At 69.6% G+C, this 57222-nt stretch carries 51 protein-coding genes, 2 tRNA genes and 1 rRNA gene (1 of these 54 only partly in view); 19 read left to right on the top strand and 35 right to left on the bottom strand.

Translation table 11 applies throughout. The annotated features are described in order from the left end of the window. Together ACYVKI_RS13580 and ACYVKI_RS13575 are read left to right on the top strand one after the other, a co-directional pair. Positions 1-606: the 3' portion of an S-(hydroxymethyl)mycothiol dehydrogenase gene (locus ACYVKI_RS13580; RefSeq protein ID WP_460690894.1), read on the top strand. Its footprint begins 489 nt before the window's first position; the window shows 606 of its 1095 coding nt (coding positions 490-1095); its start codon lies beyond the left edge, outside the window; the stop codon is at positions 604-606. Between the two features lie 14 nt (positions 607-620). Then, complete coding sequence (locus tag ACYVKI_RS13575; RefSeq protein WP_460690893.1) at positions 621-1283, top strand: MBL fold metallo-hydrolase; 663 nt, start codon at positions 621-623, stop codon at positions 1281-1283. Positions 1284-1366: 83 nt separating this feature from the next. Here the strand turns inward: ACYVKI_RS13575 and ACYVKI_RS13570 are convergent, their stop codons facing one another. The 7 genes from ACYVKI_RS13570 to ACYVKI_RS13540 all read right to left on the bottom strand — a co-directional run bounded on the left by ACYVKI_RS13570 (position 1367) and on the right by ACYVKI_RS13540 (position 8809). Continuing rightward, entirely contained in the window at positions 1367-2785 is a 1419-nt protein-coding gene (locus ACYVKI_RS13570) for an APC family permease (protein ID WP_460690892.1), read from the bottom strand. Beyond that, on the bottom strand, positions 2782-4413 hold the full coding sequence (locus tag ACYVKI_RS13565) for an amidohydrolase (RefSeq protein ID WP_460690891.1): 1632 nt from the start codon (positions 4411-4413) through the stop codon (positions 2782-2784). The genes ACYVKI_RS13570 and ACYVKI_RS13565 overlap by 4 nt, the downstream gene beginning before the upstream one ends. 122 nt (positions 4414-4535) lie before the next feature. Further along, positions 4536-5792 (bottom strand): MFS transporter, encoded by a 1257-nt coding sequence (locus ACYVKI_RS13560; RefSeq protein ID WP_460690890.1) that lies wholly within the window; start codon positions 5790-5792, stop codon positions 4536-4538. A gap of 269 nt (positions 5793-6061) precedes the next feature. Further along, positions 6062-6134, bottom strand: a tRNA-Arg gene (locus ACYVKI_RS13555). A gap of 51 nt (positions 6135-6185) precedes the next feature. Further along, entirely contained in the window at positions 6186-6518 is a 333-nt protein-coding gene (locus ACYVKI_RS13550) for an antibiotic biosynthesis monooxygenase family protein (protein ID WP_460690889.1), read from the bottom strand. A 60-nt stretch (positions 6519-6578) separates the two neighbouring features. Further along, the gene (locus tag ACYVKI_RS13545) at positions 6579-7598 is read right to left on the bottom strand and encodes an Rv2578c family radical SAM protein (protein WP_460690888.1); all 1020 of its coding nucleotides are present in this window, start codon (positions 7596-7598) and stop codon (positions 6579-6581) included. A gap of 89 nt (positions 7599-7687) precedes the next feature. After that, on the bottom strand, positions 7688-8809 hold the full coding sequence (locus ACYVKI_RS13540; protein ID WP_460690887.1) for a YeiH family protein: 1122 nt from the start codon (positions 8807-8809) through the stop codon (positions 7688-7690). Positions 8810-8930: 121 nt separating this feature from the next. On the opposite strand from ACYVKI_RS13540, the gene ACYVKI_RS13535 reads away from it, so the two are divergent. From ACYVKI_RS13535 to ACYVKI_RS13515, 5 genes are all read left to right on the top strand, one after another. Then, positions 8931-9725 (top strand): NUDIX hydrolase, encoded by a 795-nt coding sequence (locus ACYVKI_RS13535; protein WP_460690886.1) that lies wholly within the window; start codon positions 8931-8933, stop codon positions 9723-9725. Next, positions 9722-10996, top strand: coding sequence for a quinolinate synthase NadA (nadA, locus tag ACYVKI_RS13530; RefSeq protein WP_460690885.1), 1275 nt, complete (start codon positions 9722-9724; stop codon positions 10994-10996). Before ACYVKI_RS13535 ends, nadA begins: the two co-directional genes overlap by 4 nt. A 104-nt stretch (positions 10997-11100) precedes the next feature. After that, complete coding sequence (nadC, locus tag ACYVKI_RS13525) at positions 11101-11943, top strand: carboxylating nicotinate-nucleotide diphosphorylase (RefSeq protein WP_460690902.1); 843 nt, start codon at positions 11101-11103, stop codon at positions 11941-11943. 10 nt (positions 11944-11953) lie between these two features. Continuing rightward, positions 11954-13111, top strand: a complete 1158-nt coding sequence (locus ACYVKI_RS13520) for a cysteine desulfurase family protein (RefSeq protein WP_460690884.1) — start codon at positions 11954-11956, stop codon at positions 13109-13111. Positions 13112-13424: 313 nt separating this feature from the next. Next, complete coding sequence (locus tag ACYVKI_RS13515) at positions 13425-13904, top strand: Hsp20/alpha crystallin family protein (RefSeq protein WP_460690883.1); 480 nt, start codon at positions 13425-13427, stop codon at positions 13902-13904. 35 nt (positions 13905-13939) lie between these two features. Here the strand turns inward: ACYVKI_RS13515 and ACYVKI_RS13510 are convergent, their stop codons facing one another. Continuing rightward, the gene (locus tag ACYVKI_RS13510; protein WP_460690882.1) at positions 13940-14485 is read right to left on the bottom strand and encodes a hypothetical protein; all 546 of its coding nucleotides are present in this window, start codon (positions 14483-14485) and stop codon (positions 13940-13942) included. A 71-nt stretch (positions 14486-14556) separates the two neighbouring features. Here ACYVKI_RS13510 and mgrA point away from each other — a divergent pair, with 71 nt between their 5' ends. Next, on the top strand, positions 14557-15606 hold the full coding sequence (gene mgrA / locus ACYVKI_RS13505; RefSeq protein WP_460690881.1) for an L-glyceraldehyde 3-phosphate reductase: 1050 nt from the start codon (positions 14557-14559) through the stop codon (positions 15604-15606). Positions 15607-15702: 96 nt separating this feature from the next. On the opposite strand, the gene ACYVKI_RS13500 is transcribed toward mgrA, so the two are convergent. From ACYVKI_RS13500 to ACYVKI_RS13465, 8 genes are all read right to left on the bottom strand, one after another. Next, on the bottom strand, positions 15703-16572 hold the full coding sequence (locus ACYVKI_RS13500; protein WP_460690880.1) for an inositol monophosphatase family protein: 870 nt from the start codon (positions 16570-16572) through the stop codon (positions 15703-15705). Further along, positions 16569-18371: a phosphonate ABC transporter, permease protein PhnE gene (phnE, locus tag ACYVKI_RS13495; RefSeq protein ID WP_460690879.1), complete on the bottom strand. Its 1803-nt coding sequence runs from the start codon at positions 18369-18371 to the stop codon at positions 16569-16571. Before phnE ends, ACYVKI_RS13500 begins: the two co-directional genes overlap by 4 nt. Next, the gene (gene phnC / locus ACYVKI_RS13490) at positions 18368-19174 is read right to left on the bottom strand and encodes a phosphonate ABC transporter ATP-binding protein (RefSeq protein ID WP_460690878.1); all 807 of its coding nucleotides are present in this window, start codon (positions 19172-19174) and stop codon (positions 18368-18370) included. The genes phnE and phnC overlap by 4 nt, the downstream gene beginning before the upstream one ends. A 10-nt stretch (positions 19175-19184) precedes the next feature. Further along, the gene (gene phnD, locus ACYVKI_RS13485) at positions 19185-20120 is read right to left on the bottom strand and encodes a phosphate/phosphite/phosphonate ABC transporter substrate-binding protein (protein ID WP_460690877.1); all 936 of its coding nucleotides are present in this window, start codon (positions 20118-20120) and stop codon (positions 19185-19187) included. A 262-nt stretch (positions 20121-20382) separates the two neighbouring features. After that, positions 20383-20838, bottom strand: coding sequence for a MarR family winged helix-turn-helix transcriptional regulator (locus ACYVKI_RS13480; protein ID WP_460690876.1), 456 nt, complete (start codon positions 20836-20838; stop codon positions 20383-20385). A 49-nt stretch (positions 20839-20887) separates the two neighbouring features. After that, on the bottom strand, positions 20888-21553 hold the full coding sequence (locus ACYVKI_RS13475; protein ID WP_460690875.1) for an HAD-IA family hydrolase: 666 nt from the start codon (positions 21551-21553) through the stop codon (positions 20888-20890). A 130-nt stretch (positions 21554-21683) separates the two neighbouring features. Then, entirely contained in the window at positions 21684-22142 is a 459-nt protein-coding gene (locus tag ACYVKI_RS13470) for a hypothetical protein (RefSeq protein ID WP_460690874.1), read from the bottom strand. Between the two features lie 52 nt (positions 22143-22194). After that, positions 22195-23625, bottom strand: a complete 1431-nt coding sequence (locus tag ACYVKI_RS13465) for an FAD-binding oxidoreductase (protein WP_460690873.1) — start codon at positions 23623-23625, stop codon at positions 22195-22197. Between the two features lie 285 nt (positions 23626-23910). Here ACYVKI_RS13465 and ACYVKI_RS13460 point away from each other — a divergent pair, with 285 nt between their 5' ends. Next, positions 23911-25044: a helix-turn-helix transcriptional regulator gene (locus ACYVKI_RS13460; RefSeq protein ID WP_460690872.1), complete on the top strand. Its 1134-nt coding sequence runs from the start codon at positions 23911-23913 to the stop codon at positions 25042-25044. 159 nt (positions 25045-25203) lie between these two features. On the opposite strand, the gene ACYVKI_RS13455 is transcribed toward ACYVKI_RS13460, so the two are convergent. The 9 genes from ACYVKI_RS13455 to ACYVKI_RS13415 all read right to left on the bottom strand — a co-directional run bounded on the left by ACYVKI_RS13455 (position 25204) and on the right by ACYVKI_RS13415 (position 34593). Next, positions 25204-25277, bottom strand: a tRNA-Pro gene (locus tag ACYVKI_RS13455). Between the two features lie 75 nt (positions 25278-25352). After that, positions 25353-26897 carry a ribosome biogenesis GTPase Der gene (der, locus tag ACYVKI_RS13450; protein WP_460690871.1) on the bottom strand — a complete coding sequence of 515 codons (1545 nt, stop codon included), beginning with the start codon at positions 26895-26897 and terminating at the stop codon, positions 25353-25355. Positions 26898-27069: 172 nt separating this feature from the next. Further along, positions 27070-27831, bottom strand: a complete 762-nt coding sequence (gene cmk / locus ACYVKI_RS13445) for a (d)CMP kinase (protein WP_460690870.1) — start codon at positions 27829-27831, stop codon at positions 27070-27072. After that, on the bottom strand, positions 27828-28988 hold the full coding sequence (locus ACYVKI_RS13440; RefSeq protein ID WP_460690869.1) for a prephenate dehydrogenase: 1161 nt from the start codon (positions 28986-28988) through the stop codon (positions 27828-27830). The genes cmk and ACYVKI_RS13440 overlap by 4 nt, the downstream gene beginning before the upstream one ends. Continuing rightward, on the bottom strand, positions 28985-29947 hold the full coding sequence (locus ACYVKI_RS13435) for a pseudouridine synthase (protein WP_460690868.1): 963 nt from the start codon (positions 29945-29947) through the stop codon (positions 28985-28987). Before ACYVKI_RS13435 ends, ACYVKI_RS13440 begins: the two co-directional genes overlap by 4 nt. A gap of 44 nt (positions 29948-29991) precedes the next feature. Beyond that, positions 29992-30618: an SMC-Scp complex subunit ScpB gene (gene scpB / locus ACYVKI_RS13430; RefSeq protein WP_460690867.1), complete on the bottom strand. Its 627-nt coding sequence runs from the start codon at positions 30616-30618 to the stop codon at positions 29992-29994. Next, the gene (locus ACYVKI_RS13425) at positions 30611-31555 is read right to left on the bottom strand and encodes a segregation and condensation protein A (protein WP_460690866.1); all 945 of its coding nucleotides are present in this window, start codon (positions 31553-31555) and stop codon (positions 30611-30613) included. The genes scpB and ACYVKI_RS13425 overlap by 8 nt, the downstream gene beginning before the upstream one ends. Before the next feature lie 17 nt (positions 31556-31572). Beyond that, a complete protein-coding gene (locus tag ACYVKI_RS13420) occupies positions 31573-32460 on the bottom strand; it encodes a ParA family protein (protein WP_460690865.1) in 888 nt (295 codons plus the stop codon). Positions 32461-32670: 210 nt separating this feature from the next. Then, a complete protein-coding gene (locus ACYVKI_RS13415; RefSeq protein WP_460690864.1) occupies positions 32671-34593 on the bottom strand; it encodes an AMP-binding protein in 1923 nt (640 codons plus the stop codon). A gap of 173 nt (positions 34594-34766) precedes the next feature. On the opposite strand from ACYVKI_RS13415, the gene ACYVKI_RS13410 reads away from it, so the two are divergent. From ACYVKI_RS13410 to ACYVKI_RS13395, 4 genes are read left to right on the top strand one after another with little or no spacing between them, the layout of a single operon-like run. Beyond that, positions 34767-35465, top strand: coding sequence for a GntR family transcriptional regulator (locus ACYVKI_RS13410; RefSeq protein ID WP_460690863.1), 699 nt, complete (start codon positions 34767-34769; stop codon positions 35463-35465). 45 nt (positions 35466-35510) lie between these two features. After that, entirely contained in the window at positions 35511-37028 is a 1518-nt protein-coding gene (locus ACYVKI_RS13405) for an MmgE/PrpD family protein (protein ID WP_460690862.1), read from the top strand. Between the two features lies 1 nt (position 37029). Beyond that, on the top strand, positions 37030-37956 hold the full coding sequence (gene prpB / locus ACYVKI_RS13400) for a methylisocitrate lyase (protein ID WP_460690861.1): 927 nt from the start codon (positions 37030-37032) through the stop codon (positions 37954-37956). A 16-nt stretch (positions 37957-37972) separates the two neighbouring features. Further along, positions 37973-39121: a bifunctional 2-methylcitrate synthase/citrate synthase gene (locus ACYVKI_RS13395; protein ID WP_460690860.1), complete on the top strand. Its 1149-nt coding sequence runs from the start codon at positions 37973-37975 to the stop codon at positions 39119-39121. Positions 39122-39197: 76 nt separating this feature from the next. Here ACYVKI_RS13395 and hutH read toward each other — a convergent pair whose 3' ends face one another. Continuing rightward, complete coding sequence (gene hutH / locus ACYVKI_RS13390; RefSeq protein WP_460690859.1) at positions 39198-40805, bottom strand: histidine ammonia-lyase; 1608 nt, start codon at positions 40803-40805, stop codon at positions 39198-39200. A gap of 121 nt (positions 40806-40926) precedes the next feature. On the opposite strand from hutH, the gene ACYVKI_RS13385 reads away from it, so the two are divergent. From ACYVKI_RS13385 to hutI, 6 genes are read left to right on the top strand one after another with little or no spacing between them, the layout of a single operon-like run. After that, a complete protein-coding gene (locus ACYVKI_RS13385; protein WP_460690858.1) occupies positions 40927-41649 on the top strand; it encodes an IclR family transcriptional regulator in 723 nt (240 codons plus the stop codon). Positions 41650-41652: 3 nt separating this feature from the next. Continuing rightward, a complete protein-coding gene (locus tag ACYVKI_RS13380; protein ID WP_460690857.1) occupies positions 41653-43362 on the top strand; it encodes a urocanate hydratase in 1710 nt (569 codons plus the stop codon). Positions 43363-43389: 27 nt separating this feature from the next. Next, entirely contained in the window at positions 43390-44727 is a 1338-nt protein-coding gene (locus ACYVKI_RS13375; RefSeq protein WP_460690856.1) for a YjiH family protein, read from the top strand. Next, positions 44724-46010 carry an allantoate amidohydrolase gene (locus ACYVKI_RS13370; RefSeq protein ID WP_460690855.1) on the top strand — a complete coding sequence of 429 codons (1287 nt, stop codon included), beginning with the start codon at positions 44724-44726 and terminating at the stop codon, positions 46008-46010. Before ACYVKI_RS13375 ends, ACYVKI_RS13370 begins: the two co-directional genes overlap by 4 nt. Then, positions 46007-47377 carry a formimidoylglutamate deiminase gene (locus ACYVKI_RS13365; RefSeq protein ID WP_460690854.1) on the top strand — a complete coding sequence of 457 codons (1371 nt, stop codon included), beginning with the start codon at positions 46007-46009 and terminating at the stop codon, positions 47375-47377. Before ACYVKI_RS13370 ends, ACYVKI_RS13365 begins: the two co-directional genes overlap by 4 nt. Position 47378: 1 nt before the next feature. Further along, complete coding sequence (gene hutI / locus ACYVKI_RS13360; protein ID WP_460690853.1) at positions 47379-48575, top strand: imidazolonepropionase; 1197 nt, start codon at positions 47379-47381, stop codon at positions 48573-48575. A 30-nt stretch (positions 48576-48605) separates the two neighbouring features. Here the strand turns inward: hutI and xerD are convergent, their stop codons facing one another. From xerD to rrf, 9 genes are all read right to left on the bottom strand, one after another. Further along, complete coding sequence (xerD, locus tag ACYVKI_RS13355) at positions 48606-49553, bottom strand: site-specific tyrosine recombinase XerD (RefSeq protein ID WP_460690901.1); 948 nt, start codon at positions 49551-49553, stop codon at positions 48606-48608. A 94-nt stretch (positions 49554-49647) separates the two neighbouring features. Beyond that, positions 49648-51342, bottom strand: a complete 1695-nt coding sequence (locus ACYVKI_RS13350; RefSeq protein ID WP_460690900.1) for a CTP synthase — start codon at positions 51340-51342, stop codon at positions 49648-49650. 109 nt (positions 51343-51451) lie between these two features. Next, positions 51452-53230 (bottom strand): DNA repair protein RecN, encoded by a 1779-nt coding sequence (gene recN, locus ACYVKI_RS13345; protein WP_460690852.1) that lies wholly within the window; start codon positions 53228-53230, stop codon positions 51452-51454. After that, positions 53227-54252, bottom strand: a complete 1026-nt coding sequence (locus tag ACYVKI_RS13340) for an NAD kinase (protein ID WP_460690851.1) — start codon at positions 54250-54252, stop codon at positions 53227-53229. Before ACYVKI_RS13340 ends, recN begins: the two co-directional genes overlap by 4 nt. A 17-nt stretch (positions 54253-54269) precedes the next feature. Continuing rightward, complete coding sequence (locus tag ACYVKI_RS13335) at positions 54270-55079, bottom strand: TlyA family RNA methyltransferase (protein WP_460690850.1); 810 nt, start codon at positions 55077-55079, stop codon at positions 54270-54272. A gap of 24 nt (positions 55080-55103) precedes the next feature. Then, complete coding sequence (locus ACYVKI_RS13330) at positions 55104-55283, bottom strand: hypothetical protein (RefSeq protein WP_460690849.1); 180 nt, start codon at positions 55281-55283, stop codon at positions 55104-55106. Beyond that, positions 55280-56095 (bottom strand): HAD-IIA family hydrolase, encoded by an 816-nt coding sequence (locus ACYVKI_RS13325; protein WP_460690848.1) that lies wholly within the window; start codon positions 56093-56095, stop codon positions 55280-55282. Before ACYVKI_RS13325 ends, ACYVKI_RS13330 begins: the two co-directional genes overlap by 4 nt. Beyond that, positions 56092-56976 carry a tetratricopeptide repeat protein gene (locus ACYVKI_RS13320; RefSeq protein WP_460690847.1) on the bottom strand — a complete coding sequence of 295 codons (885 nt, stop codon included), beginning with the start codon at positions 56974-56976 and terminating at the stop codon, positions 56092-56094. Before ACYVKI_RS13320 ends, ACYVKI_RS13325 begins: the two co-directional genes overlap by 4 nt. A gap of 130 nt (positions 56977-57106) precedes the next feature. Continuing rightward, positions 57107-57222 (bottom strand): 5S ribosomal RNA (gene rrf / locus ACYVKI_RS13315).

Below are 57222 nucleotides of genomic sequence, written 5' to 3'. Positions count from 1 at the left end.
TGCGGTGTGATGGCCGGCATCGGGTCGGCGGTCAACACCGGCGAGGTGGCCCGCGGGGAGTCGGTGGCCGTGATCGGCTGCGGAGGCGTGGGAACCGCAGCCATCGCCGGAGCGCGCCTGGCCGGAGCCACCACCATCATCGCCGTGGACCTCGATCCGCGGAAGCTGGAGCAGGCGCGACGGCTCGGCGCCACCCACACCGTCGAGGCAGGCGGCACCGACCCGGTGGAAGCGATCCGCGAGCTCACCGGAGGCCATGGCGCCGACGTCGTCATCGACGCCGTCGCCCGCCCGGAGACCTATACCCAGGCCTTCTACGCCCGCGACCTGGCCGGCCGCGTGGTCCTGGTCGGCGTCCCCGACCCCTCCTGGACCGTGGAGCTGCCGATGATCGAACTCTTCGGCCGGGGAGGCACCCTCAAATCCTCCTGGTATGGAGACTGTCTGCCCAGCCGGGACTTCCCCTACCTGGTGGATCTGTACCGCCAGGGGCGCCTGGACCTCGACGCCTTCGTCACCGAACGGGTGCGCCTTGACCAGGTCCAGGAGGCCTTCGAGACCATGAACCAGGGCGACGTGCTGCGCAGCGTCGTCGAAATCGGCTGAGAGGAGCCCACCCGATGGCCACCACGGCACGCATCGAACATCTGATCACTGCAGGCACCTTCTCCCTGGACGGCGGGACGTGGGAGGTGGAGAACAACGTCTACCTCGTCGGAGACGACGAGGAGGTGCTGATCATCGACCCGTCCCACGACGCCGACGCGGTGGCGGAGCAGGTCGGAGACCGCCAGGTCTTGGGCATCCTGCTCACCCACGGGCATGACGACCACATCCGTGAGGTCTTCGACGTCCAGCGCAAGGTCGGCGGCCGCATTCATCTCAACCCGGCCGACCACGTCCTCTGGGAGCAGGTCCATGCACACGCCCTGCCTGACGTGGAGATCTCTGACGGCGACGTCTTCACCGTCTCCGACACCCGCCTGACCGCTGTCCACACGCCCGGACACTCCCCCGGCTCCACCTGCTTCTATGCGGAGGACCTCCCCCACACCGACGGGTCCCGTGGGTCGGTGCTCTTCGCCGGCGACACGCTTTTCCAGGGCGGTCCCGGAGCCACCGGTCGGTCCCACAGCAGCTTCGAGACGATCATCGAGTCGATCAGTGACCGGATCTTCGCGGAGCTGCCGGAGGAGACGCAGGTGCTGCCCGGACACGGAGAGTCCACACGCATCGACAAGGAGAGGCCCCACCTCCAGGAGTGGGTCGACCGCGGATACTGAGAGGGCCCCTCACACAGAGACGTCCCCTGCGGGCCAGCGCGTGAACGGCTGGCCCGCAGGGGACGTCTCTGTGTGGGGCGTCGCTAGCTGCGGACCACCGAGTCCTCCACCTCCTGCAGGTCCATCGTGGGCGCCGGTCGGCGGAGTCCACGAGTGAGGACGAGGAGCCAGACCGCTCCGACGCCGACCCACCCCAGGCCGACCATGAACGCATCCGGCGAGAGCGAGGTCCACAGCCACAGGCACAGCGCCACACCGATGGCCGGCAGGATCGCGAACCGGAGGAGATCGGCGCCGTGGCGCCGCCCACGGTCCACCGCGTGGTACTTGATCACGCTCAGGTTGACGAAGGTGAAGGCGATCAGCGCACCGAAGCTGATCATCGCGGCGGCGAGCTCCAGCGGGAACACCAGGGCCAGCAGGGAGACCGCACCGACCACCAGCGCCGCCAGATACGGGGTCCGGAACCGTGGGTGGAGTGCGGCGAAGATCCGTCCCGGCATCGCCCCGTCGCGGCCCATGGTGTACAGGATCCGGGTCACGGAGACATGTGACGCCGTCGCCGAGGCCGCCCCGCCGGAGATGAAGGCCGCGGTGAAGAAGGCCACCAGGAACGCCCCTCCGGCGCGTCCCATCACGTCCGTGGCGGCAGTGTCCACGGAGCTGTAGGCCGTCCAGTCGGGGAAGACCAGGTGTCCCAGCCAGGACAGGAAGATGAAGATCAGACCTGCGCTGAAGGTGCAGATCAGGATGGCTCGCGGAATCGTGCGGGTGGGGTTGCGGGTCTCCTCTGAGAGCGTCGAGACCGCGTCGAAGCCGAGGAACGACAGGCACAGCACTGCGGCACCGGCGATCAGGGCGGCGAACTGGAACTCCTCGTTGGCGAAGGGTGCCAGCGGGTCGATGGGGGCGTCCTGAGCCGTCAGGGTCACGATGCTCATGATCACGAACACCACGATGAAGATGACCTGGATGCCCACCAGCAGGCTGTTGAATCCGGCGGCGACCTTGATGCCGAGCACGTTCATCGCGGTCACGATCACGATTGTGACCAGGATGATCAGCCACGCGGGCAGCCCTGGGATCGCCGCGTTGAGGTAGAGCCCGATGATCATGAAGTTGATCATCGGCAGGAACAGATAGTCCAGCAGCAGCGACCATCCCACCAGGAACCCGAGATTCGGCCCGAAAGCCCGCTGGGTGTAGGTGTAAGCTGAGCCGGCGACCGGCAGCGCCCGAACCATACGGGTGTAGCTCAGGGCGGTGACCAGCATGGCGGTCAGCGTGACGACATACGCCAGCGCCAGGTGCCCAGAGGTGATGGTGCTGACGATCCCGTAGGTGGTGAAGACGGTCAGCGGGACCATGTAGGCCAGGCCGAACAGCACCGCGTAGGGCAGACCCAGGGTCCGTTTCAATGCGGTGGACCCGGTGGCCCCGGTGGCCCCGGTGGTCTCAGCGGTCTCGGTGCTCTCGGTGCTCTCGGTGCTCTCGGTGTTCACAGGACTGCCTCTCTCTCACGGTGGACGACGGCTCCTGCCACGGTGGTCAGCAGCACGGGGGTGTCGACGAGCACGTCGGCGTCGGTCTCAACGGGGTCTGCGGCCCAGAGCGCCAGGTCCGCCTGCGCGCCGGGGGTGATCGTGCCGACGTCGGCACGACCCAGGGCCTCCGCGGCCCATCGGGTGTAGCCCAGCAGCGCCTCACGTCCGCTCAGCCGCTGGTCCGGTTCGAACACCGGAGTCTCCGGCCGGCCGGGGTGGCGCCGCAGACGGGCCCAGGCCAGCCCGATGCGTGCATCGCTGGTGGCCACCGGCCAGTCGGAACCCAGCGCGATCATCCCTCCGGCGTCGAGCACGTCCTTGATGCGCCAGGCCCGCGCGGCACGCTCCGGCCCCAGCCGGGCCGCCCACGGGTCGGTCCCCTCCACCTCACGCCACTGCATGTGCAGCGGCTGCATGGAGGCCACGACGCCGGCCTCGACCAGCTGCTCCACATCATGGTCGGTCATCGTCTCGAGGTGCTCGATTCGGTGCGGCGCCGCGTCAGTGCCCACCGGCCCCAGATCGCGGTACACCTGAGTCACGTGGTCCACACCGGCATCGCCGCAGGAGTGGGTGGCCAGCTGGAACCCGGCCCGGTGATAGGCGGTGGCCACCTCGCGATACCGGTCGAGCGAAGGCCAGAACGGGTGGGCGGACTCCCCTGTGGTGTCGGGCTGATGCAACCAGGCTGTACCGCCGTCGATCACCCCGTCGATGAACATCTTGATCATCGTGACCCGGTAGCGGGCGCCCGTGGTGCCGAACAGGGCGATCCTTTCGACCACTGCCGCATCGTCATCTCCGGGGTGGTGCCACAGCGCCACCTGCAGGCGGACCGGCAGGCCACCGGGGAGGGTCTCGAGCGTGTCGAGCGTCGTCAGTGTGGATCGGGTGCCGTCCATGATGGTCGCCCCGGTGACCCCGGAGGCCGCCATCTCGGTCAGCTTGGCCTGCACGGTGCGGGCCAGCTCCTCAGGCTGCCCCTGGGGGACGGCGTCGAAGACCAGCGTGTAGGCGGGGATCTCCCGGAGCTCGCCGGTGGGGGTGCCGTCTTCGTCGACGACGACCTCGCTGGCGTCGGCGAACTCCTCGGTGCCGTCGACACCGGCACGCGCCAGGGCGGCGCTGTTGGCCAGCCCGGTATGCATGTCGAAGAACCGCACTGCCAGAGGGCGTCCGCCCGTGGCAGCGTCGAAGTGGTCCCCCCGGATCCCGGCCTCCTCGAAGGCCTTGTAGTCGAGATTCCAGCCCAGGATCCACGCGTCCTCGGGGAGCCCGGCGGCCTCGTCGGCGATGGCCGCGCGGATCGCTGCCAGGTCGGTCATGCCGCCGAAGTCGATGCCCACCGTCGCTTCGCAGCCCAGCACCGGGTGGCAGTGCGAATCGATGAGCCCCGGCGTCAGCGTCGCGCCCTGAGCGTCGATGACCTGGGTGTCCGGTGAGGCGAGGGCCAGGATCTCGGCGTCGCTCCCCAGCGCGGTGACGGTGCCTCCCGCGATGGCGACGGCCGTCTCGGGGACCACGTGCCCTGCCGAGGCGGTGGTCATCGTGCGGATGCTGGCGGTGTGGATGATCAGGTCGGTCATGATGGTGGTGGCTCCTCCTGAGGGAGTGGGATCGAGGTGCGGGCTCGAGGCCGAGGCTGGGTTCGACCCCGGCTGTTCGGCCGATGCGTCGGACCAGGAACGGGAGGGGAAGATGGGCGAGGTCATCGAGTTGTCCCGTCTGCACCTGCCGGCGCGACGTCGTCCGATGAGGAGTAAGGGTTCCTGCTGATCACCGGGTCGGCCACCAGGGGATCCTCGCCGACCAGGCGGTCTCCGCCCCGCTCCGGGACGCCGCTGCGCCGGGAGATCAGCAGCAGCACCAGACCGGCGGCGACGCTGACCCCCGAGACCATCATGGCGAAGGTCAGCGGTGAGGTGTGAGTGACCAGGGCTCCGCCCACGGCGGGCCCAAGAGCGATGCCGAGGATGTAGACGGTGGAGACCAGCACGCCGACACGTCCGGAGACGTCCATCCGCGCCGCGAGGCCCAGGACGAGCACCAGGGCCGCTCCGTAGGCCAAGCCCCAGGCGGCATTGGCCCCGAGGAACACCGGTGCGGTGGTGGAGGTGACGATCAGGAACTTCGCGGTGCTGCTGAGGACCAGGATCGCGAAGATCGACAGAGAGCGGCCGATCCGCACCAGCACCAGCGGGGCGACGACGGCGCCGGTGAGTCCACCGATGATCTGCAGCGAGATCACCAACGAGGACTCCCCCGGGGAGAGACCCACGTTCTGGACGGCCAGAATCTCCAACATCGCGTAGACCATGTCCTCGGACAGCGACCAGAGCCCGAAGACTGCGGCCAGCAGGATCGCCGCCGGAGTGAAGGAGCGCGCCGTCGTACGGGGCTCCTCCTGGACGGGAAGGTTCGGCAGACCCCCGGCGGCGAACAGGCCGGCGGCTCCGAGCAGGGCCAGGACGATGAGGAGGTTCCGCAGGTCGTTGCCCAGCAGCGGCACCACGGCCAGCAGTGCGGCGGCTCCAGCGCGATTGACGATGGTGACCATCGTGGTCGTCTTGTCCGGGTTCATGGTGACTGCGGTGGAGGCGATGCCGGCGGCCATGACCACACCGCAGCTGATTCCGCCGATGATGACTCCGGCCTGGACCACCGCGGGCGTCAGCACCGCCGCCGCCCCTCCGAAGCCCAGCACCATGCCTGCCAGGCCCATGCGAGCGACCTGGGACCGATCACCGTGGGCGACGAATCTGTTGGCGGCGAACAGCCCGGCGGCTGTGCCCAGTGACATGAGGGTCACCAGGTTCCCCGCATGGGAGACGGTGAAGCCGAGGTCATTGACCAGTGCGCCGATCAGCACCGGCACGAGGTTTGCGGCCAGATAGGCCAGGACGAGTGTGCCGATGAACGACACGACCACTCGGGGGGTCAGCCGGGGGGCGGCGGGGGCTGGCATGCGGGTGACTCCTCAACGACAGGCGCTCATTAAATGAACGCTATTCGTTATCTTTGTAGTCCAGGTCACATCGGCATGTCAAGCCATCGTGCCACGCTCCAGGTCACCGCCAGACGTCGAACCGACGCCGCATGCCCGGCACATCCACCCCTGGTCGTCGCGGCGGTGATCCACAGCCCCTGCAAGCCCCCACGGAGACCCCGGATCAGGGCCTGGAGACAGAAAAATGCCGGGACATCGACGAGTCGATGCCCCGGCATTTCAACGGGTACCCCCTGCAGGATTCGAACCTGCGACCTTCTGCTCCGGAGGCAGACGCTCTATCCCCTGAGCTAAGGAGGCGGGGGTCAGGTCAGCTACGCTGACGTTCTGACTCAGCCAGATTACCAGCCGTCAGCCGGTGACCGAAATCTGGTAGCTCCAGAGCTCTGAGGACATGCCCACCGGCGGACGTTCCTGCCCGCCCTCCCCACCAGATCCGGCCTCGCGGTCCTGGCCGTGGGAGCGCTGGAAGTGCTCGGAGCTCCGCCAGTTCTCAAAGTCCTCCTCGGAGGCCCACCGGGTGACCACGAGCCAGACGGCGCGCCCATCGGTGGGCTGCAGCAGCTCGAAGCCTTCGAACCCAGGCGTGCCCTCCATGGATCCGTGCCGTGCGGCGAAACGATGCCCCAGCTCATCACCGGAGCCTTCGGGGACGGTGATCGCATTGATCTTGATGACACTCATGGCTCCATTGTGACACCTGCAGCCAAGGACTCGGGGCGCCGTGACCGCTTGCCCCCGCTCTCAGAACAGCGCGGGCTGCTGAGGTCCCGGATCAGCAGCAGGGACATCGGGCGCTGTGCGCTCCCGCCACATCGGATCCCGCCGTCGGGAGAAGCCATGACGGCGTCGCGCCTGATCAGCCCTGGCGCCCAGCCATCGACGATACTCCCTCGAGGCGTAGGATCCACCGCGATAGATCCGGTGATACCGGGCAACGAGCCCGGGATGCTCACGACTCAGCCACTGCATGTACCACTCCCGCGATCCGGGACGCAGATGCAGAGCCCCGGTGGTGACATCAGCCGCCCCCGCGTCGGACAGGGCGGAGCAGAGCGAGTCGAGATGCTCCATCGAGTCGGAGAGCCACGGCAGGATCGGCATCGCCAGCACGGTGCACTCCAGGCCGGCGTCGACGATGGCGCGGATCAGGCTCAGCCGTGCGCGGGGTCCGGGCGTCCCTGGCTCGACGCGCTGCTGGAGCTCGGGATCGACCATCGCCAAGGAGACGGCCACAGAGACCGGCACCTGCTGGGCCGCCTCACCCAGCAGCGGCAGGTCCCGCTTCAGCAGAGGACCCTTGGTCAGGATGGAGAACGGCGTGCCGGACTCGGCGAGCGCGGTGATGATGCCCGGCATGAGTCGGTACCGACCCTCGGCCCGCATATAGGGGTCTGAGTTCGTCCCCAGCGCCACATGCTCACGCCCCCAGCTGGGCCTGGCCAGCTCGACCCGCAGGACCTCCGCGATGTTCGTCTTGACGACGATCTGAGTGTCGAAGTCCTGCCCAGAGTCGAAGTCCAGATACTCGTGGGTCTTTCGCGCGAAACAGTAGACGCACCGATGGAGGCAGCCCCGCGTGGGGTTGACAGTCCAGGTGAACGGCATGCTCGAACCTGCCGGGACGCGATTCAGCGCCGAACGGCACGCGATCTCGTGAAAGGCCACCCCGTCGAACTCCGGAGTCCGCACCGTGCGCAGCAGCCCTTTCATGGGCAGCAGCGCGGCGCCGTCGTCGTCGACCTTCTGATCCTGCCATCTCACGCAGTCTATTCGAACACAGATTCGATGCGGAGTCGAGACGGAGTCGAGAGAGCGCGCGATCTCCGCACGGCGGCGGCCCGCCCGAGACCTCAGAGAAGGACGACGACCCCGATCAGGGAGACCCCCAGGGCGACCACCGTGCCGAACGCCCCCACCGCCAGAGCCGGCCCACCGCGACGCACGAGCTGAGGCAGGTCGACGCCTGCCCCGATGCCCACCATGGCCATCGACATCACCATCGTCGTGATGCTGCGCACCGGATCCATCAGCCCGGCCGGAAGATCCACCAGCGAGACCAGCGCGGAGGCACCCAGAAACCCGAGGACGAAACCCGGCAGCAGGGGCGGACGATGCCGTGCCGCCGCCGGCCGCCCACCCTCTCCGCGCCGTCGCTGCCACCGCTCGCCGAGGCCGATGAGCACCACCACGGGCGCCAGCAGCACCACCCGCCCGAGCTTGACCACCACTGCCACCGCGAGCGCTGTGGCACCCACCATGCCGCCGGCGGCGACGACCTGCCCCACCTCATGGACGCCGACCCCGATCCAGATCCCGGCAGTGCGTTCATCCAGGCCGAGCAGCTCCACCAGCAGCGGCAGAACGAGCATCGCCAGGGTGCCGTAGAAGGTCACCACGGCGATCGCCATGGCCGCCGCGGAATCCACCGAGCGAGCGTCCCGATCCCGCCCGTCACCCCGGTCGAGGGTCGCCGCGGCCGCCGCGACGGCCGACGCCCCGCAGATGGAGGTGCCGGTGGCGAGCATGACCGATTCTCCATGGGGGGCGCCCAGCGCCCGCGCTCCCAGCATCGTGCCGAGGAAGGTCAGCCCCACCGTTCCGATGACCAGCACCACCACTTCCCAGCCGAGCGCCAGCATGTCACTAAGGACCAGCTGGAGCCCCAGCAGCACGATGCTCAGGCGCAGCAGGGTCTTGGCGGCGAAGCCGAGTCCGCTCTCCAGGGGGCGGGGAATCCACCCCAGGGCGCGCAGTGCGATGCCGATCAGGATCGCGAGCAGGAGCCCGGAGACCCCGGGGATCAGACCACCCAGGAGGTGGGCGGAGATCGCCGCCATCACGGCGACGGAGAGCCCGGGCAGCAGGTTCCGGAGGCGACCGGCTGCGGGCCCGCCGGCACGGGTGCGGCTGGGGCCGGTGGGAGGTCTGGCCGGCAGACCGAGGCGGCGTCGGCGTCGAGCGGGGGTGATCACCGCGACAGTCTATGCCGCTGGCCGGCCGCAGACCCGCCTGCCCGCGCCAACCCCTTCAGGTTGACATGACCTTATGAAGAAGAGCATAGTGTCACTGTCACCAGAAGGAGGGGGTGCAGCGATGAGCAGTCCTGCCGAGCACGCGACAGCGCCACCGGCCCGGCGCACATGGGCCACCCCTGACTCCCTCGCCTCGCCGACGGGCGCCCACCAACACCTGGAGCTGGCCGTCTCCACTGTGGTCTTCGCCCTGCGCCCCCACCCCGAGACCGGGCGCCCCATCCTATGGCTGCCCCTGGTGCGCCGGATCCGGGAGCCGTTCCGAGGCCGGTGGGCGCTGCCCGGCGGACCGCTGGAGGACCACCACGACCTCGCCTCCTCCGCCCGCGAGACACTCAAGGCCACCACGGGGCTGAAGCCCCGGCACCTCGAACAGCTCTACGCCTTCGGCGACGTCGACCGCTCACCGCAGAGCGACCACCGCGTGGTCTCGATCGTCTACTGGGCCCTGGTACGCCCCGACGAGGACGCCGAGGCCGACCACGGGGACAACGTGCAGTGGTTCCCCGCTGACGAGACCTTGGCCCAGCACGAGCACGCCTCCGCCCCACTGGCCTTCGACCACGGCGTGATCCTGCGTTACGCCCTGCAGCGCCTCCGCGCGAAGATCACCTACTCCCCCATCGCCCACGCCTTCCTGGCCGAGGAGTTCCCGCTCACGCAGCTCCGCGAGGTCTACGAGGCGATCCTCGGCCGCGATCTCGACCCCTCCAACTTCCGCCGCCAGGTGCTGGCCCAGGGCTCGGTGGAGAGCACCGGGCGCCGGATGACCGGCACCCACCACCGCCCGCCGCTGCTGTACCGCTCGGCACCCAACCGCTCCCGCTACACGCTCACCATCGAGGAGAACCCATGAGCCTGTCCGTCCACGACCGCATCGAGCTCAAGCCCAAGGAGTCGTGCAACGACTCGCTGCCACGGGGTCCCTGGGAGTTCGACGTCGCCCCCGGATACGGGCCCGGCGCCTCCGAGGCCGACCCGATCCCGGACCGCACGGCGCGCCCCGGCCAGTTGCCCCAGCTGTACCGGGAGCTCGAGGACGAGCAGCTCCACGCCCGCATCCGCGCGGCCAAGGAGGCCCTGGGCGAGAAGCTGGTCATCCTCGGACACTTCTACCAGCGCGACGAAGTCGTGCAGTACGCGGACTTCGTCGGGGACTCCTTCCAGCTGGCCAACGCGGCGCTGACCAAACCCGAGGCGGAGACCATCGTCTTCTGCGGCGTACACTTCATGGCCGAGACGGCTGACGTCCTCTCCTCTGCTGAGCAGCGCGTCATCCTGCCCAACCTGGCCGCAGGATGCTCGATGGCCGATATGGCCGACGAAGAGTCCGTCGAGGAGGCTTGGGAGGACATCGCCGAGGTCTACGGCTTCGACCCCGAGGACCCTCAGCCCGACGCCGAGGGCAAGCTTCCGGTGATCCCGGTGACCTACATGAACTCGTCGGCGGCGTTGAAGGCCTTCTGCGGCCGACATGGCGGGATCGTATGCACCTCCTCCAACGCCGCCACGGTGCTGGAGTGGGCCTTCGCACGAGCCCACCGGGTACTGTTCTTCCCGGACCAGCACCTGGGACGCAACACGGCCAAGGCGATGGGCGTGCCGCTGGAGCACATGCCGATGTGGAACCCGCGGCAGGAGCTGGGCGGCAACACGGAGGAGACCCTGCGGTCGGCGAAGGTGCTCCTGTGGCACGGCTTCTGCTCGGTGCATCGCCGGTTCACCGTGGATCAGATCGAGCAGGCCCGGACCGAGCACCCGGGGGTCAAGGTCATCGTCCACCCGGAGTGTCCGATGCCGGTGGTCGACGCCGCCGACGCCGCCGGCTCCACCGACGCGATCAAGAAGTTCATCGCCGCCTCCTCCCCCGGCGACACCATCGCCGTGGGCACGGAGATCAACATGGTCAATCGGCTGGCCGCCGAGCACCCGGACCGCACGATCTTCTGCCTGGACCCGGTGATCTGCCCCTGCTCGACGATGTACCGCATCCACCCCGGCTATCTGGCCTGGGTGCTGGATGAGCTCGTCGCCGGCCGGGTGGAGAACCAGATCGTGGTCGAGGACGACGTCGCCGTCGAGGCGAAGGTCGCCCTGGACCGGATGCTCGCCGCGAAGCCGAGGTGAGCTCCACCATGACCCCGGCTCCTCCCGCGGCTTCTCCGTCCCCCTCCCCGTGCGGCTCTCCCGCCTCCTCACCACCCCCTCCCCCTGACGTCGCCACGGACCCGCTGCTCTCCCGGGCCCAGATCCAGCAGGTCGTCGATCTGGCCCTCGCGGAGGACGCCCCCGGCGGAGATCTGACCTCATGGGCCTTCGTCCCCGCTCACGCCGTGGCCGAGGCCGCCCTGGTGGCCCGCCAGCCCGGCATCTTCAGCGGTGGCGACGTCTTCGCCACGGCGATGACCGCCGTGTCCTCCGAGGTGAACGTGACCCGGCAGCATCACGACGGCGATCCCTTCAGTCCCGGCGATCAGCTGGCCTCGGTGCGAGGCCCGGCCCGCGCGGTGCTCACCGCCGAGCGCGTGGCGTTGAACCTGGTGCAGCGGATGACCGCGGTGGCGACGCTGACAGCCCGCTACGTGGCGGCCGTCGGGGGAACCGGCGTCCGGATCACCGACACGCGGAAGACCACTCCGGGGCTGCGGGCCCTGGAGCGCCATGCGGTGCGCTGCGGGGGCGGGCACAACCACCGGTTCAGCCTCTCCGACGCCGTGATGGCCAAGGACAATCACATCGGGTTGGTCGAGGACCTCGCCTCGGCCGTCACCGCCGCCCGCACCCGCTTGCCGCACACCACCCATATCGAGGTGGAGGTGGATCGGATCGATCAGATCGAACCGGCCCTCGCAGGAGGCGCAGACACCCTGATGCTGGACAACTTCTCGTGTGACGACCTGCGCCGCGGTGTGGAGATCATCGGCGGCCGAGCCGTCGTGGAGGCCTCCGGCGGAGTCACCCTGGAGACCGTGCCCGAGATCGCCGCCACCGGCGTCGATGTCATCAGCGTAGGCGCCCTGACCCATGGGGTTCCGGCAGTGGACCTGGGCCTGGACCTGACCACGAGTCGATGAAGGGGGCACCATGACCCAGACGGCCGAAACGAGCGCGTCATCCTCACACGCCTCTGAGGTGTACCTCGACTCCGCGGCCTCGGCGCCGGTCCGCCGAGAGGTGCTCGAGGCCATGTGGCCCCACCTGGCGGGAGGGCATGCCAACCCCTCCAGCCGCCACGAGCCCGGGATGACAGCGGGCCGCGCCCTGGAGGATGCCCGCGCCAGGGTCGCCCGCAGCCTCGGCGCCCGCGCCGGGGAGGTCCTCTTCACCTCGGGAGGCACCGAGGCCGACAACGCCGCGATCAAGGGCATCGCCCTGGCCGCACCCCGGGGCCGCCATGTGCTCGTCTCCGCGATGGAGCACCCTGCGGTGGCCGAGTCCGCAGACTGGCTGCGGCGGCTCGGATACGCGGTGGAGACCCTCCCGGTCGACCAGCACGGCCTGGTGTCCCCGGACGATCTGCGCGGCCGCCTGCGCGAGGACACGACGCTGGTCAGCGTGCAGGCGGCCAGCAACGAGGTCGGCACAGTCCAGGACATCGCCTCCTTGGCCCGGATCGCCGCGGAGACCGGCACGCCCTTCCACACCGACGCCGTACAGGCCGCAGGCTCAGAGCCGCTGGATGTGGGCAGCCTCGGCGTGCAGGCGATGACTCTCGCCGGGCACAAGATCGGCACTCCGAAGGGCGTCGGGGTCCTCTGGCTGCGCCGACGCACGCCCTTCGAGCCACTGATCCACGGGGGAGGCCAGCAGCGTGGGCGCCGCTCCGGGACCGAGGACGTGGCGGGCGCTGTGGCCATGGCCACAGCGGTGGAGCTGGCGCAGCACGAGGACGTCGCCGCCCTGCGTGCGCGCCGGGATCAGTTCATCGCCGCGGTCGTGTGTGGCGTCCCCCAGGCTCGGCTGACCGGACATCACACCCGTCGGCTGGCCGGCCATGCCTCCTTCGTGCTGCCCGGTCGCAGCGGGGAGTCTGTGCTGCTCGACCTCGAGCGGGAGGGCGTGTTCTGCTCCTCGGGCTCGGCCTGCGCCGCCGGCTCCAGCGAGCCCAGCCCCGCCCTGACCGCGATGGGCTTCCCCGCAGAGGTCGCCCAGACGGCGGTGCGCTTCACCTTCGGCACCGACGTCAGCGATGCTGACCTGGCTCGCGCCGCCGAGGCGCTGATCCGCAGCGCAGGCCCGTGACAGAGCCATGCCGGAGGGAAGCACTCGCCCTCGTCGGGGATCAGCTGCCGAGCCACCTCGAGGTCCGGACGGTCACCGCCATCTGCCGGACCCGTCGCCGTGGCATCGACCGGGGCCCGCGGACCCCGGATGAGCTCGCGGCGATCGACACATGCCTCTGTCCTGACACCGTCGGGTCCTGCTCCCGATGCCTCGCAGATCGCCCGAAAAACATGCGCCGACTACGCTAAAGTGCGGAATATGACCAGGAGGTTTTCCGTTGTTCCTGGTGCCAACACTCCACAAGTCGACAGTGCGAAAGGGGATGATCTCGTTGGCCACCAACCGTCTGACCCGACTGGACCCGATGTCCCTGATGGACGACCTGCTCCACTCGCTGCGCTCCCCGCTGTTCGACGAGTCACCGGTCAGCGCCTCCCGCGTGGACGGCACCCGAGGAGTCGGCTTCGTCCCCGCGGTGGATGCCCATCGTGACGGTGAAGACCTCGTCCTGCGGGTGGACCTGCCCGGCGTGGACCCGGAGAACGACGTCTCTGTGGAACTCAGCGGCCGGTCGTTGACCATCTCGGGCGAACGCCGGGATGAGCGCGACACCGAGGGGCTGCGGGAGGTCCGCTACGGCACCTTCTCTCGCACGGTGACGCTGCCCCAAGAGGTCTCTTCCGAGGCCATCACCGCAGGCTACGACGCCGGTGTACTGACGGTGACGGTCGCCGGGGTCTATGCGAAGGAGACGCCGCAGCGCATCCAGGTCACCGCAGGCTCCGAGCGACCTGACCAGATCGAGAGCTGAGGACCCGGCCCCGCTGCTCGTCGGGCCCTGGAGCCTCAGAGCTCGGCGAGCAGCACCTTCCAGAAGGGCTTCCACCGATCGATGTCCTCCGGCGCGGCCAGCTTGGTGTGCTCCAGCCCCATGGCCACCCGGCCCTGGCCCGTGGCCGTGATCCCGAGGCTGACCCGGCTGCCGTCGGACAGCTTCACCCGCCAGTAGAGCCACTTCGGGGTCTCTGAGGTGGAGGCTGGCCCCTGGGTGGCGACCCCGTTGAACTCCTCACGGTCGGCCACCAGGTGCAACCAGGCGTCGAGAGCCTCCCGACGGTCTCCCTGGCGGGTCTTGCTCACCGAGGCATGGAAGCTTCCGTCGCTGGCCTGCCCGGGGATGCGCAGACCCCGCACCTGCTCGTAGGCCACCGCCACACCTTGGGCCCACCACCCGGTGTTGTCCAGGTCGGCGGGCATCTGCGCCTCGGCCAGCTCTGCGATCTGCGGATGCGTCATCGACTGCGCGTCGGCGGCGTCGAGCTGACGGACCCAATCGTCCCACTGACGGCCCGTTGCTCGGGCGATGGCCTCTGTGTTCTGCGACTTCACCATGGGCTGATCGTAGTCGCCCTGTCCGCCCAGGAGTAGGCTTGTCAGCGGCCGCCCGCGACGACAGGAGATCCATGAGCCGCACCCCGTACCTCGCCGCCGAGGACCGCTACGAGCATCTGGTCTACCGGCAGGTCGGGCGCTCCGGGCTGGTGCTTCCACCGTTGTCCCTGGGACTGTGGCACAACTTCGGCGACGACGTCCCCTTCCAGCGACAGCGGGACATCGTCCGTGCCGCCTTCGACTCTGGGATCACCCACTTTGACCTGGCCAACAACTACGGCCCGCCTCCCGGCTCGGCGGAGACCAACTTCGGGCGACTGATGCGAGAGGACCTCTCCCCCTACCGGGATGAGCTGATCATCTCCACCAAGGCCGGCTGGGCCATGCATCCGGGCCCATACGGCGGCCCCGGCGGCAGCCGGAAGTATCTGCTCTCGAGTCTGGACGCCTCGCTGGATCGTCTCGGGCTCGACTATGTCGACATCTTCTACTCCCACCGACCAGATGCGCACACTCCGCTGGAGGAGACGATGGCCGCACTGGACACCGCCGTCCGCTCCGGCAGGGCGCTCTATGTCGGCATCTCGTCGTATTCCCCGGAGGACACCCGTCAGGCCGCCGCCATCCTGCAGGAGCTCGGCACTCCCCTGCTGATCCACCAGCCCTCCTACTCGATGTTCAACCGCTGGATCGAGCACGACGGACTGCTGGACACCGTCGACGACGAGGGTGTGGGCGTGATCGCCTTCAGCGCACTGGCCCAGGGCATGCTCACCGAGAAGTATCTCGACGGCGTGCCCGCCGACTCGCGTGCGGCCACCAAGCCCTCCTTCCGGGATGGTTTCCTCAGCGAGGAGAACCTCCAGAGGATCCGCGCCCTGCACCATATCGCCCGCCGCCGTGGGCAGACACTGGCTCAGATGGCGCTGGCCTGGGCCCTGCGCGATGAGCGGGTCACCTCGCTGGTGATCGGCGCCAGCCGGGTCGAGCAGCTGACGCAGAACCTCGCCGCACTGCGGTCCCCGGCGTTCAGCGCTGAGGAGCTCGCCGAGATCGACCAGTACGCTGTCGACGCGGGGATCGACATCTGGGGCGATGCGCGACGCAGCACCACGTCCTGAGCGAAGCGACCCCAGACCACCATCGCCCCCGGTCGGGCGGTCATACGTTGACATGACCTCCCTGTCCGGGGGCGATGAGGGGTGGCCCAGACCGTGTCACATGGCGAGCAGGGCGGCGAGTCGTTCGGGGACCTCGCCTCGGTCCATCAGCCGGGTCAGACGCGGTCCGAGCTCCTCGGCCCGGGCGGGATCCCGAGTGATCAGATACGAATGACTCGCCCAGTCCCCGAATCCCGGCGGAGCCTGGCCCAGCCGCAGGTGCGTACAGCCCGTGGCCTGGGCCACCGCGATCCCTCCGGCGATGTCCCACGGTGCCGCCCCGGTGAGCTCGAACGCTCCGGCGGCCCTGCCTGCGGCCACATGAGCCACCTGCAGGGCGAAGGACCCCGGGTTGCGCACGATGCCGAAGCTCTGGCAGATGCCGATCAGCTCGTCGAGATCACCACCGCTGGACTGCAGCCCCTGGAACGGTTGCGAGGTCATCACCCCGGGGCGTCCGGGGTCCTCGTCCGCCGACGCCAGGGGCTGATCATTGACCCAGGCCTTCTCCCGACAGGCCCAGAAGGTCTCCCGCTGCAGCGGGTCATGCACAGCCCCAGCGACGAGCACCCCGTCCAGCTCGGCGGCCACCGAGGTCGAGATGTACGGGATCCCGGCGATGAAGTTATGCGTGCCATCGATCGGATCGATGTGCCAGCGCAACGACGCCGACCCTCCGGATACCGCACCGTCAGTGGATCCGTACTCCTCCCCGGAGATCGCCGCCTCCGGAGTCGCTTCGGCCAGGATCTGTCGGATCCTGCGCTCGGAGCGTCGATCGACCTCGGTGACCGGGTCGAACTCTGAGCTCTTGTGCTCGACCTCGACAGTTCCGAAGAAGGCCCGGCGGATGTCTTCCGCGACGGCTTCCGCGGCCTGGCGAGCGATTCTCCCCAGAACGACGTCATCAGGTGTCGTGGTGTTCACAGAATCTGCCTCCTGAGCCAACCTGAGAACTTCTCAGTGGCATAGACGGTGATGAAGATCATGATGATCAGGGCCAGGGTCTGGTCCATCTGCCGACCACGGATCGAAGCATCCAGAGCCAGGCCGATACCACCAGCACCGACGATGCCCATCACGGTGGCCGCACGGACGAAGACGTCGAACATGTACAGCCCCACCCCGATGATTCCGGGCAAGGTCGACGGAATCGTCGAGGTCACCGTGCGCTGGAGCCAACCTGCCCCCACCGCGCGCATCGCTTCGTTCTGCTTGGACAGATCCGTGTCCTCGATCGTGTCCGCGATCAGCTTGCCGGCCAGTCCGATCGAACCGATCGTCAACGCCAGCACACCAGCCAGCGGACCCATCCCGAAGGCCACCACCAGCAGCACCGCGATGATCAGCTCCGGCATACCACGGACCACGATCGTGGAGAACCTGGCCAACTTCTCCGCGATCGGATGGAACGTGGCATTCTTCGCCCCGAGGATCCCGATCGGCAGAGAGATGATCAGCCCCAGCACAGTGGCCGCCAACGCCATCCAGATCGTCTCCAACATCAGATCCAGATGCCGAGCGAAATTGGTCACGAAGTCCGGCGGGAACATGCTCACCACATACGGGATGATGTCCTGGATCGCGACGACCAGCTGCACCGGCCCGAAACCGAGCATGATGAAGCTGAACACCGTCAGCGCCACCGCCGTCCAGCCCATGGTCCACCGCCGCAGCCGGAAGGGATCCCAACCGACGCTGATACGCCCCTCAGCGCTCGGACGACGCCAGGCAGCACGCCGCCCCGTCGCCGCCGTCGGCTTCGGAGTCGACTTCGACGTCGGCGTCGCGGTCGACGTCGGCGTCCCGGCGGTGCCCCCTTCGCCCGCCCGGGCGGCCGACTGCTCGACCCGGCGACTCCGGAAGGCCTTGTACTTCGCCCGCAGCGAGAACGGGTTGTCCTTCGCCGGAGCCTCACTGCCCAGCACCGCGGCGCGAGCCATCGCCGAGAGCCGCTCGGTGAGCAGCACCAGCAGGAAGATGATGATCGCGATGGCCATCACCCGGGTGTAGACCATCTGGCCCTGCACCCGCTGCAGCTCCAGCCCGATGCCACCAGCACCGACGAAGCCCAGGATCACCGCATTGCGCAGATTGATGTCGATCCGATACAGCGACAACGAGATCCAGTTGGTCATCACCTGCGGCAGCACTGCGGAGAAGAACGTCTGGATCCTCGTGGCCCCCGAGGCCCTGCTGGCCTCGACGATGCCCATGTCGATCTCTTCGATCCGGTCGGCGAAGAACTTCCCGATCATCCCGATCGAACTGATCCCCATCGCCAACACACCCGCAGTGGGCCCCACCCCGATCGCTCGCACGAAGATCAGCGCGAACACCAGCGAAGGCACCGCACGAGTCAGCGTGATGATGAACCGACACACGTTGTAGGCCACCGGCCCGGTGGTGATGTTCCGCGCCGCCAGCGCCGAGACCGGCACCGCCAGCACCAACGCGATCGCCGTACCGGCCAGCACCATCCACAGCGTCTCGATGACCGCGACGACATAGCGCTGCCAGTCCACGAAACTCGGCGGCATCATCCGATCGATGAGATTGACCACCGAGTCCATCCGGCCCCACACATTCCAGGGAGTGAACCCGGTCTGCCACAGCGCCACGCCGAAGAGCGCGACCACCACCAGAGCGACCAGCTGCAGACGACGTCGCTTCTTGTCCTTCGGCGGCCGCAGCACCCGCGGCCGCGCAGTCTCCATCACACTCATGCCGCCTCCGGGTCAGAACTGGCGGTGGGGTCAGTGCTGGCATAGATCGTCGAGGCATCTGCAATCGTGATCTGCGAGGCATCCCGGTCGAAGACGATCTCTCCATGCCGCAGCCCCACCATCCGATCAGCCCACTCGATGGCCAGCTCGACCTGGTGCAGACTGCAGATCACGGTCAGCCCATCTTCCTCACAGACCTTCAGCAGCAGCTCCATGATCTGCCGAGAAGACTCCGGGTCCAACGAGGCCACCGGCTCATCAGCCAGCACCAGCTCAGGCTTCTGGAACAACGCCCGAGCGATGCCCACCCGCTGCTGCTGCCCACCCGAGAGCGTGCCGGCCTTCTGGAAAGCCTGATCCCCCAGCCCGACGCGTTCCAACTGAGCCAAAGCCTCATGACGCATCGCATTGGGATAGGTCATCACCCCATACCGGGGCCCACGCAGCGTGCCCAGCGCCCCGGCCATGACGTTCTCCAACGCAGTGAGCCGACCCACCAGATTGAAGTGCTGGAAGATGAACGCCACCCGCTGCCGGAACCGGCGCAGCTCACGGGCCGACATGGCCATCGTGTCCTCGCCGAGCACCGTCAGCTCACCAGAGGTCGGATCATGCAGCCGGTTCAACACCCGCAGCGTGGTCGACTTCCCCGAGCCCGAGAGCCCCATCAGCACCAGCTTCTGGCCCCGAGGAACCTCCAGATCGATCCCGCGCAGCGCCTTGACCTCACCATCATTGAACTCCTTGGTGACGTTGCGCAGACTCACCGCCATATCCTGTGCCGTGTTCTCGTGATTCGTCACGGTCCTCACCTCAGCTCTGGCAGGCCGGCGCGTCAGTGAGCTCGCAGACCTCAGCGATCGGGTCCCAATAGGACTCGTCCTGATCCACGATGCCCCAGAACTGTCCCATCACCCGGCAGAAGTCTCCCGTCTCGCCTTCGGCGAGCAGGTCCTCGGGGCAGTCGCCCCGCTCGTAGACCACGTCGCCGTTGAGCTCGAGGATCGTCTCGGTGATCAGCGTCTGCAGCTCCTCGTCGATCTCCGTGGACACCGAGATCCCGCCCTCGGGGATGTCCTCACGCCAGATGATCTCCAGCTCGCCCGCCTCGACGTCGTCGTTGTCGTCGTAGAAGATGACCTCGGCCATCTCGCGGTGGGTGAAGACGGCGCTGCACTCTCCGTCGTACATCGTGCGGACTGCGGAGGCGTGGTCACCGACGAAGATGCCGTTGACGTCGGCCTCCGGATCCATCCCCTCCCCGAGGAACGCCGCGGCTCCGAAGAGGTAGCCGGTGGCCGAGCCCGGAGAGATGAAGCAGACGTCCTCTCCGGCGAGCTGCGTGATGTCGGTGATGCCGGAATCCGCGCGGACCGCAGCCACCGAGGCGTTGCGCGGCCCCTGCTCGTCTGGGGCTGTCGCGCCGACGGTGTCGAGCTGGGCGCCGTTGTCGCGGGCGATCCACTGGGCGAACGGGCCCAGCTGGACGAAGTCCAGGTCTCCGGCGATGCTCGCCTCGATCACGGCCGCCGGATCAGTGGCCTCGAACAGCTCGATCTCGTAGCCGGTCTCCTCCTCGAAGATCTCGATGAAGAAGCTCCAGTTGTCCAGCGTCTCGGTCGCGGTCTCCAGAGGCACGACGCCGAAGCTCAGCGTGCCGCCGTCACCGTCGTCTGCGCCATTGCCGCCCTCACCACATGCGGTGAGTGCCACCGCCGCGACGGCCGCTCCGGCCGTCCAGCGCATCATGCGTGCTCCCTGTCCCATGGTGCCTCCACCTCTCATACGTGCCAGTGATCCAACAGTTTGTGCCACAAACTGTTATGACTATAAAGTGACTGGCGTCACGTCGTCAAGGGGTGCGTCCGAGAAATGTCGTCCCCGAACTCCGCCCCAGGTCACGCAGCTCGCCGGGGAACAGGCGCGCGGAGACGTCTCAGGCACACGGGAACAGCTCCGGGGGTTCTGCTGCGGTGATGCCGGTCAGATGATGCCGGTCAGGTGATGCCGGTCAGATGATGCCGCGCCGCGTGGCCAGCTCGGTGAGCAGGGAGCGCAGCGTGGCCACGTCGTCCTCAGGCATGCCCGCCAGCAGCTCCTCCTCGGCCATCCCGCTCTGCTCGGCGCAGCGGCGCTGGAGCTCGACGCCGGCCTCCGTGAGGGTGATGGCGTAGCGACGCCGATCCTGATGGTCGCGGGTACGTTCGATGAGGCCCTGCTTCTGCAGGGCGTCGGCGATGATCGCCACACTGGCCTGGTCCAGCACCAGGGCACGGCAGACCTCGAACTGGGCCACCGGTTGCGGGAGGCTCGCCACTGCCGTCAGCATCGCCGCAGACCGCGCGCTCAGGCCCAGCGGCTCCAGCAGCACGCGCAACCTGTCCGCACGCAGCTGGTTGAGACGGTTCATCAACCAGCCGATCTCCTCCGCCATCGGATACCGGGATGTCTGCGCAGTGGTTGCCATGCAGAACACTCTAGCGATCCCACAGCCCCGGCCGCGGAATCCGTCCCGATCACCAGGTGACGGTGAACCTGCCGTCGCCGTCCGGCGTGACCTGAAGACCGGTCAGGTCCGCCACCGCATGGGTCGGCTCATACTCCCGGGCATGGGCGCCCACCCCGATCACCGTCATCCCGGCGGCCAGACCTGCCTCGACACCAGCCTCGGAGTCCTCGAAGACCACGCACTCCTCCGGTGCGGCACCGAGCAGTTCGGCACCCCGGAGAAATCCTTCGGGCGACGGCTTGCTGGCAGAGACGTCCTCTGCCGTGATCCGGTGCTCCGGGATCCGCAGCCCGGCCGCCTGCATCCGGGAGGCCGCCAAGCGTGCATCCGCCGAGGTCACCAGTGCGTGCGGCACACCCTCCAGATCCTCCAACAGCTGTGCGGCCCCCGCGATCGCCACGATTCCGGCGGTGTCGTCCGATTCGGTGGCCAGCATGCGGCGGTTCTCCCGGGCGTTGGTCTCCGGGTCCCGGTGAGGCAGCAGGATCGCCATGGACTCGTGTCCCTGGCGACCATGGACTGTCCGTAGGACCAGATCATGATCCAGACCGTGCTGGTCGGCCCAGCGCAGCCAGAGCTTCTCGACCACCGCACGGGAGTCCACCAGCGTGCCGTCCATGTCGAGAAGGGCCGCGCGGAAAGTCGCCGCGGCCGAGGTGCCGGAAGCAGCCATGGAGTCTCCTGACGAGGAAGGGGAGCATCCTGTCACTGCCGTCATGGAGATGCCGTCTCCACGAGGCAACACAGTCCATCACCACCCTAGCGAAGACCGCCCGACCTCGGAGCGGAGACATCACCCTCCGTCATCGGCACCGGACGTTCGGGTTCGTGGGGGCGAAGATCCCGTCCGGGTTTCCCTGCCAGATCCACACGTGCAGCGTGTGGAACGGTGGCCCGCCATGCGGGTGGGGCGGATCGAACGTGGTGCCGAAGAGCTCCGCCTCCGCGTCCCACGAGGCGTATTCGACGGCCACCAGCGCGAGCCTCCCGTTCGGCTGCGGAGCGTAGACGAGGATCTCCGGGTTCAGCGGATCCAGATCCTCGGCCGTGGCAGCCACTCCGCGCTGATAGTGGTACCCCATGTTCGGCACACAGCCGGATGTCTGCCCATAGCCAGCCTCCATCGCGACTCGCACATCCTGGTAGGCGACCGTCGCGGACCGGACCTGAGCCAGGTCGGACTGTCCGGTCGCCCCGGCCGGGGAGATGGTCGCCGCTGCCATCAGGGCGGCGGCTCCCAGGGCTGTCGTCAGGTGTCGCATGATCGTCGTCCTCTCTCATCATGGCAGCTCGCGCCGCCCGTCTCGTGGTGCCTCAGCGCCGTCCTATGAGCGGGACGCCGTGACGGAACAGGTCCTGCGGGTCGAACCGGCGCTTCACGGTCTGCAAACGGCGCCTCGTCTCAGCGTCGAACGCCTGTCGAGTGACGTCGACCCGCTCGTGGCCCTCGACGAAGTTCAGGTACCCGGACAGTGGGGCGAGGTGCTCGTTCAGGCGCCGCCAGATCGTGGTGAACCGGGCCTCCAGATCCGCGTCCGCGGCGGGACCGGTGACCAGACCCACCAGTTCGAGCATCCGGTCGCCCTGTCGCGCGGCGAAGCTGACCTCCGGGCGGTCGGCCCGGATCGCTCCCCCTGCGTGCCGGAGTTCGGCGAAGAGCACCGGCGAGGGGCTCCTGCCTCCACAGACCGCCTCCACCATGGCCGCCAGCACCTCTCCATCGATCTGTGCCAGCCATCGCCCGCTGGAGGCTGCCGGGAGCGGGTCCACCGGGTCCATCGAGATCTCAGCCGATCGGGCGAAAGGGATCGTCCCCCAGGTGTCCATCAGCGGCGTCCGCCAGGTACGCCACGCGTCCACCCAGGTCTTCCCCGACCCGGTCCCGTCCCTCGGATCTTCGGCCCAGCATCCCCGCACGATCACGAAGGTCTGTCCGCGCAGCGGTTCCGGGACGATCTCCAGGGGCGGGAAAGCTGTGATGTTGAAGGCGCTGGTCAGCTCCGCAGGAGCCTGATCGGACCAGGCGACATAGCGCTCGAAGACCTCACCGACGGCGTCGAGCGGATAGAACAGGTTTCCCGCGTAGACCTCCTCCACCGGCACGAGCCCGGTCGTCATCTCCACGACGACGCCGAGCCCGCTTCCTGCTGTGCCGCACAGGGCCCAGAACAGGTCCGGCTCCTCACTGGGTGAGGCTGTGACGGTGCTGCCGTCGGCGAGGACGACACGCATTGACCGGACCGCGTCGACGGCGAGCCCGTGTTTGCGCGCCAACCAGCCGAAGCCGCCACCGAGGCTGTAGCCGACGGTGCCGACATGCGGAGCTGATCCCAGCAGCGGAGCCAGACCGTGCTGCTGCGCGGCCGCGAGCACCGGACTCCAGGCGGTTCCCCCGCCGACGGTGGCCGTCCGTGAGGCCGCGTCGATGGACACCTGGTCGAGTCCGCCGGTGACGATCAGCACAGTGCGATCATCCGCGGGCACAGTGACGCTGTGGCCGGTGTTCTGAACAGCCACAGTGAGGTCATGGTCGACGGCATGGCGCACTGCATGGACGACGTCGACCACCGACGCCGCGACGACGACGACGGCCGGCCGCTGGGTCCAGGCCAGGTTCCACCCGGAGCACGCTTCGAGATACTCCGCGCCGTCCGACGGGGACAGAACCGGGCCCCGGCAGGCCGAGGCGAGGCGCTCGATGTCCGTGGCATGGGCAGAGTCGAGGGACCGGACATGAGTCGTCACGTGGGATGGGACGTGGGATGGGACGTGGGATGGGACGTGAGATGGGACGGTCATGGCGATCCCCTGACAGCTCGACGGTGAGAAGGTGAAAAGGGCCCCGGCCTGTGGCGGGGTCCGCAGACCTGCGGCACCTCAAGCATGTGCTTCGGTCGAGCGGGCGACCATCCCCGCTCACGGGGCACTCTCTCCGACGCCACCCCCACAGCGGGGGGATATGCGGGGGGATATTCGGCAGCGCGCACACCAATCCTTGACAGGTCCGGGGCGGAGGATCACACTCAGCCCATGGTGCTCCACGACACCACTGCATCCGTTCTTCGTCCGAGACACCGGGCCAGCGCCACCAGGCGGGTCCAGGAGGTCTGCGCCGATGCCCCGAACACCATGGATCTCATCGACGGTCTGCGCGCTCCGCTCCATGAGGCGTTGGGCATGTCCGGGATGCTGCTGAGCGCGACGGATCCCGACACCCTCGTGCTCTCCACGGCTGCCGTCATCGAGAATCTGCCCGAAGCGATGTGTGCGCCCTGGATGCACAACGAGTTCCTCGAGCCGGACTTCAACAAGTTCACAGACATGCACCGGACGGCGTCGGCGGCCACCACGCTGCACCGCGTCACCCAGGGACATCCGCAGCTGAGCCCGCGGCACCGGGAGCTGAACGGCCCCATGGGCTTCGGCGCCGAACTGCGCACGACGTTCTCCTGGCGAGGGATCTGCTGGGGAGTGGGCAACTTCCTGCGGGACAGCGGCGAGGAGGACTTCGACGACGACGCCCTCCTCTGGCTGGAGCGTCTGCGTCCCGTCATCGCCGCGGGGCTTCAGCGGTGCACCGTCCTGGACCTCAGAGCCGACGGCGGGGACTGGACCCCCGGCGTCGTGACGCTCGATCCGCTCGGGCAGGTCACGTCGATGAACGACAGCGCCCCGGAGCTGCTCGCCGAACTCTGGGCCCACCCGATCGAGGCCGGCCCGGAGACGAGCCTGCCGGGAGAGGCCTACATGGTCGCCACGCTGACGCGCGCCCGCGCCCTCCGTCGCCCCCGGGCCGAGCCCCCCGTGACGCGGCTGCATGGCCGGTCAGGGCGGTGGCTGACGATCCGGGGGGATCACACCCTGACCCCGGACGGTCGGCTCACAGGAATCGTCCTGATCATCGAGCCGTCACGTCCTGCGGAAGTGATGCCTCTGGTCGTCGCAGCCTATGGGCTGAGCGCCCGGGAGCAGGAGGTCCTCGCCGAGCTCTCCAACGGACGGTCCACCGGTGAGATCGCGAGCCGGCTCTTCATCTCCGAGCACACGGTCCGGGACCACGTCCGGTCCGTGTTGTCCAAAACCTCCACGACATCGCGTGGGGAGCTGCTGAGCCTGCTGTTCCACCATCACTCCGGCCCGGTCACTCACGTCGTCCATGCCTGAGCACGTCGAGCGGCCACACCTCACGAGGTCTCCCCGGGGAGACGCCGCTGGGCGGGGCGAGATGCCGTGATTCGTGGTCGCTCGATCCTCAGAGGCGTCCGCAGAGACGAGAGAACCCCGGATCGCTGTCATCTCAGCGATCCGGGGTTCTCTGCTCTGTCGGGATGACAGGATTTGAACCTGCGACCCCACGACCCCCAGTCGTGTGCGCTACCAAACTGCGCCACATCCCGATTCTTCGCGGCCGTTGCGGCCACCACGAGAGTCTACAACAACTCGGGCCCCGATGCCGCATCGACCCCCGGATGTCATTTCTTCCGGCGGCGCTTCTCCCGCACGCGCATGGACACCTCGATCGGTGTGCCGGTGAAGTCGAACGTCTCACGGAGCCGACGCACGATGAACCGTCGATATCCGGCATCCAGGAAGCCGGTGGTGAACAGCACGACCTTCGGCGGACGGCTCGACGGCTGGGTCCCGAACAGGATCCTGGGCTGCTTGCCGCCGCGGACCGGGTGCGGGTGCGCGGCCACCAGCTCACCGAGGAACGCGTTGAGCCGACCGGTGGGGATCCGCTGCCCCCAGTTCTCCAGAGCGGTCTCCAGAGCAGGCGCCAGGCGGTCCTTGTGCCACCCGGTCTGCGCCGAGACGTTCACCCGCGGAGCCCAGGCGACGTGACCCAGGTCGCGCTGGATCTCCCGCTCCAGGTAATAGCGGCGCTCCTCATCGAGCAGATCCCATTTGTTGTACGCGATCACCAGTGCCCGGCCGGAGTCCACGGCCAGCTGCAGGATGCGCACGTCCTGCTCCGAGATCGGCTCGTCCACAGCCAGCAGCACCACGGCGACCTCAGCCTTGTCCAACGCCCGCTGGGTCCGCAGCATCGCGTAGAACTCGGAGCCCTGGGCCATGTGCTGCCGCCGCCGGATGCCGGCCGTGTCGACGAACCTCCAGGTCTTGCCGCCGAGCTCGACCATCTCGTCCACGGGGTCCCGGGTGGTGCCCGCGACGTCGTCGACGACGACCCGCTCCGCTCCGGCCAGCTTATTCAGCAAAGAGGACTTGCCCACATTGGGCCGCCCCACCAGTGCCACCCGACGCGGGCCTCCCCGTGGGACCAGCCCCCCGTGCTGGGCCGTCTCCGGCATGGCCTTCACCGCGGCGTCCAGCACGTCCCCGGTCCCGGTCCCGTGCAGGGCGGAGACCGGATGCGGCTCCCCCAGGCCGAGATTCCACAGCCCGTAGACCTCGGCCATCTGCGCGTCGGAGTCCACCTTGTTGGCGGCCAGCAGCACTGGCTTCTTCTTCCGGCGCAGCATGCGCACCACGGCCTCGTCCACCGCAGTCGCACCGACCAGCCCGTCGACCACGAACAGCACCGCGTCGGCCTCGTCCACGGCGACCTCGGCCTGCTCGGCCACCCGCCGGTGGATGCCGCGGGCGTCCTGCTCCCAGCCTCCGGTGTCCACGATCGTGAACTCCTTGCCGTTCCACTCGGCGTCGTAGGAGACGCGGTCCCGAGTCACTCCGGGCACGTCCTCCACCACCGCCTGTTTGGAACGGATGATCCGGTTGACCAGAGTCGACTTGCCGACATTCGGCCGACCCACGATGGCCAGCACCGGTGGCGCCGGGACGAACGGCTCACCCTCGTCGTCGTGGTCCTGGCCGGTCAGCAGCGCCGCGTCCTCGTCCTCGAGCTCGTAGTCCTCGAGCCCGGCGCGCAGCGCGGCGGCGCGGGCCTCGGCCTCCTCCTCGGTGATCGCGGCGAGCCGCTCGGCCAGGCGGTCATCCTCGACGGCAGGGGTGAAATCCTCGCCGCCCTGAGGGGTCGCGTCATCGTGTCGGGCCATTGCTGCTCCTGGTCTGTGCGAAGTCTTGGGGTCTGTAGGAGGTCTGTCAGAGGTCTGGAGGAAGAAGTCGGTCGGAGGGGCAGGGACGGAGCACCGGGAGGCCTCCGACCCGCTCACCTGCGCTCGGGCGGCGAGCCGGGACGGCTCCAGCCGACGTCGGCCGGCACCGTGCTCACGCGCCCGCTCCGCGCACCGACTCGACACGCGAGACCAGCGCCTCCACGGTCTCCTCGAACGTCAGGTCGGAGGAGTCCAGCACGGCCACCCCGTCTGCCGCCTCGGTGAAGTTCACCGCCGCGGAGTCCTTGGCGTCACGGGCCAGCACCTGACGCTCCAGCGCTTCGGTCGACTGGGTCCCGCCCAGCTGGAGCCCCCGACGGGCCAGCCGCACCTCCGCCGAGGCGGTCAGCAGCACCCGCACCTGAGCATCCGGCGCCACCACCGTGGTGATGTCGCGGCCCTCGGCGACGATGAAGCCCGCCTGATCGATGAGCCGCCGCTGGGCGGAGACCAGCAGGGCCCGCGCCTGACGATTGGTCGCGACCGCCGAGACGCTCTCGGAGATCCTGGCTTCGCGGATCGCCGCGGTGACGTCGGCCTGACCGACGGTGACGGTCTGATGGTCCGGGTCGGTGGAGAGCGAGATCGGCAGCTCCTCGACGGCGAGCGCGATGGCGTCCTCGTCGTCGAGGTCGACGGCACGGTCCAGGCAGTACCAGGTCGCCGCCCGGTACATCGCCCCGGTGTCCAGGTACGCTGCCCGGAGACGCCGGGCCGCCGCCTGGCACACGCTCGACTTCCCGGATCCCGACGGTCCGTCGACCGCGACGATGAGCCGTCGCCCCTCGACGGAGCCGGCGCCCTGCTGGCGACGGCCCTCTGTGAGCGGATCAGCCGCACTGCTGACGGTACGGTCAGCCGCGCCTGCAGTCATCCCTGGACCACCTTCCATCCCCGTTCGGTGAGCGCCCCGGCCAGCTCGTCCCTGCGGCCGGGCAGCACGGACAGCTCCACCATACCGACCTGGTGGCCGGCGGAGTGGTCCATGCGCATGTCTTCGACGTTGACCCCGACCTCCGCGACGTCGTTGAGCACCCCGGCGATCTGACCTGGGCGGTCATCCACGATGACGATCAGCCGCGCGAAGGACTGCGGCGGGGCCCCGTGCTTGCCCGGCACCCGGTCCCTGCCGGAGTTGCCCTCGGCGATCAGCTGCGCGATGTCGGCCTGTCCGCCAGGGGCCCGGGGGTCCTCCAGAGTGCGGATCAGTCGGGCGACGTCATCGCGCAACCCATGAAGGATCTCCACCACCGGCGCAGCGTTGGCGGAGAGGATCTGGACCCACAGTCCGGGGTCCGACGCCGCGATGCGGGTGACGTCGCGCAGTCCATTGCCGGCCAAGGCCAGGGCTGAGGTGGGAGCGTCCTGCAGCCGGGAGGCGACCAGCGAGGCGGCGATCTGCGGCAGGTGAGAGATCAGCGCGACCGAGGCGTCATGCTCGTCCGGGTCCATGTAGTGCACCGTGGCACCGCAACGACGGGCGATCTCCTCCGCCCAGGCCACCGCCGCCGGGGTGGGGACCTGTTCGCCGCTGGTCTCCTCCCGGGCGGGGGTGATGACCCAGGGCATCGAGGTGAACAGCTCACCCCGGGCGGCCACCGGCCCGGACTGCTCCCGACCGGCCATCGGGTGGGTCCCGACGTACCGGGCCAGGTCCGCAGGGCGCACCTCGTGCCCGGAGGCCTGGGCCAGGTCGCGCAGCTCGCGCAGCACCTCGGCCTTGACGGAGGCCACATCGAGCACGATCGCCTCCGGGAACTCCACCAGTGCATCGGCCACCTCGGCGGCGACCACTTCAGGCGGTGCGGCGACGATGACGATCCCCGGATCCGGGTCTGACGCGTCGCGGATGGACCCGGCGCCGATGTCCCTGGCGATGGACTCGGCAGTGCCGGAGGGGTCGGAGAGCTGGACTTCGTGGCCGTCGGCCCGCAGCCCGATGCCGATGCTGGTGCCGAGCAGCCCGGTGCCGCGGATGAGCACCCGTGGCGACTGGCGGCCGAAGTCTGGTGTGGTGCTCAGCGGGTTCACCCGCGTCCTCCTCGGTGTGGTCCCGCGTCGCTCGCGGGCACGCTGGTCAGATCCAACAGATGACCCAACTCCTGCTTGCCCAGGTCTCGGACGGTGCCCTGCGGTTGGTCTCCGATGGTGATGTCACCGATCGCAGTGCGCACCAGACGGGTGACGGGGTGGCCGACGTGGTCGAAGATGCGGCGCACGATCCGGTTCCGCCCCGAGTGCAGCGTCACCTCCACCATGCTGCGCCCCGAGGCGCTGCCCAGCAGGCGGCAGGAGTCCACAGCGATGGGACCGTCGTCCAGAGTGATGCCGCCGGTGAGCGTGCGGCTCAGCGTCTTCGGCACCCGGCCGGTCACCTCCACCAGGTAGGTCTTGGGCACCTCATAGGACGGATGGGTCAGCCGGTGGGCGAGCTCGCCGTCGTTGGTGAGCAGCAGCAGACCTTCGGTCTCGCGGTCCAGCCGTCCGACGTGCACCAGCCGGGCCGCGATCATCTCCGGGTCCAGGTAGTCTCCGATGCTGCGGCGGCCCTGCGGGTCGTCCATGGTGGTGACCACCCCAGAGGGCTTGTTGAACATCACATAGCGATGTTCGACGTCGAGGCTGAGCCGCACACCGTCCACATGGATGACGACGCGCTCCGGCACGACCCGCACACCGGGCTCGACGACGACTCGGCCGTCGACCTGCACCCGACCTTCGGCGATGAGATCCTCACAGACCCGCCGGGAGGCGACCCCCGCCTGTGCGAGCACCTTCTGCAGGCGCACGCCGCCAGGGTCGTGGACGGCCGAGAAGTTCTCCTCGGCCTCGCCGAGCCGCGGCTTGGCACGCTGAGGCTGACCGGAGATGAGACGTTGCGGGTCCTCCCGGGCGAACGGACCGCCGTCCACTCCGGCCCGGGGGGTCCGAGCGGCTCGCGCCGCGCGCGGCTCTCTGGGCGCCCCAGGGCGCTTCCCGGAAGAAGTCATGAGCTCCATTCTACGGGGATGTGCAAACCGGACCGACCCGCGGCTCAGGCGTCCTCCGCCAGGTCTTCGGCCGCTTCCACCCCGGGCAGATGAGGGGAGAGCTGCGGCAGCTCGTCGAGGGATCCCACGCCCAGCTTCTCCAGGAACATCCGGGTGGTCGTGTAGAGCGTGGCTCCGGTGACAGGGTCCGTCCCCGCCGTGTCCACCAGGCCACGGTGGACCAGCGTGCGCACGACACCGTCCACGTTCACCCCACGGATCGCCGCCACCTGCGAGCGCGCCACCGGCTGGCGGTAGGCGATGATCGCCAGGGTCTCCAGGGCCGCCGGGGAGAGCCGGGCGGTCTGCCCGCCCAGCACGAACGCCGAGACCTGCTCCGCATACTCCATCCTGGAGTAGTACCGGTACCCACCGGCCACTTCGCGCAGCTCGTAGCCGCGACGCCGACCTCCTGCCGCGCCGTCGGCCTCGGCACGCAGCTGGTCGAGGAGCACCACGACCTGGTGCTCAGGGATCCGCACCGCCGCGGAGAGCTCCGCGGGGGTCACCGGCTCCTCGGCCACCATGAGCACCGCCTCCACGGCTCCGAGGAAGTCCTCATGGTCGACCAGCTGCACATCCTCCGCCGACTCCAGGGCCGGATCCCTGTGCTGCCCCTCCGGCTCAGCCATCGTGCGCCTCCTGCTCGTCATCCCATCCGTCGTCCCATCCGTCGTCCCATTCGGTCGCGGCACGGTGAGCCGCCGGGGTCTCCCCCTCGGCCGGACCGGACCAGCTGACCATGAGCTCTCCCAGCGGAGAGTCCTGGCTCAGGTCGACGTCCCGGTCGCGGAAGAGCTCCAGAAGCCCCAGGAACCGCACGACGACGACCATCCTGTTCTCCGCGTCCCGGACCAGCTCCGAGAAGCTCAGCATCCCGGCGGCCCGGAGCCGGGTGGCCATCGTCGCCACCTCCTCGCGCACTGTGACCACCGGGGCGTGCAGGTGCTCCAGCCGCACGTCGTCGGGCTCCACGGCGGGGCGGGCGAAGGCCTTCTCCGCGATGGCGCGCAGGTCCTCCGGGGTGGTGCGCCAGACCAGCTCAGGCAGCAGGCCCGCCAGCTGGGGGTCGCTCCCCGGCTGGCGGGCGAACCGGCCGGAGTTCTCATCGAAGGTGGCCTGCACCTGGGAGGCGATCTCTTTGAACGCCCGGTACTGGAGCAGCCGGGCGAACAGCAGGTCACGGGCTTCCAGGGCCGCGAGATCCTCCTCGGAGTCCACCTCTCCGCTGGGCAGCAGCTGGGCGGCTTTGAGATCCAGCAGTGTGGCCGCCACCAGGATGAAGTTCGAGGACTCGTCCAACGCCTGGGGGCTGAAGAAACCCTCTTCGGCCCCGGCCTCGGCGGAGAGCCGCCGGACGTATCCGACGAACTCGTCGGTGACCGCGGCGAGCGCCACCGTGGTGACATCCATCTGTCGCTTCGCGATCAGCCCCAGCAGCAGGTCGAAGGGTCCGTCGAAGTTCTCCAGGGAGACCGTGAAACCGCTGGCCCCCTCGGTCTCCGCCACGCCGGCGGCGAGGGTGTCGCCAGCCGTGTCGTCAGGGTGGTCGACAGCGGCATCGCTCATCGGAGGCTCCGCAGCGGTCAGGGCGCCCCGCCGCGGGCCACGAGCTCCCGGGCCAGCTGCCGATAGGCCTTGGCGCCCTCATGCTTATGGGCGTAGGAGGTGATCGGCTCCGCGGCGACGGTCGCGTCGGGGAACTTCACCGTGCGCTTGATGACGGTCTCGAAGACTTTGTCCCCGAAGGCCTCGACGATCCGGGCGATGACCTCGCGGCTGTGCAGGGTGCGGGTGTCGACCATCGTGGCCAGCACACCGTCGATCTCCAGGTCCGGATTGAGCCGATCCTGCACCTTCTCGATGGTGTCCACCAGCAGCGCCACCGCCCGCAGCGCGAAGAACTCCGCGACCAGCGGGATGATCACCCCGTGGGCCGCCGTCAGCGCGTTGACGGTCAGCAGGCCCAGGGACGGCTGGCAGTCGATGATGATGACGTCATAGTCATCGCTGACCTGACGCAGCGCACGGTCCAGGACCTGCTCGCGGGCGACCTCGTTGACCAGCTGCACCTCGGCGGCAGAGAGGTCGATGTTCGCCGGCAGCAGGTCAACGCCGGGAACATGCGTGGTCAGGATCGCGTCGCGGGCGGCGACCTCACGTTCCATCATCACGTTGTAGACGGAGGTCTCCAGCTCATGCGGACTCGTGCCCAACCCTGCGGAGAGCGCCCCCTGTGGGTCGAAGTCGACCATGAGCACCTTGCGTCCATACTCAGCGAGCGCGGCCCCCAGGTTGATCGCCGAGGTGGTCTTGCCGACCCCGCCCTTCTGATTGACCATCGCGATGGTGCGCGCGGGGCCGGTGCTCGTCAGCGGAGCGGGGACGGGGAACTCATGCTTGGGACGGCCGGTGGGGCCGATGATCGCCTCACCATGGATGGTGAAGAGCTCGGTCGGCTGGTCGTTGCTCACTGACTCCCTCGCTTCTCCGTCGCGCCGTCGTCTCGTGTGGCACCGCCTGTCATGAGGCCGGTGCGCCGCCGAGGAGGCTCCGGTCAGCCACCGGAGGACCACCGCAGGCGGGCAGAACCCGACCAGACTACCCCCGACCCGGTGCCGACCACACGCCGGCTGTTCATCCCCAGATTGAAGGACGCCCCCTGCGCACCGCAGCCGGGGCGTTCACCGCTGGCGGCGCAGCACAGGGACGAGCTCATCGAGCACCGCAGGGTCCTCGATGGTGGAGGGCACCCGGTGCTCCTCGCCGTCGGCGATCTGCCGCATGGTCTTGCGCAGGATCTTCCCGGAGCGGGTCTTGGGCAGTGCGGGCACCACGGCGACGTCCTTGAAGTCGGCCACCGGCCCGATCCTGCGCCGCACCAGGTCGGTCAGCTCCTCGCGCAGAAGGCCCGGGTCTCTCTCATACCCGGTCTTGAGCACCACGTATCCTCCGGCACGCTGGCCTTTGAGCTCGTCGGCCAGACCGATGACAGCGCATTCGGCCACCGCAGGATGCGAGGCGACCGCGGCCTCGATCGCCCCGGTGGACAGACGGTGGCCGGCCACATTGATGACGTCGTCGGTCCGACCCATGACGAACAGGTAGCCGTCCTCGTCCAGCACTCCGGAGTCCCCGGTCGCGTAGAAGCCGGGGAACGCCGCGAGGTAGGAGTCGATGTAGCGCTGGTCGTCTCCCCACAGAGTGGGCAGGGTGCCCGGGGGCAGGGGCAGCCGCAGGGCGATCGTGCCCTCCTGACCCGCCGGCAGCTCCTCGCCGTCAGCGCCGAGGATGACGACGTCGTAGCCGGCCATGGGCACGGTCGCCGAGCCTTCCTTGGTCGGCAGGGGCTCGATGCCGACGGGGTTCGCCGCGATGGGCCATCCCGTCTCGGTCTGCCACCAGTTGTCGATCACCGGCACTCCGAGCGCCTCACCGATCCACCGCTGCGTGTCCGGATCGAGCCGCTCGCCGGCGACGAAGAGGTGCTGCAGCGAGGAGGTGTCATGCTCGGCCAGCAGGGCCGCCTCCGGGTCGGCCTTGCGGATGGCCCGCAGCGCCGTCGGGGCGGTGAACAGCGCGGTGACCTGGTGGTCGTCGATCAGCCTCCAGAATGCCGCGGCGTCGGGGGTGCCCACGGGCTTGCCCTCGTAGAGCACCGTGGTGGCCCCGACCAGCAGGGGGCCGTAGACGATGTAGGAGTGGCCCACCACCCAGCCGACGTCGGAGGCTGTCAGCATGGTCTGGCCGGGCCCGACGTCGAAGACGGCGGCCATGGACCAGCTCAGCGCCACCGCCGTGCCGCCCTGGTCCCTGACCACGCCCTTGGGGCGACCGGTCGTGCCGGAGGTGTAGAGCACGTAGAGCGGGTCGGTGGCCGCCACGGACACGGGTCCTGCAGGGGTCGCCTGGGCCGAGAGCTGCTCCCAGTCCTGCCAGCGGGCCGGTGAGTCTGCGGCCGCCTCCGCCATTCCGTGGGAGAACCCGTCCCGGTGCTGGACGACGACCTCACGGACGGGATGCTCCGCCAGGGCGATCGCCTCCGCCACGGTGGGCAGGTACTCCACCCGCCGGGACGGCTCGATCCCGCCGCTGGCGGTGAGCACGACGTCGGCGGACGAGTCGTCGATGCGGGCGGCCAGCTCGGCTGCGGCGAACCCGCCGAAGACCACCGAATGCACCGCGCCGAGCCGGGCGCAGGCGAGCATCGCGATGGGGGCCTGCGGAATCATCGGCAGATAGATGATGGCCCGGTCCCCGTGGCCGACCCCCAGCTCCGCGAGCATTCCGGCGCAGCGGGCGACCTCGTCGGTGAGCTCGGCGTAGGTGTAGCGGCGCGCCGTGCCGGTGACCGCGGAATCGTGGATCAGCGCGATCTCTTCGCCGCGGCCCGACTCCAGGTGACGGTCCAGACAGTTCCGGCTCAGGTTCAGCCGGGCGTCGGGGAACCAGCGGTGGATCGGCGCCGCGGAGTCGTCCAGGGCACGCTCCGGGCGGCGGTCCCAGTCCACGCACTGTGCGGCGTGCAGCCAGAAGTCCTCCGGGTCCCGCAACGAGCGGCCGTGGATCTCCCGGTAGTCCCCGCGCCACGTCTGCTGTGCCGCCATGGCAGCCCTCCTGGTCCTGTCCTGCCTGTCCTGCACGGACTCGTGCACCCACCCCACCCAGACTATGACCTGCCTCACACCCAGTAAAGATCCATGTATACACCAGGTCCCTGCACGACGGCCCCGCACCGTGGGTCTCGTGCACATCGGCCTGCGCTGTATACACTGCAGGTATGCGTGCCAGCGATCGTGCCTACCAGCGGCTGCGCGAGGAGATTCTGGAAGGTTCCCTCGCCCCGGGGACTCTGCTCGGCGAGGTCGAACAGGCTGAGCGCCTCGGAGTCTCCCGGACCCCCTTGCGCGAGGCGCTCTCCCGGCTCGCCGCCGACGGGCTCGCTGATCAGAGTCAGGGCCGCGGCACCCTGGTGAGCTCCATCTCGCTGGACGACGTGGACCTGCTCTTCGAGCTGCGCCTCCCCTTGGAGGTCCAGGCGGCGCGGCTCGCCGCGCACCGCGGAGACTCCACCCGGTTCACGGCGCTGGCCGCTCGTTTCGCCGAGCTCGAAGGAGCACTGGCCTCACCCTCCGGCCCCCTGACCCTCCACGGACCGCAGAGGGACGACCTGGAGAACCGGTGCTACGAACTCGCCGCGCAGCTGGACGACGCCATCGCCGAGGCGGTGGACAATCCGTATCTCACCGGCGCGCTGCGCAGCCTGCGGGTGCACCTGGTGCGCGTCCGGCGGCTCGCCCGTGACGAACCGGCCCGGCTGGCCGAGTCGGCCCGCGAACACCGCACCGTCTGCTCCGCCATCGCCTCAGCCGACGGCGAGACCGCGGCCGCGGCGATGCTCATCCACCTGCGACGCAGCCTGGCCTACATCACCGGCCGAGCCACCGCGCCGGCCGCTGATCTGAAGACCGCCCCCTGACCACCGCCCCTGACGCATCATCCATCCAGAGAGGAACACCGCCCCATGATCACCCACACCGTGCGGGTGCACCGCAGCGAGGAGAACCTGCCCCGTGAGGGGCAGCTGGCCTGGAAGATCGCCCAGGTCGCCGCCGATCCCGTCTCCGTGGACCCGGAGGTCACCGAGATGGTGATCAACCGCATCATCGACAACGCCGCAGTGGCCGTGGCCTCGCTGAAGCGGGCGCCGATCGTCGCCGCCCGCGCCCAGGCGCTGGACCACCGGGTCTCCGCCTCCGGCGCCGGAGGCTCGATCGTCGGCATCCCCGAGAAGTCCAGCCCGGAATGGGCCGCCTGGGCCAACGGCGTCGCCGTCCGTGAGCTCGACTACCACGACACCTTCCTGGCGGCCGACTACTCGCACCCTGGCGACAACATCCCGGCGCTGCTGGCCGTCGCCCAGCACACCGGCTGTTCCGGCGCCCAACTGATCCGCGGCATCGCCACCGGCTATGAGATCCAGGTGGACCTGGTCAAGGCCATCTGCCTGCACCAGCACAAGATCGACCATGTCGCACACCTGGGTCCCTCCGCGGCCGCCGGCCTGGGGACCCTGCTGGGCCTGGAGACCGAGACGATCTTCCAGGCCGTCGGCCAGGCTCTGCACACCACCACCGCGACCCGTCAGTCCCGCAAGGGCGAGATCTCCACATGGAAGGCCCATGCCCCCGCCTTCGCCGGGAAGATGGCCGTGGAAGCAGTGGACCGGGCGATGCGCGGCCAGACCTCCCCGGTGCCGATCTACGAAGGCGAGGACGGCGTCATCGCCTGGATGCTGGACGGTCCGGGGGCCTCCTACGAGGTCCCGCTGCCGGCCAGCGGTGAGTCCAAGCGCGCGATCCTGGACACCTACACCAAGGAGCACTCGGCCGAATACCAGGCCCAGGCCTGGATCGATCTGGCCCGGAAGCTCCACCACCAGCACCCCGAGGCCACTGAGCCGGGCAATGTCGAGTCCATCCTGATCCGCACCAGTCACCACACCCACTACGTGATCGGTTCCGGGGCCAACGACCCGCAGAAGTATGACCCCACCGCCTCCCGCGAGACGCTGGACCACTCGATCCCCTACATCTTCACGGTCGCGCTGCAGGACGGCGCCTGGCACCACGTGGACTCCTACGCCCCGGAGCGCGCCGGTCGTGAGGACACCGTGGCACTGTGGCACAAGGTCACCACTGAGGAGGACCCGGAGTGGACCCGCCGCTACCACTCCCTGGACATCGCGGAGAAGGCCTTCGGCGGCTCCGTGGAGATCCGGCTGACCGATGGCCGCACCATCACCGATGAGATCGCCGTGGCCGACGCCCACCCGCTGGGTGCCCGCCCCTTCGCCCGGGAGCAGTACATCGAGAAGTTCCGCTCCCTGGCCGCCGACGTCGTCGCCGACGACGAGGTCGAGCGCTTCCTCGAGGCCGTCCAGCACCTGGAGTCGCTGCCCGCCGGGGAGCTGGATCAGCTCAACGTGCAGGCGGCCGACGGCGTCATCGACCCGACCGCCGGTCCGAAGGGACTCTTCTGAGATGCTGTACTCGACCACCACACCGCGGCAGAAGCGCCGTGCGCTGCGCGAGATGCTCGTCCCCGGCGCGGCGCGCCAGTTCCCCGGGACCTTCACCCCCCTCTCGGCGCCACTGATCCAAGAGAAGGGCTTCGACGGCGTCTACATCTCCGGAGCGGTGCTCGCCAACGAGCTCGGCCTGCCGGACATCGGACTGACCACGCTGACCGAGGTCGCCCACGGGGCCGGGCAGATCGCCCGGGCCACGGACCTTCCCGCCCTGGTCGACGCCGACACCGGATTCGGCGAGCCGATGAACGTGGCCCGCACCGTCCAGGAGCTCGAGGACGCCGGCCTGGCCGGCTGTCACATCGAGGACCAGTTCAACCCCAAGCGCTGCGGCCACCTGGACGGCAAGAACCTGGTGGATCTGCAGACCGCCACCCAGCGGATCGCCGCCGCAGCCCAGGGGCGCCGGGACGAGGACTTCCTCATCATGGCGCGCACCGACCTGCGCGCCGTCGAAGGACCCGACGCCGCCGTCGACCGGGCCAAGGCGCTCGTCGACGCCGGAGCGGACGCGATCTTCCCTGAGGCCATGAAGGACCTCAGCGAGTTCGCCACGGTCTGCGAGGCGGTGGACGTGCCGGTGCTGGCCAATATGACCGAGTTCGGCAAGTCCGCCCTGTTCACCCGGCAGCAGCTCGCCGACGCAGGCGTGGCGATGATCATCTACCCGGTCACCTCGCTGCGCTCGGCCATGGGCGCGATCGAGCGGACATTGGACACCCTGGCCTCCCACGGCACTCAGGAGCCCGCTGTGGACGAGATGATGACCCGCGCCCGGCTCTACGAGCTGGTCGACTACGAGGCGTACAACACCTTCGACACCGGCATCTTCAACTTCGAGGTGCCCGAGATTCACCGCAGCAACGAGCCGAACCACTGACCTGAGGAGGTCACCGATGTCCGAGAACCACGACGCCGAGCAGGTCCGCAAGGGACTGGCCGGCGTGATCGCCGATCACACTGCGGTCTCCAAGGTGAATCCGGAGACGAACTCTCTGCTCTACCGCGGCTACCCGGTCCAGCAGCTGGCCGCCCAGCTGTCCTTCGAGGAGGTGGCGCTGCTGCTCTGGACCGGGGAGCTGCCCGGCGAAGCTGAGCGGGAGGAGTTCACCGCCTTCGAACGCGCCCACCGGGCGCTGGATCCCCGGGTGAAGGCCGCCATCGATCTGCTTCCTGTCGACTGCCACCCGATGGACGTAGGCCGCACCGCCATCTCCGTGCTGGGGGCCGCCCACCCGCAGGCCGAGGACTCCGCACCCGAGGTGGAGCTGACCAAGGCGAAGGCGCTCTTCGCCGCGTTCCCGGCCGTGGTCGCCTATGATCAGCGCCGCCGCCGGGGCCTCGACGTCGTCGAACCGCGCGATGACCTGGACTACTCCCAGAACTTCCTGTGGATGACCTTCGCTGAGGAGCAGCCCGCCGAGGTGGTGGATGCGTTCCGCGTCTCGATGGTGCTCTACGCCGAACACTCCTTCAACGCCTCCACCTTCACTGCACGCGTGGTCACCTCCACCCTGGCCGACCTGCACTCCGCGGTGACCGCGGCGGTCGGCGCGCTGAAGGGCCCGCTGCACGGCGGCGCCAACGAGGCGGTGATGCACACGTTCGAGGAGATCGGCATCGACCCCTCCGAGACCCGCGCCGAGGCGGCCGTCCGTGCCAAAGCCTGGATGGAGCAGTCGCTCGCTGAGAAGCGCAAGGTGATGGGCTTCGGGCACCGGGTCTACAAGAACGGCGATTCCCGGGTTCCCACGATGAAGCAGGCCCTGGACGCCATGGTCGCCCACTACGGCCGCGGTGAGCTGATGGGCCTCTATGACGGACTCGAGGCCGCGATGGACGAGGCCAAGGGCATCAAGCCCAACCTCGACTACCCGGCGGGTCCGACCTACCACCTCATGGGCTTCGACACCGAGATGTTCACTCCGCTGTTCATCGCCTCGCGGATCACCGGCTGGACGGCCCACATCATGGAGCAGCGGGCCTCCAACGCGTTGATCCGCCCGTTGAGCGCCTACAACGGACCCGCTGAGCGGAGCCTGTGAGGCTCCGCCCAGCGGGCCAGTGAGACGAGCGGGGCGGGTGGGCAGACCAGGCGAGGCCTGTGCCTGCGTCGCCTGATCAGCGCAGCGGGGATCCCAGCGCCTGGTCTGCGGCGGCGAGGATCTCGCCGTCGCGGACCAGGTCCACGACCTCGTCGATCTCCGGGGCCAGGTACCGGTCGGTGTCCGGGCCGGCGACCCGGGAGCGCACGGCCCGACGCACCGCCGTGAGCGCGACGGCGGTGCGGGCCTGATCCACCCCGCCGTCGCGCATGTCCAGGGCGCGGGCGGCGGTGAGGATCTCCACCGCCAGCACGCGGATGATCCCGTCGACGGCGCGGCGCAGCTTCAGCCCGGCCGCCCAGCCCATCGAGACGTGGTCCTCCTGCATCGCCGAGCTGGGGATGGAGTCCGCCGAGGCCGGCACGGCCAGGCGCTTGAGCTCGGAGACGATGCCGGCCTGCGTGTACTGGGCAATCATGTGCCCGGAGTCCACTCCGGGGTCGTGGGCGAGGAAGGCGTTGAGGCCATGGCTGCGGGAGGAGTCCAGCATCCGGTCAGTGCGCCGCTCCGACATCGAGGCACAGTCCGCCACGGCGATGGCCAGGAAGTCCAGGACGTATCCCACCGGTGCCCCGTGGAAGTTCCCGTTGGACTCCACCCGGCCGTCCACTGTGACCACGGGGTTGTCGATGGCGGAGGCCAGCTCATAGCCCGCCACGGCTTCGGCGTGGGCGAGTGTGGAGCGCACCGCGCCGTGGACCTGGGGTGCGCAGCGCAGGGAGTAGGCGTCCTGGACGCGGGTGTGCCGGTGCTCGCCGCCTCGGGTCTCGGCGATGAGCTCCGAGTCTGCGAGCAGTCGACGCAGGTTCGAGGCGGCGTCGGCCTGCCCCGGCTGCGGGCGCAGCGCGTGGAGGTCCGCGGCGAAGACGGCGTCGGTGCCCTGCAGCGCCTCGATGGTCATCGCGGTGGCGATGTCCGCGGTGCGCACCAGCATCTGCAGGTCGGCGGCGGCCAGGACCAGCATGCCCAGCATGCCGTCGGTGCCGTTGATCAGCGCCAGGCCTTCCTTCTCCTGCAGCTCGATCGGCTCGATCCCCGCTGCGGCGAGCGCCTCGTCGGCCGGACGGCGCACGCCGTCGGCGTCGAAGACCTCCCCCTCCCCCATCACGGCCAGGGCGCAGTGCGACAGCGGCGCGAGGTCGCCCGAGCAGCCCAGTGAGCCGTACTCTCCGACCACGGGGGTGATCCCGGCGTTGAGCAGGGCGGCGTACCGCTGAGCGACCTCGGGGCGGACGCCGGTGCGTCCGGTGGCCATGGTGGCCAGTCGGTTGAGCATCAGCCCGCGGACGACCTCGCGGTCCACGGGAGCGCCGGAGGAGGCGGCATGGGAGCGCACCAGGGAGCGCTGCAGCTGGCGTCGACGCTCCGGCGGGATCTGCTTGACGGCCAGTGCACCGAACCCCGTGGAGACCCCGTAGTGGGGCAGCGGGTCCGCGGCGAGGGATTCGATCACCCCGCGGGAGAGGCGCATCGCCTCCACCGCCTCGTCCCCGAGCACGACCTCGGCGTCGTGGCGTGACACCGCGAGGACCTCGTCGGGGCGCAGCGGCCCGGTCTCCACGGTGATCCTGGCAGGGTTGCCCCGCGGGTGCTGCCCGGTCGTCCCTGTCGGCCTCGATGTCATGAAAAGCTCCTCCCGGTGTTGCCATCTGCTGAAATTCACGTTTCAATAAGTGAAACGCACTCTCGCCGTCTTGGCAAGGCCCGCCACTCGCGCGGAGCACCGGAGAGGAGAAATCCGCCCCATGGCTGAATCATCGACACGCACCGTGGCCCGAGCACTCGACCTGCTGGCCGCCGTCTGCGACGCCGGCGACCTCCCGCTGGCCGAGGTCGCCCGACGCACCGAGCTCTCCTCCTCCACTGCGCTGCGTCTGCTGCGCACCCTGGAGGGCGCGGGATTCGTCCGCCGCGACACGGACGGGACCTACCGGCCCGGGCTGCGCATCATGCAGCTCGGCGCCCAGGCGCTCAGTTCGGAATCGCTGGTCTCACTGGCCGCGGATCCGCTGCGCCGACTCGTGGAGGCCACCGGGGAGTCCTGCTACCTGAGCGTGCCGCACCTGCAGAGCGCCCAGAACGGATACGGCATCTACCTGGCCATGGAGGAGGGCACCCACTCGGTGCGCCACACCTCCTGGGTGGGTCGGACCGTGCCCCTGGAAGGCACCGCCGCCGGTGCCGCCCTGCGCGGCGACGCTCCGGCGGAGGGGCCCGACGCCGGCTACGTGGTGGTCGAGGACGCCGTCGAATCCGACGTCACCGCCATCGCCGCTCCGGTGCGCGTGGACACCAGCTCCGATGACGGCGCCATCGTCGCCGCGCTGTCCATCGTGGCCCCCTCCTACCGCATGACCGCCCAGCGGGCCGCAGACTACGGCCGCCTGGTCGCGCAGGAGGCCCACGGCATCCTGCGGGCCGCCCAGGACACCCCACACCAGACCGATCTCCACGAAAGGGACCGCTGACCCATGACTGACACCACCACCCGCCACGACCCCAGCCGGAGCATCCGCGCCGCCCGCGGCACGGAGCTGACGGCGAAGAGCTGGCAGACAGAAGCTCCGCTGCGGATGCTGATGAACAACCTCGACCCGGAGGTCGCCGAACGCCCCGAAGACCTGGTCGTCTACGGTGGAACCGGCCGCGCCGCTCGGAGCTGGGAGGCCTACGACGCCATCGTCGCCACGTTGAAGGACCTCGAGGAGGATGAGACCCTGCTGGTCCAGTCCGGCAAGCCCGTCGGCGTGCTGCGCACCCACCGGTGGGCCCCCCGGGTGCTGCTGGCGAACTCGAACCTGGTCGGCGACTGGGCCACCTGGCCCGAGTTCCGCCGGCTCGAGGACGAGGGGCTGATGATGTACGGACAGATGACGGCCGGCTCCTGGATCTACATCGCGACCCAAGGCATCCTGCAGGGCACCTACGAGACCTTCTCCGCCGTCGCGAAGAGGATGCACGAGCAGGGCCGCATCACCGAGCCGACGCTGGCCGGCACGCTGAGCATCACCGGCGGCTGCGGCGGCATGGGCGGAGCCCAGCCGCTGGCCGTGACGCTCAACGGAGGCGCCTGCCTGATCGTCGACGTCGACGAGACCCGGCTGCGCCGCCGCCAGGCCAAGCGGTACCTCGACGACGTCGAGACGGACCTGGACGCCGCCCTGGCGAAGGTCGTCGCCGCGAAGGACGAGCGCCGCCCGCTCTCCGTGGGCTATGTCGGCAACGCCGCCGACGTCTTCCCCGAGCTGCTGCGTCGCCACCGGGCCGGCACGGTCGCCGTGGACATCGTCACCGACCAGACCTCCGCCCATGACCCGCTGTCCTACCTGCCGGTGGAGCACACCATGGGTGACTGGGCCGCCGAGGCCGAAGCCGACCCGGTCGGCTTCACCAAGAAGTCCCAGACCTCCATGGCCCGCCAGGTCGAGGCGATGGTCGGCTTCCAGGATGAAGGGGCCGAGGTCTTCGACTACGGCAACTCCATCCGCGACGAGGCCCGCCACGCCGGTTATGAGCGCGCCTTCGAGTTCCCCGGCTTCGTCCCGGCCTACATCCGTCCGCTGTTCTGCGAGGGTCTGGGACCGTTCCGCTGGGTGGCGCTCTCCGGCGACCCCGAGGACATCCGGGTCACCGACGAGGCCATCAAGGAGCTCTTCCCGGAGAACGAGCACCTGCACCGGTGGATCGACGCCGCGCAGGAGCACGTCGAGTTCGAGGGCCTGCCGGCGCGCATCTGCTGGCTCGGCTACGGCGAGCGCCACCAGGCCGGCCTGCTGTTCAACCGGCTGGTCGCCGAGGGCAAGGTCTCCGCACCGATCGTCATCGGCCGCGACCACCTGGACTCCGGGTCCGTGGCCTCCCCGTACCGGGAGACCGAGGCGATGGCCGACGGCTCCGACGCGATCGCCGACTGGCCGCTGCTCAACGCCCTGACCTCGACCAGCTCCGGGGCCACCTGGGTCTCGATCCACCACGGCGGCGGGGTCGGCATGGGCCGCTCCATCCACGCCGGGCAGGTGGGTCTCGCCGACGGCACCGACCTGGCCGCGGAGAAGCTCGAGCGGCTGCTCACCAACGACCCGGCGATGGGCGTCATCCGGCACGCCGACGCCGGCTATGACCGGGCCGACGAGGTCGCCGCCGACCGTGGGGTCCGCATTCCGATGCGGGACCGCGCCTGACCCCAGGACTCCTGGAGGGCCCACCCCATGGATCACGCAGAGACCGCACCCCGCACAGCCGGCACCGGTTCCCGCGCACGCTGGCGGTTCTTCCTCTACAGCGCCATCGGCGTCGTCATGTTCTTCGTGCCGGTCACCTTCGGCGAGACCACGACGATCCCGCTGGACCATCTGGTCTCCGGGCTGCAGCAGCTGCTCGGAGGCGCCGCGGCCTACCTCGCGCTGGCGATCATCCTGGCCGGCACCGTCCGGCCCTTCGTGACGGGCCGGTGGCGACAGTCTCCGGCACGCCGGGTCTTCGCCCTGCTGAACATCGTCGGGCTGGCCAGCTCCACCATGATCGTCACCGGGGTGGGCCCGGAGTTCCTGTTCGCACCGGAGCTGGGCCCGTTCCTCTACGAGGCGCTGGTCATCCCGGTGGGCCTGCTGGTCCCGGTGGGCGCCATCTTCCTGGCGCTGCTGGTCGGCTACGGGCTGATGGAGTACCTGGGCGTGCTCATGCAGCCGGTGATGCGTCCGCTGTGGCAGACCCCGGGCCGCTCGGCCATCGACGCGGTGGCCTCCTTCGTGGGGAGCTACTCGCTGGGTCTGCTGATCACCAACCGGGTCTACACCTCCGGCCGGTACACCGGGCGTGAGGCCGCGATCATCGCCACCGGGTTCTCCACGGTCTCGGCGACCTTCATGGTCGTGGTCGCCCGCACCCTGGATCTGATGCACCTGTGGCTGTGGTACTTCTTCCTCACGCTGGTGGTGACCTATGCGGTGACGGTGATCGTGGTGCGGCTGCCGCCGCTGAGCCGGATCCCTCAGGAGTACTTCCCCGGAACCACCCCGCAGCCGGAGGAGCGGATCAGCTCGGGCCGGCTCCGGGCCGCCTGGCGGGCCTCCGGGGAGTCCCTGGAGGCCGCACCGGGGCTGGTCCGCAACCTCAGCAGGAGCTTCCTCGACGGACTGCTCATGGCCATGCAGATCCTGCCCTCGATCATGTCGATCGGACTGATCGGGCTGCTCCTGGCCACCTTCACCCCGCTGTTCGAGTGGCTCGGCTACCTGTTCCTCCCGCTGACCTGGGCCCTGCAGCTGCCCGATCCGCAGCTGGCCGCCACCGCCTCCGCCCTGGGGATCGCGGAGATGTTCCTGCCGGCCACCCTGGTGGCCGGCCATGAGTCGGAGCTGCTGCGCCTGGTCATCGGCGTAGTCTGCGTCTCCGGGATCATCTTCTTCTCCGCCCTGGTGCCCTCCGTGCTGGCCACCGAGATCCCGGTGAAGATCTGGCATCTGGTGGTCATCTGGGTCCAGCGGGTGCTGCTGACCCTGCTCTTCGCCACTCCCCTGGCCGCACTGATCATAGGAGTCACATGACTGAGAACACCTCCGCCGTCACCTCACTGATGGCCGCCATCGCCGACGTCGGCACCGATCCGCGCCGGGGCGGCTACAGCCGGCCGGTGTGGTCCCCGGCAGAGAAGGAGCTGCGTGCCTGGTTCCTCCAGGAGGCCCAGACACGCGGGTTGGACACCGAGGAGGACCGCAACGGCATCCTGTGGGCCTGGTGGGATCTGCCCACCCAGGCCCGCGGCGGCTCGGTGGAGCAGTCCCGCCACGACGCGGTGGTGACCGGCTCGCACCTGGACTCCGTCCCCGGCGGCGGCGCCTTCGACGGGCCCCTCGGGGTCGCCTCCGCGTTGGCCGCCGTCGACGTGCTGCGTGCCCGCGAGGCCGCCGGCACGCTGCGTCGTCGTCGGGCGCTGGCCGTGGCGGTCTTCCCCGAGGAGGAGGGCTCCCGCTTCGGGGTCGCCTGCCTCGGCTCCCGGCTGCTGGCGGGCACGATCTCCCCCCAGAAGGCGCTGGCGCTGCGCGACGCCGACGGCATCAGCGTCGCCGAGGCGGCCCGCGCCGAGGGGCTCGATCCTGCCCACATGGGCGCTGATCCGCAGATGCTCTCCCGCATCGGAGAGTTCGTGGAGCTGCACGTGGAGCAGGGCCGCGGGCTGAACACCGAGGAGCACCTCAGCCAGGGGGCTCCGGCGATCGCTGTGGGCTCGACGATTCTGGGTCACGGCCGGTGGCGGATCAGCTTCCACGGGCAGGGAAACCACGCCGGCACCACTCTGATGACCGATCGGTCCGATCCGATGGTGGCCGCCTCGGAGACCATTCTGGACGTCCGCCGCCTGGCCCGCGTCCAGCCCGACGCCCGCGCCACCGTGGGCCGGCTGGAGCCGGTTCCCGGGGGCACCAACGTCATCGCCTCCCGGGTGGACCTGTGGCTGGACGTGCGTCACCCCGACGACGCCGTCACCGCGGGGCTGGTCGAGGAGATCTGGCGCCACGCCCAGCAGGCCGCGCTCGGGGAGGGCTGCACGGCGGAGCTGACCGAGGAGTCGCTCTCCGGGACCGTGCACTTCGACCCGCAGCTGGCCGCCACGCTGACCGCGTCGGTGCGACGCACCGCCCCCACGGCGCCGCTGCTGCCCACCGGCGCCGGCCACGACGCCGGGGTGCTGGCCTCGGCGGTGCCCACCGGGATGATCTATGTGCGCAACCCCAGCGGCATCAGCCACGCCCCGGAGGAACATGTGGAGGACGACGACGCCGTCCTGGGCGTCGCAGCCCTCGCCGACGCCCTGGAGGAGCTGCTGTGAGCACTGCTGGAGACGCGCCCCGCACCACTGCCGCCGTGCCGGGCCCGGTCAACGCCCACTCCCATGCCTTCCATCGGCTCCTGCGTGGCCGCACCCATGCCGGTCCGCAGGGAGCCCCCGGGGACTTCTGGCGCTGGCGGGAGGAGATGTACCGCTCGGCGGCCTCGCTGACCCCGAAGGCCATGGAGCAGCTGGCCACCGCCGTCTACGCCGAGATGGCCGCCGCCGGCTGGACCGCCGTGGGAGAGTTCCACTATCTGCACCATGGCGACGACGGCACCCCCTACAGCGCCGAGGACGCCGGGGAGCACGCCATGGAGCGTGCCCTGGCCCGAGCCGCCCGGGCCGTGGGCCTGCGCCTGGTTCTGCTGGACACCTGCTATCTGCGCGGTGGGCTCTCCCCCGCCGGCGAGCAGCTGGAGCTCAGCCCGGTGCAGCGCCGTTATGCCGATGCCGACGTCGCCGCGTGGGCCGCCCGCTGGTCTCGGCTCCGCGAGGCCCTGGCCGAGGAGGACGCCGGGGCCGGGCTGGTCAGCCTGGGGGCGGCGATCCATTCGCTGCGTGCGGTGGACGCCGCACAGCTCGCCGAGCTCAGCGGCTGGGCGGCGGAGCACCCCGAGGTCCCGCTGCACATCCACCTGTCGGAGCAGCCGGGTGAGAACACCGCAGTGCGGGCCGCCCACGGGATGACCCCGACCCGGCTGCTGCACGAGCATGGCCTGCTCGGACCCCGGCTCTCCGCGGTCCACGCCACCCATCTCACTGAGGAGGACATCTCCCTGCTGGGGCAGGCCCAGGCCACTGTGGTGATGTGCCCGACCACCGAGGCCGATCTCGGCGACGGGATCGGTCCGGCCCGTGAGCTGGCGGACGCCGGCGCGGCGATCGCGCTGGGCTCGGACCAGCACGCCGTGGTCGATCCCTTCCTCGAGATGCGGGCGCTGGAGCACGGCGAGCGGCTGCGCAGCGGCGAGCGAGGGCGGTTCAGCCCGGCTGAACTGCGCCGGGCGTCCTCCTGCGCCGGTCGGCGCAGCCTCGGGCTGGCCGCCGAGACGGCGGCGCCGGATGAGGCACTCGACACCAGTGATGCCGACACTGCCAGCAACACTGCCAGCAGCAATGCCAGCGATTCCAGCGATTCCAGTGATGCCAGTGATGCCAGTGATGCCGTTGTCGTCGACTGCGGGTCGGCCCGCACCGCCGGCGGGGACCCTGGGCAGCTGCCGCTGAGCGCCACCGCCGCCGATGTGCTCTCCGTGCGCGTCGCCGGCCAGGAGATCGCCCGCCAGGGCCGCCATGTGCGGCTCGGCGACCCCGCCGAGCTGTACCGGGCCCTGTTCACCGACCACCCCGAGCTGAGGAGCTGAGATGACCAGCACCACCGACCCCAGCACCACCGACTCCAGCACCACCGACTCCAGCATGGTGATCACCGGTATCGGTGAGCTCACCACCGTCGATCCCGAGCACCGGGTGCTCCATGACGCCGCGGTGGCGATCGAGGACGGACGGATCGCCTGGATCGGTCCCGCGGCGCAGGCCCCGGCCGCGGACGTCTGCTGGGACGCCGGCGGCCGGGCCGTGCTGCCCGGCTGGGTGGACTCGCACACCCATCTGGTCTTCGCCGGGGACCGTGGTGCCGAGTTCGAGGCGCGCATGGCCGGGGAGTCCTACAGCGCCGGGGGCATCGGGGTCACCATGGCCGCGACCCGTGCCGCCGACGACGCCGAACTCGCCGCACTGCTCGCCGCCCGGGTCGTCGAGGCCCGGACCGGGGGCACCACCTTCCTGGAGACCAAGACCGGCTACGGGCTCAGCGTGGACGAGGAGGTCCGGCACGCCAGGCTGGCGGGTCAGGCCGCCGACGTCGTGACTTTCCTCGGAGCGCATCTGGTGCCGCCGGGTGCGCAGGCGGATGAGTATCTCGACCAGGTGTGCGGGCCCATGCTGGAGGCTGTGAAGGATCATGTGCAGTGGGCCGACGTGTTCTGCGAGCGCGGCGCCTTCGACGAGGACGCCTCCCGCCGGGTGCTCCAGGCCTGTCGGGACGCCGGCCTGGGTCTGCGGGTCCACGGCAACCAGCTCGGTCCCGGGCCGGGGGTGCGGCTGGCGGTTGAGATGGGCGCGGCCAGCGTGGACCACGTCAACCACCTCGAGGAGTCAGACGTCGAGGCCCTGGCCGGCTCCACCACAGTGGCGACCTGCCTGCCGGCCTGTGATCTCTCCACTCGGCAGCCGCTGGCCCCGGGACGGCGGCTGCTCGACGCCGGAGCGGAGATCGCCCTGGCCTCGAACTGCAACCCCGGCACCAGCTACACCACAGCGATGGGCTTCTGCGTGGCCACCGCTGTGCTGCAGATGCGGCTGAGCCTGCACGAGGCGGTGCGCGCGGCCACATGGGGAGGCGCCCGTGCGCTGCAGGTGGAGTCCGAGGTCGGTTCGGTGGAGGTCGGCAAGCGTGCCGACCTCCAGGTGCTCGACGCACCTGGTGCGATCCACCTGGCCTACCGGCCGGGGATGCCGCTGACCCACGCAGTGTTCAAGGACGGGCAGCGCCAGGTCTGAGGACGCACAAAGCGTCCGGACGAGCCTCGGTCAGCGTGCCCGCGGGTGCGCGGCGACGTAGCTCTCCTGCAGCGCCTGTGCAGTGACTTTGGTGTAGATCTGCGTGGTGGTCACCGAGGCGTGGCCGAGCATCTCTTGCACCATGCGGATCCCGGCCCCGCCGTCGAGCATGTGGGTCGCGCAGGAATGCCGCAGCGTATGCGGGGAGACCTCGGCCTCGATTCCGGCAGCCTGGGCATGACGACGCAGCACGGTCCACGCGGACTGGCGGGAGAGCCGCCCCCCGCGCTGGTTGAGGAACAGCGCCGGGGAGGAGGGCCTGCTGCGCGTCGCCCGGGCCACGGCCTCGGCCAGTGCCGGACGCCCTGCGGTCAGGTAGTCCGCCACTGCCTGCTGCGCGTAGCTTCCCACCGGCACGATCCGCTGCTTGTCCCCTTTGCCTGTCACACGCACCACGACCAGACCGTCGCGGGACTCCGACCCGGGGTCCCGCAGCTCGACCAGATCGTCGACGTCGAGGCTGACAGCCTCGGTGATGCGCGCCCCGGTGGCGTAGAGGAACTCCAGCAGGGCCCGATCCCGCAGCCCCAGCTGGGTGGTACGGTCGGGAGCCTCCAAGAGTCGCTGCACCTGCTCCACGGTGAGCGCCTTGGGCAGGGACTGCCGGGGCTTGGGCGCGGAGACCTGTGCGGCAGGGTCACCGGGAGTGCGGCCCTCGGCGGCCCAGTACCGGTGCAGTCCACGGACAGCCGCCAGCACACGGGCCATCGACCGCTGGGACAGCGCGGATCCGCCGTCGTCGCCGGTGCTCAGCGCGCGCAGGAAGGCGGTGACGGTCTCCTCGCCGACCTGGTGCGGCTCGGTGATGTCCTCACTGAGCAGATGCGCACCATAGCGCAGCAGGTCTCGCCGATAGGACGCCAGGGTGTTGTCCGAGGAGCCGCGCTCGATGCGCAGATGCGTCAGGTAGTCCTGCATCTCCCGGCCCACCGGGCTCTCCGGCACCGCCTCGCGCAGTCGACGGTGACGGGCCCGGAGCTCCTCGGTGCTGCCGGTCTGCTCCACCTGCTGCTCAGCCGCGGCGGTCCAGTCCGGCCTTGATGAGGCCGGCGAACAGAGGGTGCGCATCCGTCGGACGAGACTTCAGCTCCGGGTGGGCCTGGGTGGAGACATAGTAGGGGTGGGTGTCCCGGGGAAGCTCCACGAACTCGACCAGGCGCCCGTCCGGGGAGGTCCCGGAGAACACCAGCCCGGCCTCGGCGAGCTGCTCGCGGTAGGCGTTGTTGACCTCGTAGCGGTGCCGGTGGCGCTCCGAGATCGCTGACGCGCCGTAGGTCTGGGCCACCACAGAGTCCTCTGCGAGGATCGCGTCATAGGCACCCAGGCGCATGGTGCCGCCCAGGTCCCCGTCGCCGGAGACGATGTCCTTCTGCTCGGCCATCGTGGCGATCACCGGGTAGGCCGTCTCCGGGTCGAACTCGGTGGAGTTCGCCTCGGCGAGACCCACCACGTTGCGGGCGTACTCCATGACCATGGTCTGCAGGCCCAGGCACAGGCCCAGCGCCGGGATGCCGTGTTCGCGGGCGTAGCGGAAGGCGCCGATCTTGCCGTCGAGGCCGCGCACGCCGAATCCGCCGGGCACGCAGATCGCGTCCACACCCTCCAGGGCCCTCGCCGCGCCCTCCTCGGAGGCGCACAGGTCCGACGCGACCCAACGGATCTTGGTCTTGGCCCGGTGGGCGAAGCCGCCGGCCCGCAGCGCCTCAGTCACCGAGAGGTAGGCGTCCGGCAGGTCGATGTATTTGCCGACCAGGGCGACCTCGACCTCGTGGTCGGGGTGGTGGACGACCTCGAGCAGCCGGTTCCACTTGGACCAGTCGACGTCTTTGAACTTCAGGTCCATCTTCTGGACCACGTAGGCGTCGATGGCCTGCTGGTGCAGGATCCGCGGGATGTCATAGATGCTGGGCGCGTCGGCGCAGTTGATGACGGCGTCTTCGTCGACGTCGCACATCCGCGAGATCTTGCCTCGCACGTCCTGGGGCAGCTCACGGTCGGAACGCAGCACGATGCCGTCAGGCTGGATGCCCAGGCTGCGCAGCGCGGCCACCGAGTGCTGGGTCGGCTTGGTCTTCAGCTCCTGGCTGGGTCCGATGTAGGGCACCAGGGACACGTGCAGGAAGAAGACGTTCCCCCGGCCGACGTCCTGGCGGACCTGGCGGGCGGCCTCCAGGAACGGCTGGGACTCGATGTCGCCGACGGTGCCGCCGATCTCGGTGATGATGACGTCCGGGGCTCCCCGGTCGCCGTCTCCTTCGGCGGGCAGGCGCATCCGGCGCTTGATCTCGTCAGTGATGTGCGGGATCACCTGGACGGTGTCGCCGAGGTAGTCTCCGCGACGCTCGCGCTCGATCACCGCCGAGTAGATCTGTCCCGTGGTGACGTTGTTGAGGCCGTCGAGGTTCTCGTCCAGGAACCGCTCGTAGTGGCCGATGTCCAGGTCGGTCTCGGCGCCGTCCTCGGTGACGAAGACTTCACCGTGCTGGAAGGGATTCATCGTGCCCGGATCCACGTTGAGGTAGGGATCGAGCTTCTGCATCACCACGGAGAGGCCGCGCGCCCGGAGCAGATGCCCCAGGGATGAGGCGGTCAGCCCCTTGCCGAGTGAGGAGACGACGCCTCCGGTCACGAAGATCTGGCGGGTCGTCTGAGGATTGGACTGGTTCCGGGAACTGTTTCGATGCACCACGGAGTTCAAGGCTATCAGCACCAGCCCACGGGCAGTAGTCCGGCCCGGGATTCGGAGGTGCGATCTGCCACACCTGCCACACCTGCCACACCTGCCACACGTGCCGGGCCGGCCGCAGCGGCATCGTCTACCCGGCCGCGGCCGCCTCGAGAAGCTCCTGCGCGTGGGCCCGGGCGGAGGCCGAGTCCTCCTGGCCGGCCAGCATGCGTGCCAGCTCGCTGATCCGTTCCTCCTCGTCCAACGCTCGGACGTCGGAGGCGGTGAATCCCCCGGCGGTGGAGTCTTCCTCCACCGAGGACTTGTAGACGCGGATGTGGTGCTGCGCCCAGGCGGCGACCTGCGGCAGGTGGGTGACCACGATGACCTGCACGTGCTGAGCCAACATCGCCAGCCTGCGGCCGATCTGCACGGCGGCCTTGCCGCCGACGCCGGCGTCGACCTCGTCGAAGATGAACGTCCCGGACTCGGCCTGCGCGGCCAGCACCACTTCGATGGCGAGCATCACCCGGGAGAGCTCGCCCCCGGAGGCGCCCTTGCCCAATGGCAGCGGCTCGGCCCCGGCGTGCGGGGCCAGCAGCAGAGAGACGACGTCGGCGCCGTGGGGCCCCAGCTCCGCGGTCTCGGTGACCTCGACGACCATCCGCGCCTGCGGCATGGCCAGCGCGGCCAGCTCCTGCCCCACCTCCTCGGCGAGCCGCCGTCCCGCTTCGGTGCGCCGGCGCCGCAGCTCGGCGGCCTGATCCCGCAGGGCCTGTTCCAGCCGGGTGGTCTCCACTGAGAGCGTCTCGATGCGGTCCTCGTCCGACTGCAGGGTTCCGAGCCGTCGGCGGGCCTCCTCGGCCCAGCTGAGGACCGCCTCGACATCGGGACCGTAGAGGCGGACCAGCCGGTCCATATCCGCCCGCCGCTGGTGCACCTCGGCCAGCCGTCCGGGTCCGGACTCGTCGAGGCCGGCCGCATAGATCCCCAGCTGGGAGGCGGCGTCGTTGAGCAGCCCGGAGACCGAGCCGATCTGCTCGCCGATGGCGGCGAGCTCCTCGTCCTGGTCCTGCACCGCGCTCAGCGCAGTGGAGGCCGCCTCCACCAGCTCCACGGCATGGGGGGCGTCGCCGAGGGCCTCGGCCGCATCCGGGCCGGACAGGGCTCGCTGTGCCGTGCGCGCGGCCTCGCGCAGGGCCTCCACGTTCTCCAGCTTCAGGGATTCGGCCTTGAGGCGCTCGTCCTCCCCCGGCTGGGGGTCGACTTCGTCGATCTGTTCGAGGGCCTGCTGCAGCTGCTCCGCCTCGCGTCGACGCTCACGCTCATAGGTGGTGATCTCCTCCAGCTCCGCTCGCCGGGCCTGGTACTCCTCGTAGCGGGCCCGATACTCGCGGGCCAGCGCGGAGAACTCCTCACCGGCGTAGCTGTCCAGGGCACGGCGCTGGGCGGTGGCCGACCTCAGGCGCAGCTGGTCGGTCTGTCCGTGGACGGTGACCAGCGCGGAGCCGATCTCGCCCAGCAGGGAGACGGGCACTCCGCGTCCGGAGACTGTGGCGCGGCTGCGCCCCTTGGCGCTGATCGCACGCCCGAGCAGCAGCGCGGCGTCCCCGCAGGGGTGCTGGCTGGAGTCACCGGTGCCACCGGTGACCCCCGTGTCGTCCTCGTCGATCCAGGCCCCGGCCTCCTGAGCGAGCCGCATGGACCGGTGGTCGGCGCGGACGCGGAGTTGGGCGTCGACGGCGGCACGTGCGGCCCCGCTGCGCACGGCGCTGGCCTCGGCCCGGGCGCCCAGCAGCAGGCCCAGTGCGGTGACGACCATGGTCTTCCCCGCGCCGGTCTCCCCGGTGACCACGTTCAGGCCGGGATGCAGCTCGAGCTCGGCGCGTTCGATGACCCCGAGGTCGCTGATGGTGACGTGCTCGATCACGCGGTGGTCTCCTCCTCGTCGTCGGTGAGCCCCGTGGTCATCTCGGAACCCACCGGGTGGACGGTCGGGTACTGGCCGGTGGCGACCGTGTTGCTGGCGTCGACCGGCCCCCGCCAGCCGGAGGTGGGCAGGTTGAACTTGTCCACGAGCCGTTCGGAGAACGGCGTCTGGTGGACTCGGGCCAGCAGCACCGGCTCCGCCGAGCGGGTGACCTCGAGCCGGGAGCCGGCGGGCAGCTCGTGGGAGCGGCGGCCGTCGCACCACAGCACGCCCTGTTCGTCCTCGCGCTGGAGGACCTCGACGGCGAGCACCGAGTCCGGGTCCACCACCAGGGGGCGGGCGAAGAGAGCGTGGGCCGAGATCGGCACCATCACCAGCGCCTCGACCTCCGGCCAGACCACGGGGCCTCCGGCGGAGAAGGCATAGGCGGTGGACCCGGTGGGGGTGGCCATGACGACCCCGTCGCATCCGAAGGCCGAGATCGGACGGCCGTCGACCTCCACCACCAGATCGACCATGCGTTCTCGGGAGTGCTTCTCCACGCTGGCCTCGTTGAGCGCCCAGGTGCTGCCCACGTGTCTCCCGGCGTGCCAGACCTGCACGTCGATGGCCATCCGGGGTTCGACCGTGTAGTCCTGTTCGACCACCCATTCCACCGAGGCGTCGAGCTCGGTGCGTTCTGATTCGGCGAGGAAGCCCACATGGCCGAGGTTGACTCCCATCAGGGGCAGCTCCGCACCGCGGACCAGCTCGGCGGCGCGCAGGATGGAGCCGTCACCGCCCAGCACCATGCCGACCTCGCACCGAGACAGGGGGACCTCCTCCTCGGCGACGGCGATGGGGACCTCGTGCAGCCGCTCCCCCACGACCTGGTCGAGGGCCACGATGTCTCGGGCGAGCATGACCGGGGTCAGCCCGGCCTGGTGGAGTCTCTCGGCGACAGTCGCGGCGGCGTCCACGGCGTCGTGGCGCCCGGTGTGCGCGAGCACCAGGATCTCCCGGGAGCGGTCCGCCTCCGTCATGGCACCTCCTGAGTGGTTCAGTCGTGGTAGTCGACCTGTTCCAGCCTAGCCGCCTGGGCCGACACCTCGCGGGAGGGAGAGTTCGGGACGTCGTCGGGGCGGCGCAGATGGACGAAGAATTCGCGGTTGCCGTCCTGACCTGGCAACGGGGAGCGGTGGGCGCTGAGCAAGGTGAGTCCGTGCTGCCTGGCGGAGTCCACCACACCGACGACGGCTTCCCGGCGCAGCTCGGGGCTGGTGACGACGCCGGTGCGTCCGAGACGGCCTCGACCGACTTCGAACTGCGGTTTGACCATCAGCAGCAGGTCCGCCCCGGGAGCCGCCTGGGCAGCCAGTGTGCCGGTGACCAGACGCAGCGAGATGAAGGAGAGGTCGGCGACGATCAGGCTGAAGGGCTCCCCCAGCTCGTCGGCGCGCAGGTGCCGAAGGTTCAGGCCTTCGTGGTTCTCCACCCGGCGGTCCTCGCGCAGCAGTGTCGCGAGCTGGTCATGTCCGACGTCGACGGCGACAACGTGCGCGGCCCCGCGTTCCAGCAGCACCTGGGTGAATCCTCCGGTGGAGGCTCCGGCGTCCAGGCAGCGTCGGCCGGCGACGGCGATCTCCGGGCAGGAGTCCAGGGCCCCGAGCAGCTTGTGCGCGGCACGACTGACCCAGGGATCGTCCACGGCCACCTGGACCGACTGGTGCGGCCGGACCGGGGTGGAGACCTTGGTGACGGTGCGGCCGTCCACGGTCACGGCCCCGGAGCCGATCAGCTGTCCGGCCCGGCTGCGGCTGGGCGCCAGCCCGCGGGTGATCAGGGCACGGTCGAGGCGTTCGCTGGTCATCGTCGGCGTTCTCCTCGCCCAGGGTCAGGCCCGGGCAGCGGCCTCGAGCCGCGCGGACAGCTTCTGATGCAGCTCGTCGGCGGACCTGATGTGCTCCTCGAGCTGATCCGCGCTCATCTCCTCTGCTGGACGTCGCTCGGCTGGGGTGTCGCGGGATTCGGGTTCGGGGCCTTCCGTGGGTTCGGACCGGTCCTGGTGGCTCATACGGGAGCTCCTGCGTGGTCCTCGGCGAAGAGGTCGTGCAGCGTCGCGATGACATGGTCAGGCCGCTGCGCGGATTCGGCCGCTGCGGCACGCTCTCGGGTGTCGATGCCGGTGAGCACCAGAGCGGTGGTGAAGCCGGCACGATTGCCGCCGAGGATGTCGGTGTCGAGACGGTCTCCGACCACCAGAGGAGCCTGCAGACGCAGTGCCTCTGCCGCCTGGCGGAACAGCACCGGCTCCGGCTTCCCTGCCGCGGTGGGGATGCTTCCGGTGGCCCGGCCGATGGCTTCGACGAGTGCCCCGTTGCCGGGTGCGATGCCTCGATCTCGGGGGATGGTCATGTCCAGGTTGGTGGCGAACCAGCGGGCGCCGTCGTTGACGGCGAAGGCCGCCTCGGCGAGGTCGGTCCAGCGCAGCTGAGGATCGAAGCCCTGGATGACGGCCGCGGGACGCTCCGCCGAGGAGTCGACGACCGTGTAGCCTGCCTCGTCGACCAGCCGGCGGAGATAGGCGCTGCCGGTGACGAGCACCTTCACACCTGCCGGGAGTTCACGGTCCATGAGGGCCACGCCGGCCGGGGCGGAGCCGAAGACCTCCTGGGCTGAGGCGCGAATCCCCAGCTCGCGGAGATGTGCGGCGATCTCCTCCGCCGATCGGGAGGCGTTGTTGGTGACGAAGCCGCAGGGCACGGACCGTCCACGCAGAGCCTGCAGGGCCTCGGCGGCGCCGTCGATCGCATGGGGACCCGCGTAGAGGACACCGTCAAGGTCGAACAGCACTCCGTCGTAGTGGTCGATCAGCGCACCGCTCATGTGTCCCCTTCAGTCGGCTGTCCGAGGTGGCCAGAGGGTCGCTCCCTCTCGGGAGGCCTCATCACGTCTTTCACCGACGGCAGCTCGGCAGGCTCGTCGTCGAAGTCCATGATCTCCGGGGACTCGAAGGCGCCCGCTCCCAGGGCCTTCTCGGCGACGAACGCCTGCCTGCGCCATTGTGCGGCCTCCTCTTCGCGGCCCACGTTCTCCAGCGCCTCGGCGTAGGCGGTGAACAGCCGCGGAGAGAAGCTGAAGGCACGGTCCTTCTGGAGCTCGGAGACCTCCAGGGCACGGAGCGCAGAGGCGTGATCGCCTTGGTCAGTGTGAGCTCCGGCGACCACGATGGCGAGCTCCGCGCGGGCCGCTCCTGTGAGGGCACGGGCCTCGGGACTCTCGGCGAGTTCGACGGCCTTCTGGGGGCGTCCGAGTCCTCGTTCGCAGTCGACCTGGACGGGCAGATGCGTCTGGTCCCCACTGATCCGACGATAGGTCCGCAGCTCACGGACGGCTTCGGCGTAGTCGCCTGCGGCATAGGCGGTCAGCCCCACGGCCTCGCGCACGAGGGCCAGCCGGCCACCTCGGCGGGAGGCGGCCAGGGCGTGCTCATGGGCCAGGGCAGGGTCGACGTCGATGAGTCGTCCGGCCATGACCAGATGCTTGGCGACCAGCTTCCGGTTGTTGTCATTCAGCGTGCCGAGCTGGGAGGCCGCCTCGCGGTCGAGTTCGCGTCCGGTGACATCGTCATCGATCTCCGGCGAACGGGCACGGTCCTCGCGGTTGGAGCGCCGCAGATCGGGTCCACGGCGGGTGGCCCGGCGGTCATCGCGCTCAGGGCGGCCGCGCGGGGAGGTCCGGGGTCGATCGTCGTCTCGAGAGTTCACTGAACCAGGATACCTTTTCAGCTGGTGGCGGGCGGTCATGCGGACAGAGGCCGCAGGTGGTCGGACACAACAAGAGCCGAGTCGAAGAATCACCATTGATTCTTCGGCTCGGCTCTTGTCTTTAAGTGGTGTCCGGCGGTGACCTACTCTCCCACACACTCCCGTGTGCAGTACCATCGGCGCTGTGGGCCTTAGCTTCCGGGTTCGGTATGGGACCGGGCGTTTCCCCCACGCTATGACCGCCGT

Source organism: Nesterenkonia suensis, from assembly GCF_054782935.1.
Note: the sequence above shows the minus strand (reverse complement) of the source record. Positions and strands in the feature narration are given on the sequence as shown.

Coding starts and splice junctions, on each gene's coding strand:
- ACYVKI_RS13575 (WP_460690893.1), top strand. CDS start 621: ATGGCCACCACGGCACGCATCGAACATCTGATCACTGCAGGCACCTTC.
- ACYVKI_RS13565 (WP_460690891.1), bottom strand. CDS start 4,413: ATGACCGACCTGATCATCCACACCGCCAGCATCCGCACGATGACCACC.
- ACYVKI_RS13560 (WP_460690890.1), bottom strand. CDS start 5,792: ATGCCAGCCCCCGCCGCCCCCCGGCTGACCCCCCGAGTGGTCGTGTCG.
- ACYVKI_RS13550 (WP_460690889.1), bottom strand. CDS start 6,518: ATGAGTGTCATCAAGATCAATGCGATCACCGTCCCCGAAGGCTCCGGT.
- ACYVKI_RS13535 (WP_460690886.1), top strand. CDS start 8,931: ATGAGCAGTCCTGCCGAGCACGCGACAGCGCCACCGGCCCGGCGCACA.
- nadA (WP_460690885.1), top strand. CDS start 9,722: ATGAGCCTGTCCGTCCACGACCGCATCGAGCTCAAGCCCAAGGAGTCG.
- ACYVKI_RS13520 (WP_460690884.1), top strand. CDS start 11,954: ATGACCCAGACGGCCGAAACGAGCGCGTCATCCTCACACGCCTCTGAG.
- ACYVKI_RS13510 (WP_460690882.1), bottom strand. CDS start 14,485: ATGGTGAAGTCGCAGAACACAGAGGCCATCGCCCGAGCAACGGGCCGT.
- mgrA (WP_460690881.1), top strand. CDS start 14,557: ATGAGCCGCACCCCGTACCTCGCCGCCGAGGACCGCTACGAGCATCTG.
- phnE (WP_460690879.1), bottom strand. CDS start 18,371: ATGAGTGTGATGGAGACTGCGCGGCCGCGGGTGCTGCGGCCGCCGAAG.
- phnD (WP_460690877.1), bottom strand. CDS start 20,120: ATGATGCGCTGGACGGCCGGAGCGGCCGTCGCGGCGGTGGCACTCACC.
- ACYVKI_RS13480 (WP_460690876.1), bottom strand. CDS start 20,838: ATGGCAACCACTGCGCAGACATCCCGGTATCCGATGGCGGAGGAGATC.
- ACYVKI_RS13475 (WP_460690875.1), bottom strand. CDS start 21,553: ATGGCTGCTTCCGGCACCTCGGCCGCGGCGACTTTCCGCGCGGCCCTT.
- ACYVKI_RS13470 (WP_460690874.1), bottom strand. CDS start 22,142: ATGCGACACCTGACGACAGCCCTGGGAGCCGCCGCCCTGATGGCAGCG.
- ACYVKI_RS13460 (WP_460690872.1), top strand. CDS start 23,911: ATGGTGCTCCACGACACCACTGCATCCGTTCTTCGTCCGAGACACCGG.
- der (WP_460690871.1), bottom strand. CDS start 26,897: ATGGCCCGACACGATGACGCGACCCCTCAGGGCGGCGAGGATTTCACC.
- cmk (WP_460690870.1), bottom strand. CDS start 27,831: ATGACTGCAGGCGCGGCTGACCGTACCGTCAGCAGTGCGGCTGATCCG.
- ACYVKI_RS13435 (WP_460690868.1), bottom strand. CDS start 29,947: ATGACTTCTTCCGGGAAGCGCCCTGGGGCGCCCAGAGAGCCGCGCGCG.
- scpB (WP_460690867.1), bottom strand. CDS start 30,618: ATGGCTGAGCCGGAGGGGCAGCACAGGGATCCGGCCCTGGAGTCGGCG.
- ACYVKI_RS13425 (WP_460690866.1), bottom strand. CDS start 31,555: ATGAGCGATGCCGCTGTCGACCACCCTGACGACACGGCTGGCGACACC.
- ACYVKI_RS13415 (WP_460690864.1), bottom strand. CDS start 34,593: ATGGCGGCACAGCAGACGTGGCGCGGGGACTACCGGGAGATCCACGGC.
- ACYVKI_RS13410 (WP_460690863.1), top strand. CDS start 34,767: ATGCGTGCCAGCGATCGTGCCTACCAGCGGCTGCGCGAGGAGATTCTG.
- ACYVKI_RS13405 (WP_460690862.1), top strand. CDS start 35,511: ATGATCACCCACACCGTGCGGGTGCACCGCAGCGAGGAGAACCTGCCC.
- prpB (WP_460690861.1), top strand. CDS start 37,030: ATGCTGTACTCGACCACCACACCGCGGCAGAAGCGCCGTGCGCTGCGC.
- ACYVKI_RS13395 (WP_460690860.1), top strand. CDS start 37,973: ATGTCCGAGAACCACGACGCCGAGCAGGTCCGCAAGGGACTGGCCGGC.
- hutH (WP_460690859.1), bottom strand. CDS start 40,805: ATGACATCGAGGCCGACAGGGACGACCGGGCAGCACCCGCGGGGCAAC.
- ACYVKI_RS13385 (WP_460690858.1), top strand. CDS start 40,927: ATGGCTGAATCATCGACACGCACCGTGGCCCGAGCACTCGACCTGCTG.
- ACYVKI_RS13380 (WP_460690857.1), top strand. CDS start 41,653: ATGACTGACACCACCACCCGCCACGACCCCAGCCGGAGCATCCGCGCC.
- ACYVKI_RS13375 (WP_460690856.1), top strand. CDS start 43,390: ATGGATCACGCAGAGACCGCACCCCGCACAGCCGGCACCGGTTCCCGC.
- ACYVKI_RS13370 (WP_460690855.1), top strand. CDS start 44,724: ATGACTGAGAACACCTCCGCCGTCACCTCACTGATGGCCGCCATCGCC.
- hutI (WP_460690853.1), top strand. CDS start 47,379: ATGACCAGCACCACCGACCCCAGCACCACCGACTCCAGCACCACCGAC.
- xerD (WP_460690901.1), bottom strand. CDS start 49,553: ATGCAGGACTACCTGACGCATCTGCGCATCGAGCGCGGCTCCTCGGAC.
- ACYVKI_RS13340 (WP_460690851.1), bottom strand. CDS start 54,252: ATGACGGAGGCGGACCGCTCCCGGGAGATCCTGGTGCTCGCGCACACC.
- ACYVKI_RS13335 (WP_460690850.1), bottom strand. CDS start 55,079: ATGACCAGCGAACGCCTCGACCGTGCCCTGATCACCCGCGGGCTGGCG.
- ACYVKI_RS13330 (WP_460690849.1), bottom strand. CDS start 55,283: ATGAGCCACCAGGACCGGTCCGAACCCACGGAAGGCCCCGAACCCGAA.
- ACYVKI_RS13325 (WP_460690848.1), bottom strand. CDS start 56,095: ATGAGCGGTGCGCTGATCGACCACTACGACGGAGTGCTGTTCGACCTT.